Consider the following 57,671-nt stretch of genomic DNA (forward strand, 5'->3'; position numbering starts at 1 on the left):
ACAGACTACATTGAGAATTATTTAAGCTGGTTTAGGTTTATGGAAGATAACACTGAGTATTCAGATCAAACATGGATAAAAGAGGCATTATGATATGAATTTTTAATACCCACACTCAACTACAACATAGCCCTATACATACAGTTCAATTTGGAAGTTGAATATTATTTATGAAATCTCTTTTTCTAAGCATGATTAAAGATCATATGTATAGCAAGCGGTATGCTAAGAGCACTATTGAAGCTTATCTGTTTTGGATAGCTGCCTATATCCGTTTTAATAATATGCAACATTCAAGCTCCATGGAAGATACTGAAACCGAGCAACCTTAAAACTTACCGCTTACCGCTGCTACCTCAAAACACCACCGCTTTTCCGCGCCCTGATGCTTCAGAGCCTGCGTCGAGTTTGCCGTTGCGTTCAATAATCACGTGCATATCTCCAAAACGGCGTTCATTGAGTGTATAGCCCATTTTTTCAAGTGCTTTAATAACCTCTATATCTAAACCTGGGTGATGACGGATCACGTTTTTAGGCCAAAGTTGGTGATGAAAACGCGGGCTGTTTACCACTTGTTCCGCACTCATATTAAATTCCACCGCATTTAAAATAGATTCATACACTGAGCTAATAATCGTGGTGCCGCCCGGTGAGCCAGTGACCATTTTTACTTTATTGTCTTTGAGTAAGATGGTTGGCGTCATTGAGCTGAGCATACGCTTATGAGGCTGTATTTCATTGGCTTTGCCGCCGAGCGCGCCAAATACATTCATTACCCCTGGTTTTGCACTAAAGTCGTCCATTTCGTCGTTAAGTAAAAAGCCTGCACCTGCAACCACTACGCCACTGCCGTATCCTAAATTAATCGTGGTGGTATTCGATACTGCATTGCCCCACTTATCAACAATTGAAAAGTGTGTGGTTTGTTCGCTTTCATATAAACCGGGTTTAATGTTTTCAGTCGTTGATATTTTATCTAGCGTTATCGTACTGCTACGCTTTTTAAGGTAATCACTGGCAATTAACGCCGCTTTTGGTACATCAAAAAAGTCGGGATCGCCTAAATACTCTGCCCTATCAGCAAACACGCGTTTGCCTATTTCGGCTAATAAATGAATATACCCTACTGAATTATGCTCCAGCCCTTTCGCAGGTTTTGTTAACTCATACATTTTAAGCCATTGTAAAATAGCGATGCCACCAGAGCTGGGTGGTGGCGAAGTAAGTACTTCATAACCATTCCACGCTGATTTCATAGGGACTCTTGATTTAGCTTGATACGCTTTTAAATCTGCTTGTGTAATAATGCCACCGTGCTCAGACATAAAGTCAGCAATAATTTTTGCTGTTTCACCTTCATAAAACCCTGCTTGGCCTTTATCACGAATACGCTTTAATGTGGCTGCTAGCTCAGGTTGTTTGAAGTTTTTATTCGCCTTAGCACTGGAGAAATAATCAGCAAAGTTAATAGATACCTCTTTTTTAGCCATCCGTGCAATATAACGCTCTATGCTACTAGCAAGCTTTGGATGCACTATAAATCCATGTTCGGCTAGCTTAACTGCTGGCTCAACTAATACGTCCCAATTGAGTGTGCCATGTTTTTGATGCGCTAACCACATGCCTGCAACACTTCCGGGAACGCCGCTGGCATGGATCCCGTATACTGACTTATTAGTAATGACGTTACCTTGCTTATCTAAGTACATATCTCGGTGAGCTGCGCTGGGTGCTGTTTCGCGGTAATCAATAAAGTCTCCTTTGCCGTCTTTTTGAATCAACATAAAGCCACCGCCGCCGATATTCCCAGCCTCAGGTAAAGTAACGGCTAACACAAACTGCGCTGCAATTGCTGCATCTACAGCATTTCCGCCAAGCTCTAAAATAACACGTGCCGTATCACTGCTATAACTATCTGGCATTGCAACGGCCGCTTGAGCCAGCTTGGTATTATTTGCTAACACGCTCATTTGTAATTGAATAACTACTGCACTCAATAGCAGTAAATGCCTAGCACCTAAAAACATAATTAATTCCTTGTTGTATTTATTTTTTAATTATTTTATTAATACACTCTGTGCGTGATACGGTCAAACTACTATTACTCAATCTCAATACTTTTGCGATAGAGTACCGCTGGTAAATCACCATTTTCGTCAGTATGAATGTATTGCTTAATAAACTGCATTCCTAGTTTTTGCATTACTTTAATTGAACCAATATTGTCTTTTAGGGCTGTTGCACTCAATGCGGTGACACCGGCTTGTTTTTCTATGACTTCTGCCACTGCTTTAGCCGCTTCGCTTGCGTATCCTTTTCCCCAGCTTAGTTGCTTAAATCGCCAACCAATTTCTATATCACTAAAATTTGACTCATCTGTAAAAAATCCCATAGGACGTATCAACACCCAGCCTATAAATGTATTAGTGTCAGTAATATTTACTTGCCATAAGCCCCAGCCTTTATCTGGATTAGTGTAGGCTTGCAAGCGAGGGATAAATACCTCTTTAATCATTTGCATTGAGCTTACTTTACCACGCGTGAGGTGGCGCATTACATCTGGATCGCTGTCTAAATAAAATAGTAGCTGAGCATCTCTTTCGCCCATTAATTTAAAATTAAGTCGTGCTGTTTGGGGTATATTCATTTTTCTACCTGTATATTGCTTGTTATTGCGTTGTCATTAATAATGACCGTACCTAAGATAAAAACTCTTAGGCTTCAATCCTTTTATTAGAGAACAAATATGAACAAATTAGCAAGTTTAGTTTTATTAGGTTGTGTAGCATTAACTGGTTGTGAAGATGCTAACGAAGTAAAAAAAGATGCCTCTGAAGCAAAAGCCGACGTTCAAGAAGCGCTCACCGATGCATGGAATGATGTAAAAGAAACCACTAACGAATTTAAAGGTGAATCGCTTGATGAGCTACTTAGTGAGAGTAAAAAGCTAGGCCTAGATATGTATGATGACGGTAAAGAAGTCGCTCTTGATGCATGGTTAGAGAGTAAAGAAGCCGCTGGTGAACTCACTGAGAAAACCAAGCAAAAAGCGCAAGAACTCGCAGCTGAATTACGTGAAGCACGTGAAAAACGCGAGCAAGAGAAAAACAACTAATAACATATTTTCCCTGTGGGCTATGTGTTTATTCACCTAGCCCGTACTGTATTTATGGCATGTACGTTTATTCAGCCGTATTGATCCGTTGTTGTAACTTACCTAAATACTGTTTTTTAGTGATCAACACATCAAGATCCCCTTCAAACGTATACACTTTTTTCATATTAACAAGAGTGAATTTGCCTTTGATCAACGACATTGCACAACTTAAATTTATAAAATTAAAATACAATATAAAACGTTGCAGCGGATCTGTTTCAACTTGGCGTAAACCGAGTTTATTAGCTGTTCGCGGATGAATAATATAACTCGATGCTTTTAAAGTAATGTGTGTTGGCTGATGGTTTTCATACTCGCTTATCAGCGTTAATAGCCCTTCAATGTAGCCTGAAAATACCTGTTTAGTGCGCTGCTGCGCGCTATCTTTTGAATTAAGTACAAAATAGTAATCAAATAAACTTCCGCCATGTAGCACCAAACGTGCATTTTTTACTTTTTCACCAATCAACAAGGGTGAATAATATTTAAGGCTACCCGCTTTAATTCCGCTGGGTATGTCAATAAATGGTGCAAATACAGAAAGACTGATTGAAACAGCAAATATTGATAAAAATAAAACTGAGAGCATAAAAAACAACCCTGCTAAAACGAGGTTGCCTACAATAAATAACCCCACTAATTTTAATTGAAAAGCGTGCTGTTGTTGTCGCGTGAGTAAATAAAACGTATGTTCCATTTTAATGCTGATCCTTATTTTTTATATCGTCACTATATTCTCTCAATACAATGACTGTAAATATAAAATAAGCATACGAAAGCTAGGGTGTGTTGACCTTTGTGGATTGAAATTTGTTCAATCTAGGGGCGATTTAATCGCGGCGCGAGGTTTGTAATCGAGTGGGCTCGATAACTGCTCCTGCGTTATTCTACTGGCTCACATCCATGTGAGAATAAGTAAAAATCGAGCAAAGCTTCCGCGTCCTGCTCACACATCTTACCTACCCTCTATGCAGGTAACAAAGAGTTAATCACCCTTAGGAAGAACCCTTTGGGCAGCGCATGTTTGGCATTTATACTGCGTTATCGCCTATTTATGGGGAGCAACCACACACCATAGGCGCTGCCTTGCCTAAATACCAAATAGACTGCTGCAAAATCAATCACGAAAGGTCAACACGCCCTAGATACTTAACATGGCGATTCTATGGATAAACGAAAGTAAAATTTCAATATTATGGTCGTCAATTGTTTGGGGATATGTGATGTTAAAAATGCCACTTTTGCTTTGTAATAAAACAAAAATGACATTTTAGCTAACCAGCGCTTTTAGTGCTTAAATAAAACTTGGTTCGACCAAATTAAATAATCGTTTTACGTGACCTTAGGTGATTAAAAGAGTCTTTTGAATATGCTTCTTTTACATCAATAAGTTGCTGATAACTACCAAGGAAGTACGTTTTTGTTGGGATTGCACTGTCTTTAAAGCTAATAAACGCGCCCTCAGTTCCATTAATTTGTGTCTCTCGGCTTACTTCAATCCAGTCCATTGCTCTATTGATATAATTGTAGACCTCATTATTTTGGCCTTTTTCTTTTAACTCAACCGACTCATTCCACCATGTTTGATATTGAATAGTGTACTGAGATTTTGAATAAGGGAATGCAACGCGGGCGTTTGGCTCTTCTTCGCTTATTTCATCATAGAAAGGACCTGCTATAGCACCGAGCGTAACGTAACTAAACAGGCCTAAATCACTACTCTTCGCATTAATTAAATCTGACGTTAAACTTTGAATTAACTGATCTTTCCCTTCTTTTTTTAGACCACTAATTTTCACAACTTTAGATGTTAATTTATGTGGTGCAGGTGCATCAAAGTCAGGAGTGAATGGCATGCCATCGGTATTCGTTAAATTACCTACGTGCATTTTATTCTTTAGTACATCGTAAAGGGAGTTTCGTGACCAATTACTCATTAATGCACTGTTATAGTTAGCTTTTGTATCTGTACCTTGGTGTACTGGTGTACTATTGCTAAAGTTGTTTGTTACAAATTCTTCTAGTGCCTGCCAACTTCCCTGCCAATAGCCGTACATAGAGCTCGGGTGGCATAACTTTCTAACTTCACTTGTCGCGTGCTCAGCAGCAACTGCATTAATTTTTAAATTAGTGCCGACCAGCATATCGGTACTTGCGTTATTTATAACGTCTTCCCATTGCGATAAAAGCTCAAACGTGGGCAAGAGTTGCGCATGCTCGTCATTAGTATTCCAGTTTATTACAAAGCGATGGATCTCTTCTGGGATCTCAAATGCTTTTACTTTAAAGTTGGTCACTATACCGTAACTTAGGGCGCCGCCACCACGTAATGCCCATAATAAAGCTTGATGGGATTTTTCGTTTACTTCAACAATATCACCGTTACCTAATACAACAGTAGCCCCCACCAGCGACTCACAGCACATCCCTTTGCTACGTGTCCATGGTCCCCAGCCTCCGCCTTGAATAAAACCAGCTAAACCGACTGTTGCGCATGTACCATGAGGTATTGTCAATGGCGGGTTATTATCAGCTAGCTTTGGCACCACCTGAAAAAAACGATAACCTGAGCCTATACTAGCAATATAGTCGCCGTTAACTTTATCAACGTTAAAATCTGTTAATCGGCTCAAATCTAATAAAATCACATCGGTGCCCGTACACTCCCCTTCATGGTCGTGTCCACCAGAACGAACGCGGATCGGTAAGTTCAAGCTAATAGCTTGCTTATATGCCTGTGCTACATTTTTTGTTGATTCACACATTATAATAACAGCAGGATTGAATCGTAAACGAGTATTAAATATAAGGGTTTGCGCTTGATACCCTGTTAACCCTGGAGTTTCAGACACTGATGGGGATGCTTGAGTTAGCAGCTGATCATCTTTAAAATCCAAAGACTTAAGTGCTTGAACCAACCTTAGCGTATTATTCCAATAAGTTGCCATCAGGCTCTGGGCGCTTTTTAGCTGTTCGTGCGGCTGTTGCGAAACTTCATGAACTGTATTTTGGTTATTCATCATATATTCCCTTTATTATCCTTGTGACATAAACACTCGTCACGTTTTTGACCGGTTACTGACTCTGCAAGCGTTTGAATTGCTGGCGCTAAATCATCACGTGCAATATCAACTTTAATGAGGTAAGGCGCTGATGTATTTTCATATAAAATATTAAATGCATCTTGTAGATTTGCCACTGAATTGACATTTAAATATTTAACACCGTAAGCTTGAGCTAACGCTTCGTAATCCCAAGAAGGTAATTCATCAAAAGGAGCAAATTTTCCTTCAGGTGTAAATGCGCAAATATCTACAAATGATTGCTCAATAGCATAAACCTCGTTACTCATTACAAATACAGCGGTATTACAGTGATTACGCCTCAGCGTTGAAAGTGTCTGGCACATCATCATAAACCCGCCATCCCCTGCAATTACAATACTACGGTTATCATTTGCAAGTGATACACCTAAAGAGCACCCTGTTTCATGTCCCAGAGATCCCCATGCGGCATCACTGACGAAGTGATTTTTTTCTATGCCAATCAATCTTGCAGCCATATAAAGTGATGAGCTTTCACCTAAAATAAGGTTATATCTTTTTAAGGGACTCGATTCATTTAACTCTTGTTGATAAAAAGCAAAGAAGCTTTCGTAACTAATTTGGCTGCACAAATCGCTATGCTTAGTGAGCGGCAGTGCATTGAAGCCAAAATTGTCGGGCTTTGAAAACGTCACGTTAAAGCCTGCTGATGAACACAAAAAATGCGCAATCAATTCATTAATAAATACTGCTAGGCTGGTATGAATAAAGTGATCACTGTTACCAACAAGCGCACCATCCATATTGACTCTTATTAGATCAGAGCCTTGATTTGTCAGCATCGTGATGTAGTCATCAGTAAAAATGACCCCAAGCGCTAAAACTGCATCGCATTGCGACACATAATCGAACGTTTCAGGTAATGAGGCTTCGCCTGCATAGGTGCCTACAAATAATTTATGGCTAATTTCGCTTCGCTCGCTGATCACCGATTTAGCCAATGTGCTTGTGGTATAAGGTATATTAAGTAAATGTAAAAGTGACTCTACCTTGTCTTGTAAGCCTAACCTTGCGATCTCTATCCCCAGCATAATTATTGGCTGTTTTGCACTTTCTAGCTTTTGTATGGTCTGTTGTAGTAATGTTTTTTGCATACCTAGGTTAGCTGGTGAATCGGTAATAACCAGCGGTTGCATGGGTGCTTTGCATTCTGCCCCCCAGACATTTTGCCAAGCTTCTAAGTAAATTGGCCTTTTTTCTTTTATTGCACACGCTAATGCTGCATCTATAATAGTTGGAGCCATCTCAGGATCTGACAGTATTCCACTTGCCACGGTCACACTTTCAAATATGACTTGGTTTGAATTATAATTACCCGTTGAGTGATGAAATAATGCGCCTGTATCTGCGATAATTTTTCGATCATCAATTGATGGGCTAGCCGTGATCACCACCACAGGATTTCTTTCTACATAGGCGCCTGCAATTGCGTTTATAACACTTAATGTACCGACTCCATATTGCACCGATACTGCGCCAATTCCTCTGTAACGAGCATAACCTTCGGCCGCATAACCTGCACCTAGCTCCGTTATGTCACCAACCGCATCAATACCATCAAACTTATCAAGTGCGCTCATAAACTCCTGTACATAGTCACCCGGTACTTGAAATATTTTTTCTAGACCTTGCTCTTTTAAGCGCGTTAATAAATAGTCAGCAACTGTAAAATTATTGGTACTCATGGTTAATTCCTTCGTACGCAAATTTCGTTACTTCATTAAGTGTATTACTGCTTGCATTAGGCTGCACTTTTTCACTTTGATCTTTGCAGGTCTTATTGCAATTAACAGGTAGATAATTATGCTTTTGATCTAACCAGCATGGTGTGGGTAAATCAAAAAACTCCTCAAGTGTTGATTCTGCTGTATTTAATGCACCTTCAACCCAGCCTTGTTCGTATGAGTACGCCTCACCAATAATATATATGTTTTCTTTATCAACAGGGTGGCGCATACGACACATAATTTCATCTAAACGATAATTTGCTTTCCACTCATGCCACCCCCCGCCATAAGGGGCGTCTCCCCAATCTTGGTAAATGGCCGAATACGGCATCGCTAATTCTTTTTGCTCATGAAGCGCTTCTATTTGTCTGTGTGCAGCTTCCACCATGCCAGTGGTTATTTGGCATTGGCTTTTAGGGACTATTTCTTGTGGGGTATAACCTTCACATCCATAGCTTGGTGTGTAACCAGAATATAACTCACCAGACTCTAAGCCTTTCCAATAGGGGATAGAGCCAATATCATTATATGACGCCATCAATAACGAATTTGTATTTGGTAAACCGCCTGCTTGGTCGCACTCTGTTCCCATATAATATGTTTGCCTAATTGGTAAGTCGGTCACTGAACGACCTGCAACTAGGCCTAAACTTCGCCACCAAGGCTGCTCGTAAGCCATAAACATTTTTAGCGCTTTTTGTATAAGTACTGAGGGGATATTTTCTTTTAACCATGGATCAGCAAAAAACTCAGACTCAATAAGCTCCAATGAACGTCTTGGCATTGCCAAAATTAACCGTTTCGTTTTTACAATTTCCTGATCAGTGACGGTTAAGTCATCAACTGTTTTGCCATATTGATCTGTGCACGTTGATTGAAATATTAATTCATATCGATAATCAGGATCATCCAAATAGTTAATTTTCACTAACCGTTTATTCATTTTCACTTTGTCATCTTCGGCTAAACAGCTTGGTAACGCTTTAAACTGCGCGCACAGTGTTAATGGCAGTGCCTGGAATCCATCAGTAAGAGTGAGAAACTCAGTGTCATCACTGTATTCTGTTGCGGGAAGCTGAGTAACTGCACTTGCATTAGCAACATTAGCATCGTACCCGCCAGCCTCTTTCATAAATAAATAGGCTTCGTTACTTAGTACTCGCTCAAGTAGATTCCAAAAACCATACTTCCAAATCTCTTTGCCAAATACTTTCACTTTCATTTGCTCACACAGACTCATGTCAGCAAAACCAGGACAAATTAAGTTCATCACCTTAACTTGCAAATCCTCAGGGCCAAAGCCGCGTTCAGATGCGTTTAAGTTATAAGGTATTTTATCAGGGCACTGCGCAAAATCTCGGTAACGAAAATATTGACCGCGCAGATAAAAAAGATTATTTTCACTGCCCGCTTTTACATCTTTCAAAGCGGGATCTTTTGAATTAGGATACATGGGTAAAGAAGAACCCATTGGGAAATCTTGCGTTTTCAGGTTCAGATTATTAACTAATGCATTAACCATGACATGATCTGAAGGAATAAAACGCATTCCCCCTAACTCAGCAACTACATTCGGTAACCCGGGCAGTGTTTTACTGTATAAACGTCCCCCTATGCGGTCACTGTATTCAAATAGTGCTATACGTTTTGCTTTGCCTTCATGCTGTTGTAGCCTCCACGCACTGTAAACACCAGACACGCCACCACCAACAATTGCTATATCAAGTTCGTTTTTCATAATTGTTTATTCCTTAACTAAATTAAGCTAAGGCTAGTCAAAAAGAATTACGAGTTCTATTACACGCTATTACAAAATGAACTGCGACTATAAATTCACAAAAAAAGGTAAGCCTAAGCTTACCTTTTAATGTTTAAACCAGATTTTTTTAGTAATTAAAGCTCAAAATCTTTCTTAAACTTAATACCAAATTCACTGCGGTCATTACTGCGCATCACGCCTACAAAACCCGATTGTTGCAGACGACCTACATCGTAAACTTCGTTTAGCACATTTTCGCCGTATAATGTCACTTCCATATCGCCATAAGCATTAAGGTAAGAAATATTAAAACCGACTAACTCACGCGAATCAATTTGCTCACTTTGGTTAAATACTGACTGACCTTGCATATCACTACGGTATGAATAGTTAGCATTAAGTGCAATTGTGCCGCCGTTACTTAAGTCAACAAAGTAAGATGGCGCAACCATTACAGTCCAACGTGGTGTTAATGCCGGTGAATCTCCGATACCAATACCTTGTACGCCAGCATCAACCTCTGTAATTTCAGAATCTAAATAACCAACAGCGCTGCGAATAGTGAAATCATCTGTAATTGCGATAGTTGTTTCAAGCTCAATACCTTGTGCTTTTGAAGCACCTGCATTTTCAACAATTGTTACAAACCCACCACCAGCCGTTGGATCAGAAAATGGTAATGCCAAGTCTGTGTAATCAGTTACAAACACAGCAAGCATCATAGATACATTTTCATGTACCTGCCCTTTTAAACCCAGCTCGTAGTTAATTGCTTTAGTTTCATCAAACGGTACGAATTGATCAGGCCCACCAAATGGACGAGGCGGAAAGCCCCCTGTTTGATAACCTTTTTGAATTTGACCGTATACGTTCATGTTGTTGCTAAGTTGGTAAGATGCGTTTACATCCCATGTTACTGCATCAAAATCAGCGGTTACGTATTTACGCTCAGAAAAACTTGGGAATACCGCATTCGCTGCTTTTTTATCTTTTGAATAACGAAGACCACCACCAATGCTTAAATCATCAGTTAAGTCATAGCTTGCATTTATATACGCTGCATATGAGTTGGTTTCTTGGTTTACGTCAAAGAAGCCGTAGTCTCCAAATGATGCTGATACGCCATCATTTAATAAACCATTCGGAGTATTCCAAGGACTAAATACAAAAGGACCTGAACGTGTAAAGCCATCTTCATTGAAATAGTAAAGGCCAGATACAAAGTCCATGTCCGCAAATGTACCGTTTAATTGAATTTCAAACGAGTATTGATCCGCGCCACCCTCTTCTGGAAATTCTGATAAATTAAGCGCCGTTGCATCATCATCCAAACCGCCATCATATTCTGACGTACGATAACTTGAAATAAACTTAGCCGAGTAAATATCGTTAATCGCCCAATCAGCACTCAACGATGTACCCCAACCTGAATATGACGTTGATTCAATACCTGCTACCGTTGATGCTAAATCATCTGGATTTGCAGGTAGCATGTCAGCTGTTAATAGTGGGAAGTCGCCATTAAAAGGGTCGCTTGCATCTAATGGTTGTGTTAATTCGATTGTGTAAGGTGATTGGCCCGATTCATTATCAACAGCATCCAATGAGAAAACCATTGAAAAATCACTATTTGCTTGCCATTTTAGTGCAACGCGCCCGCTCGTTTCTTGTTCTTCGCCAATTTCTTTTTCAGGATTGGCTAAATTAATTGCTCTACCTACACCATCACGTTTTTTGTAAGATGCACTGGCAGACATACTCAGCTCATCAGTCAATGCATTATTAAAATACACATCGCCAGCGATGCGCCCACGAGAGCCCACTTTTGCTGTCGTTGTTAAAATACCTTCATCACCGGGCTGTTTTGTAATGATATTTACTGCGCCACCTAATGTATTACGCCCATATAAAGTCCCTTGAGGGCCACGTAACACTTCCACACGCTCAACGTTTGGTAATGACAAGTTAGAACCCATTTGACGCCCTAAGTAAACGCCATCTAGGTATACACCAACACCAGGGTCTGTGGTGATGATGTGATCTTGTAAGCCTATGCCACGAATAAAAACAGATGCATGGGCTGCATTACCCACACCATAACGAGTAATATTTAGGTTAGGTACATATTTACCTATGTCTTCAAGATTACTCATATTGGCTTTATCGATAAGATCTTCACCGATTGAAGTCACCGCTGTTGGGGATTCAAAAATACTTTCGGTGCGCTTACGTGCTGTTATTTCGATTTTCTCAAAAGCATCCTGCTTTGCAGTGGTTTTTTCATCTTGAGCATAAGTTGTAGTCGCAAAAGTGGCAATTATTGCTAAGCTTAACTGTGAAAGGTTACGTAATTTCAAAATTCTCTCCAAAGGATACCGTGTGTGTGTTTGCGCTGTTTTAAATATCAGGCACAAAAAAAGATGCTTAAATAAGCATCTTTCCTCTGGAAGGATATTATATGACAGTATTGTGAATTTGTGTATAAATTTAATGTAAGTCGTCACTTTTATTACTTTAGTTAAACATTTCATTAATTATGATAATAAACCATTCGCAAATAGGATTTATAAAACCTAAAAAAAACAAATTACAGATTATTTACCCATTACAAGAACAAAAACAACATACATAAGATAAAATAAAACATAACATTCGATAATTTACCCCTTTCATTCTATAATGTAGTCGAAATCAACATACTAAACACCTAGGACACACATATGAAAAAGCTATCCTTAGCTGTCGCTATCTGCTGCGCGTGCGTAACAAGTTATGCAAACGCTGAAGTTCGCATAAACGGTTTTGCATCAATAGTTGGCGGAAAAACATTAGATAACGATTCAACCTTGTATGAATATGACAATGATATTTCATTCAAAAATGAGAGTGTCTTTGCATTACAGTTATCTGCTGACTTACAAGATAAATTGAGCGCAACAGCACAAATTGTTGCCCGTGGTGAAAATGACTTCAATGCGGAATTTGAATGGGCATACTTAACTTACGAATTTACCGATGAGCTGCAACTCAGTGCAGGTAAAATGCGTGTGCCTTTTTATCGTTATTCTGACTTTATAGATGTTGGCTATGCATATCGCTGGGTAAGACCACCTCAATCTGTTTACAATATTCCATTTTCAACATACGAAGGCCTTAGCCTGCTGCACACATCACAGCTAGGTGACTGGGACTCAACTCTACAAATTATTTATGGCAGCTTTGATGGTAATATTGGAGTTGTTACTTATAACGATAAAGCTGAGCTAAATGATATAGCAGGCATTAACTGGACTTTATCATATGATTGGTTCAGTGCCCGTGCAGCATACCTTGTTGCTGAAACATCTATTGGCCTAAGTGATCAAGAGCCTACAGGCCAAGCTCTAAATGGCCTTGAGAAAACACTGCGTGATAACGGGTTAGTAACACAAGCAAATGATATTGCGATTTCTGAAGATGATGGAACATTTATCGGTGTTGGTTTTTCAATTGATTATAACGACATACTATTTGACGCTGAATATACTCAACTTGAAGTTGAAAACAGTATATTAGCAAAACAGTCGCAATATTATGCTTCTGTTGGTTATCGTATGGATGAAATTATTGTGCATTTCACCTACGAGAACAATGACGATAAACATGACGCCGCTGATTTTGATAAAATAACTCAAATCCCTGCTCTTAATGGCGCTATCAACCAAGCACTTTTGGGCACTAAAGCACAAAGCACTGTTTACACGATAGGCACTCGTTATGATTTCCACCCATCAGCGGCGCTAAAAGTAGATTTTAGCCGTTTTAAAAATGACATTACAGATACTGAAACGGACGTTATTGCCGTTGCTGTAGATTTAGTTTTTTAAGGGGATAAAAATGAAAAAGCTAATTTTAGCGAGCCTAATTTCAACTTGCTCTTTTGTAGCATTTGCTGATGTTGCAGTTATAGTAAACCCAAGTAATAGCAATTCATTAGACAAAAATGAGATAAAAAAAATCTACCTAGGTAAAAGCAAATCATTTGCCGATGGTGTAAAGGTTAACCCCGTAAATCAAAACGGTAACAGTGTTGTTGATGAGTTTAATAACAAGGTTGTTGGCAAATCAAGTAGTCAGCTAAATGCTTATTGGTCTAAGCTTGTTTTTACTGGTAAAGGCACACCGCCAGAGAAACTAGATTCCGATCAAGCAGTTATTGATTTTGTAGTAAGTAACGCCGATTCTATTGGTTATATTGACAGCGCGAAAGTAAGCGATGCTGTAAAAGTAATTGCTACATTTTAAAATATAAGCGTATGTAAAATACCCAAACCACCTCAAGATGCGAGTTTTAGTTGGAATTAAAAGCGATTTAGGCAAGGCATTGACTGCAAGTAATAGTGGTTCTACTATTAAAATCAATTCCTTATAAAAGTAACGCAGTCTAAATCGCTTTAAAACCAACCCGTTGGGCGTTTCATAGGGACTTACTCTCATCGTTGCTGCTTCTTGAGGTGGCTTGGGTATAATACCAGTCAGTTTAACTGACTGGTATTTTTTAAACGTTTTATTAATCAAGTACTTTTGCGTCATTAGCTTTATTGAGCAAACTGCGACTTTGGGTTAAGAAGTGCGCGGTTGAATCTGAAAAATATTCTTTTGCTTCAGCAAATGAATCTATTAGCCCAACTTTATCACCCGCTTTGAGCTTTTTTAACGTACTCGCAAATGTCTCTTGATACTGTGCAAGTAATGGCGCTACATTATCAAATTGTGCCAACATTATATCGGAATAAAGCTCTGGTGATTGTGCAAATAAGCGCCCTACCATCATTAACTCTAATTGGTATATTGGTGACGAGCAACTTCGCAATTCTTCAAGTGTATGACCTTGCTTAGCTAAGAACTGGCCGTAAACAAAGGTGGTTAAATGGCGCATAACTTGAATAATTTGCATAGCTTCATCGTGTTTTTTAGCATCAAGTTCAACTAACTGACAGCCCCACACTTGCAGCTGAGATAATAATCCTTGCGCAACTTGATGCTCACGCCCTTCACAGACCACCACCGTTTGCTTAACCCAGTGAGAAATATCAGGACCAAACATGGGATGTAAACCCACCACAGGCCCGCCATGTACCTCTTTTAACACACTTAATGGTGCTTGCTTAACCGATGTTATATCAACCAATAAACAATCATTATCAAGTGGTGGTAATGCTCTAACTATCGTTTCTAAGGCGTTTATAGGCACACTGATCATCACCAGTTTTGCGCCTTTTAAAATTTCTTGTGCATTCGTTTGCTGATCTTTATCAAGGATCCTGACTTCATAACCAGAGCGAATAAATTGCTGAGCAAAAAGCTGCCCCATTGCACCTTGACCACCAACAATAACAATAGGTGATAGCTGCGGGGCACTACATGCCAATTTAGCTTGTTGGTTCTGATACGCTTCTCGCATCATACGCCTAAGAATATCTTCAACAAGCTCAGGATTAACGCCTTGCTTTATTGCTTCTTGGCGTCTGGCCGCTAACAAAGAGGCTTCACGCTCTGGTGCGTGTAAAGGGGCACCTGTTTGCTGCTTAATTTCACCAATTTTTTGGGTAATACTATTACGCCGAGCAAGCAATGCAACCAGCTGTGTATCGCAATCATCAATACCTATTCTTAACTGGTCTAAATCTTTAATATTCGCCACGCTCTATACACCTCAAAAATGTAATTTTGTATATTTATATTTACATAAAAGTAAACTAATCAATACAATAAATACTAACAGGATCGGTTAACTGTTAAAAGGTTAAATAAAGAAAAGAATGTGATTTGAGTTGGGAGCTATGAGTTGTAATTTATAAGCTGTCCGGAGTTATCGTCAACGCTTGCTAATCGACTTTAGGCGTTCACCTTAGGGCTTATAACTTTATTTGGCGGATTATCAGTAATTCTACATTACCCAACCGATAAAATAATTAAACATTTTTGGACTGATATGAGAATGGTAGCGCCTGATCTCTAATACCAATCGTGTTAAGTTAATGACCATTTATAGCGAAAGATAAGTACAGTGACAACAAGGCAGAAATTTTGACATGGTGTTGTTCTCGGCAATTGCTCCTGCATTGCTCTAGCTCCTGCATCCATGCAGTCGTACATGAAAAATTACTAACGCAGTTAGCGCTTTATTTAGTCCGCTAGAATGGTTAAATATTTAAGCCGATTGGTATAATATCTAACTTATTCTTTGTCACTAAAAAACCAAAACGGGTTGCAACCCGAAGGCTGCAACCCGTTTTTTTGCGTTGATAAACAGCGCGTATTAGTTAAGCTTTTCTCTAATACGTGCAGATTTACCAGAACGCTCACGTAGATAGTAAAGTTTCGCACGGCGAACTGCACCGCGACGCTTAACTGTTACGCTATCGATAAGAGGGCTGTGCGTTTGGAATACACGCTCAACACCTTCACCGTTCGAGATTTTACGAACTGTGAATGCTGAGTGAAGACCACGATTACGCTTAGCGATTACAACACCTTCAAAGGCCTGTAGACGCTCTTTAGCACCTTCTTTTACTTTTACCTGTACAACCACTGTATCACCAGGGCCAAATGCAGGTACGTCTGTTTTAAGCTGCTCATCTTCAAGCGCTTTAATAATATTTTGGTTTACTTTTGCCATTATGTTTCTCACTTTCCTAGGTGTAACTGTCTTCTAGCCACAAGCTTTTTGGTACTCTTGCTGAAATTTTGCGAGTAATACCGCTTGCTCCTCAGTCAGAGCTAGGTTATGCAACAAGTCAGGACGTCGTAGCCAAGTTCTGCCTAATGACTGCATTAGCCGCCATTTTGCTATCTCTTGGTGGTTTCCGCTGAGTAATACAGCAGGCACCTGTTTGTCGTCCAATGTTTCTGGCCGAGTATAATGAGGACAATCTAGCAAGCCATTCGAAAATGAGTCTTGCTCTGCTGACTGGTTATGCCCTAAAACACCTGGCACTAATCGCGCTACTGCGTCAATTAATGTCATAGCAGGTAGTTCACCACCACTCAAAATAAAATCACCAATTGACCATTCTTCGTCAACATATGACTCTATTATTCTCTCATCTATACCTTCATAACGACCGGCAATTAAAATCAGTTTTTTAGAGCTTGCGAGTTCGCTTGCCCCTTGCTGATCTAATTTGCGCCCTTGCGGGGACATATAAATTACTTTTGCACCATCACCTGCCGCTGCTTTAGCGTCAAGAATGGCTTGTTTCAATGGCTCAACCATCATCAACATACCTGGACCGCCCCCGTAAGGGCGATCATCCACTGTTCTATGCTTATCAATAGCATAGTCACGTGGGTTCCAGCTGTTAAAGTCGATCAGACCATTTTTTACTGCGCGACCGGTTACACCTTGCGTTGTAATGGCATCAAACATGTCCGGGAAAAGGCTGATAACCCCTACCCACAACGAACTAGTTTGACTCATTAAAAGCCAGGATCCCAGTCTACGGTAATTTCTTTAGCATCGTGTTTAATCTCTTTAATAACTGTATCAGTTAAAAATGGAATTAAACGTTCAGCTTGACCAAATGCATCTTTATTGTTTGCTTTAACAACCAATACGTCATTTGAGCCTGTCTCCATCAGGTCATCAACGATGCCTAAGTTATAACCTTTATCAGTTATAACCGACATGCCAATGAGATCTCGCCAATAGAACTCGCCTTGCGGAAGTTCTGGTAATTGCGCTGCATCCATTGAGATTTCTGCATGGGTATAAGCCATTGCTTCGTCTCGGTCGTTTACTTGCGCAAATTTAGCGATAAAGCCTTTGTTGTGGCGACGCCAGTCGACCACTTCTAAGGTCTGCCATTTACCTTGCTGCCCTATCAACCACGGGCTGAATTCGAAGATCCCTTGGGGATCATCAGTAAATGAATGTACCTTAAGCCAGCCCTTTATACCATATGGGGCACCGAGCTTTCCTACGACAATTATTGATGAGGTGTTCTCTTGACTCATGGTTACACTTACGCCTATTAAGCCGCTTTACGAGCGTCTTTTACTAACTTACTTACGCGATCTGAAAGAGATGCGCCCTGACCTACCCAGTGTTCAACACGAGATAAATCTAAACGTACTTTTTCTTCTTGACCACTAGCAATTGGGTTAAAAAAGCCTACTTTCTCGATGAAGCGACCGTCACGCGAGAAACGGCTATCCGCAACCACAATTTGATAGAAAGGGCGTTTTTTAGCGCCACCACGTTGCAAACGAATAGTTACCATACCGTCCTCTAAATAGATTGACTGTTTTCATTAATAAGAATTGCTCCCCAGTATGGGGAGCTGGGGAATTGTACGAGTTTTTAGCAACAATGCAAGTAAGAAGTGACTCAAAATAGGAGTTAACTTGATTAAACTATGATCTCCGCGTTAATTGAGTCTATATAAGTCTTTGAATGCATAATTTATCCACAAAAAAAGAGGCTGTTTGCCTCTTTTTTAAATTAATTTGTACACAATACCTACAAAACTTAGCTGGTAATTAAAACTTAGGCCCACCACCACCCATCATTCCAGGGGGTAACATGCCTTTCATACCGCGCATCATTTTTTGCATTCCGCCCTTACCTTTCATTTTTTTCATCATTTTTTGCATTTGCGTAAACTGTTTTAGCAACTTATTTATCTCTTGCACTTGGGTACCAGAACCCGCTGCTATACGCTTTTTACGCGAACCTTTAATGATTTCAGGACGGGCACGCTCTTTTTTAGTCATTGAGCTGATGATCGCTTCCATTTGAATAAAGGTTTTATCACCCATTTGACCTTTCACTGCATCGGGTAAGTTTGACATACCTGGTAACTTATCAAGCATCGACATCATGCCACCCATATTTTTCATTTGCTTTAGTTGCTCAGCAAAATCATCCAGGGTAAAACCATCGCCTTTAAATACTTTTTCAGCTACTTTTGCAGCTTGCTCTTTATCGACTTTCATCTCGACTTCTTCGATCAATGAAAGTACATCACCCATCCCTAAAATACGGGATGCTATGCGGTCAGGATGAAAAGGTTCGAGTGCATCAGTACGTTCACCCACCCCCATAAATTTAATCGGCTTACCGGTGATATGGCGAATAGACAACGCCGCACCACCGCGAGCATCACCATCGGTTTTTGTTAATATAACACCAGTAAGCGGCAATGCTTCGTCAAATGCTTTAGCTGTGTTTGCCGCATCTTGACCTGTCATAGCATCAACGACAAATAAGGTTTCGATTGGGTTGATTGCTTTGTGCAGCGCTTTTATCTCATCCATCATGTCATTATCGACATGTAATCGGCCTGCGGTATCGACTAATACAACATCAATAAACTTCTTTTTTGCGTGTGTTATAGCGGCCGTTGCAATATCAACTGGCTTTTGTGATATATCACTTGGGAAAAATTCAACTTCAACTTCTGCGGCAAGCGTTTCTAGCTGTTTAATTGCGGCAGGACGATATACATCGGCACTGACCACTAACACTGATTTCTTTTTACGCTCTCTTAAAAATTTCGCAAGCTTGGCAACACTGGTGGTTTTACCCGCACCTTGTAAACCCGCCATCATGACAACAGCTGGCGGTTGTGCGTTTAAGCTTAGCTCTTCGTTTGCTTCACCCATGGCTTTTTCTAGCTCTTCACGAACTATTTTAATAAAAACTTGCCCTGGGCTTAAACTTTTAGTTACTTCAACGCCTACCGCACGTTCTTTAACTTGTTTAACGAACTCGCGAACAACGGGTAAAGCAACGTCAGCTTCTAAAAAAGCCATACGAACTTCGCGTAGCGTATCTTTTATGTTGTCTTCAGTTAGGCGACCGCGGCCGCTGATATTCTTTAAGGTTTTACCTAATCGTTCTTGGAGGTTCTCAAACATGTAAAGGTTCCGATCAAACGTGATATACCGACAGCTCAATTTCACACCGTGAGCAAATTAATAGTTTGCTCTTTATATGCGTTAATTTAACTTAGTCAGTAATATTAAAATTTTAATTAAAAACAGTATACCGTAAATTAAGGTGCACAATATAGTACTCAAGTAGGCTGTTTGAGTTTCTTTTTACAAAGCCTAGGCATTTGTCTTGCTATAAAATACAATGGACTTACTCTAACAAGGATATTTGACTCAAATTGAGTGGCCCAAGTACTATGCTGATTATTAGTTTAACTATTATTGCCAGTTTATTTTACGTTTTAGCGACATCACATGTCCTATCTCGATTATTTCACCAACAAGGTCCGAGCCAAAAGCTCACGGTGATACTAAGCACTATCGCTATCTTAGCGCACATGCTATTGCTGGTAAATTCGGTCTTTCGTTCTGATGGACAAGATTTGAGTATCGTGAATGTCGCACTCTTAACTTGCTGGGTGATCGTGGTGTCTGTCACCACGGTTTCATTAAAGTTCCCTGCAACATTACTATTGCCTGTGGTGTATGGTTTTGCGGCTTTACTAACAATTGCTAGTTTATTTATTCCTCATCATATTCTATTGCAAAGTATTGATATACAAATCGGCCTTGTTACTCATATATCACTCTCTTTACTCGCTTATTGTGTACTTATTATTGCTACGTTATATGGTGTGCAATTTTATTTTATTGATAAGCGGTTAAAGCGCAAAGATTTAGCGATCGTGCGTAGTCATCTTCCTCCATTAATGGTGGTTGAACGCCAGCTTTATCATTTATTGACATTAGGAACAGCACTTCTTACTTTGGCTTTGCTATCAGGGTTGGTTTTCCTCGAAGGTATGTTTGCTAAAGAGTTTATACATAAAACCATTTTATCTTTATGTGCATGGGCTATTTTTGCCACGGTTACACTTGGTCACTTAAGATTTGGCTGGCGCGGAAAACCTGTTGTACTTGCTATAATGAGTGCTGCATTTGTACTGACATTAGCTTATTTTGGTAGCCGCTTTGTGCAAGAAGTTATCCTTAATAAGTTTTAACTTGACTCAGCGTGCTCTCTACCGCTTAATATACCTTGATTAAATAAAAAAGGATCCTTCTTTGGACGACATCTCTACAAGTGTTTTGTTTATAATACTTGGAATACTCATACTTTGTTCTGCATATTTTTCTGGTTCTGAAACGGGCATTATGTCAATTAACAGAATCCGCTTACGCCACCTTGCCAAAGAAAACCACCGCGCAGCAAAGCGTGTCAACAAACTCTTGAGCCGTCCTGATAGACTTATTGGCCTGATCCTAATTGGTAATAATCTGGTAAACATTGCTGCCGCACAGGTTGCAACTATAATTGGTATCCGTTTATATGGTGATTTAGGTATCGCTATTGCCACTGGCGCACTTACGTTAGTCGTCCTTATTTTTGCAGAAGTAACACCTAAAACGCTTGCTGCGCTTTATCCTGAAAAAGTTGCCTTTCCAAGCTCGGTAATACTCAAAGGTTTGCTAAAGATTCTCTTTCCATTTGTCGTCGTTGTTAACTGGATGACCAATGGTATATTACGCTTATTTGGTATTAGTGCGGCACAAATAGATGAGCACAGTATGAGTAAGGAAGAATTAAAAACAGTGCTGAATGAATCTGGTGCGCTGATCCCCGCTCGCCACCAAAGCATGTTGACCTCTATTTTAGATTTAGAGCAAGTCACTGTTGAAGATATTATGATACCCCGTAACGAGATCGTGGCCATTGATATCAATGATGACTGGAAACTTATTAGTAAACAGCTTACCCACGCACAACATACACGCGTACTTTTATACCGTGACCAAATTGATGATGCGGTAGGTTTTATCCACTCACGTGATGCGCTGCGCTTGTTAACGAAAGAGCAATTTGATAAGCCATCACTACTTCGCGCAGTTCGTGAAATTTACTTTATCCCTGAAGGCACATCGCTTAATACACAGCTGTTTAAATTTCAGCAATCAAAAGAACGCATTGGTTTAGTCGTCGATGAATACGGCGATATTCAAGGCTTAGTAACCCTTGAAGATATTCTTGAAGAAGTGGTTGGCGACTTTACGACTACTCAAACACGTACTCCAAGTGAAGAAGTTGTATCACAAGAGGATGGTTCATTTTTAGTGGATGGCGGTGCTAACGTACGTGATCTAAACAAAGAAATGGATTGGGAATTTCCGCTTGATGGCCCAAAAACGCTAAGTGGATTAATTGTTGAGTACCTTGAAGATATTCCAAATGCAAATTTAAGTTTACGCATTGCAGGCTACCCTATCGAGGTAATTGAGGTGAAAGAGAACATGATTAAACTTGTTCGAGTTCAAGCCGCTTTACGCAAATCCTAACCCCAAATGATAGAGTAACCAGTAAGTTACTCTATCTCTCTTTCTTATTTCTGAATTTTCCGACATTGATTCTCAACCCAGTGATATATATTAAGCTATTATAATTCTTTATCTTACGGAGAACTTTAATGGATGATATTTCAGTAGAGACTATATACACCAAAGCTATCGAAATGCTTATGTTGTATGGCCCTAAATTCTTACTCGCAATATTTGTATTAGTTGTGGGCTGGTGGTTTATTGGCCGAATTGCAAATATGACCGAAAAATCAATGGCTAAAGTGAAATTTGAAGCCGGCTTAACTCACTTTTTAGTCTCGTTTATTTCAGTGATATTAAAAGTCCTATTACTCATTTCTGTTGCCTCGATGATTGGGATCGAAACCACCTCATTCATCGCGATGCTCGGCGCTGCAGGTTTGGCTGTAGGTATGGCTTTACAAGGCAGTTTAGCTAACTTTGCTGGTGGTGTACTTATCTTGTTCTTTAAACCATTTAAAATTGGTGATGTCATTGAAGCACAAGGGCATATGGGTAAAGTCGTTGAAATTCAAATTTTTGTTACTATCTTACTTACCTACGACAATGAAAAGATTATCATCCCTAACGGCGCACTTTCAAATGGCTGTGTTAAAAATAAATTTGCAGAGCCAACTCGCCGTGTTGATATCGAATTCGGCATTAGCTACCAAGATAATGTACTAAGGGCTCGCGAGGTGTTAATGGCTGTCCTAAATGAGTATGAGTTAGTGCTTAAAGGTGATGAAGCGAAGAAACCTATTGTGCATGTTAGCCAACATGGTGATAGCCATATTGGCATGCTCGTTTGGGCATGGGTTGACTCTGAAAATTATTGGCCGGTATATTTTGGTTTATACGAGCGCGTTAAGATCGCTTTCGATAAAGAGAATATCACCATTCCATTCCCACAAAGAGATGTACATATCCATCAATTTCCAGGGAAGTAAATAGCCTGCCCCCTTAAAACTAACAAGCCCGCAGTGCGGGCTTGTTAGTTTTAAATTAGCCAAATAAACGATCTAACCAACCTTTGTCTAAACTATCTTCACATTTTTTAAGTTGAGCACCATAACGGCTTGCCCTATTTTTTACTTTATTTGCGACACCCATTAGCCACTTTTTCTTTTTGTAGGTGCCACGTTTATAGCCACCCCAGCCTTCGTGGTAATTTAAATATTGTGCGTAAGCATCCCATTTTGATATGCCATTCACTTTATGCGTTTTATAAACAAACCAACCCATGAAGTCGATAGCATCATCAAAATCATCACGATCAGCCCCGCTGTTACCTGTTTCGCGAATATAATCAGACCATGTTGGTGTTTTAGCTTGGGAGTAGCCATAAGCAGAACTTGCACGCCCGGTGGGAATAACCCATAAAAAATATTCCATTGGAGGTGCTGCATCATGCTTAAATGAACTTTCTTGATACATCATACTCATTAGCACATGCTTTGGTGAGCCCCACTTTTCTTGGGCATTTTTGGCATCATAATACCAACTTGATTTTTCTTCAAAAATCTTACAGATATCATTAGGTTGCTTTGGCGGAGCGGTCGCGCAGCCGGTTAAAATCACTCCCAGCGATAGAATTATTAAATTTTTTTTCATTTATTTTGATTCTCGCTGAACTTTTAATAAAAACATCGGTCTTAGTTTATGAATGCGCAGTTTAGCATTGTTTCATCCCTGAAGAATTTTTACGCAGCCCATATGGGCTGCGTTTTTTTTGTCTGTTATTTATCTTTAAAATACTCATCTAAAAACACTTTAAAAGATACGCTATCAGCAGCAACTACAGCAAGCTCGTCCTGTATTGAACGCTGTGCTTGTTGTTGCAAATAGCTATCAGAATAAACGTTGTATGGCGTTGCTTGATGGCTATGCTTGTAATTTTTAGCTAATGCTAAAGCAAAGTGTCCGTTATCAAGACCTGACTCTTTCAATTGCGCCACATAGCGACCTGAATAAGTAAGTGTAGGATCTGTGATCCACGAAGATAAGCGTGCAACCGTTTCACTGTAGTATTGGACACCATAAGCATTATCCATGTAATGAGCCACAGAGCGAAGCTGAGCAAACACCTCTTGTCCCCAGTCGACTAAATTACTTGGTGCGCCTGATTTATTGAGCTCAACATGACTAGCACGCCCATTATTAACAACGGTATCTAGATTCTCAGTGCTGCGCTGTTGCGAGTCCCAATCCATGTCCGGTGAATCTTTTAACAAGCAATATGTTAAAAATACATCGAGAAAGCGAATTTGTTCAATATTAATGCCTGTTTCGCTAAACGGGTTCACATCTAATGCACGAATTTCTATGTATTCAATACCACCACGTAATAATGCATCCGTTGGTGTTTCACCACTTTTTGCATTGCGCTTAGGCCGGATTGGAGAATAAAATTCATTTTCTATTTGTAAGATATTTTTATTAAGCTGTTTTGGTTGATCATTATTGTAATCGCCAATGCCACTGTAAATATCTGATGGCGTATTAATCGCACGCTTTAAGCCGGCGACATACTCATCTAATGAGTTATACATAACCTTTAATGATGACTGCGCACTATTTGTATAACCTAAGTTACCTAATCGAAGCGCCGTGCCTGTTTCAAGGTATAGTGTACCTTTGCCTAACTTTTTAAATGGTAAATCCGTCTTACGACCTTGTAAAAACGAATTACATAAAGCGGGTGACGCACCAAATAAATAGCTTATTAACCAAAGCTCTCGTTTAAAGTTACGGATCAAGCTGAGGTAACCTGCTGAGATAAAATCAGTTAACGGTCCCTTGTCGCCTTTTATTGTCTGCAAACTTTGCCAAAACGTTTCAGGGAATGAAATATTAAAGTGCACGCCAGCAATAGCTTGCATCATGCTGCCGTAACGGTTTTTCAATCCTTGGCGGTAGAGTGTTTTCATTCGGCCAATATTGGAATCGCCAAATTGAGCTAACACTATGTCGTCTTGGTGCTCAATGAAACACGGCATACTGATAGGCCATAATAACTCATCCCCCATCTGCGCTAAGGTAAACTTTTGCAAATCTTGCAACTGACTTAACGTTTCTTCGGCAGATTCACTAACCGGTGTAATAAACTCTAATAACGATTCAGAGAAATCAGTGGTGATATGCCCATTTGTTAACGCACTACCAACCCCTTTAGGATGTCTTTGCTGTGATATAACACCATTAGGCTGAATCCTCAATGCTTCTCTTTCTATGCCACGTTGAATACCTTTAATTGCGTATTGATGTTGTTCTGGAGATAACGCTGCTAGCGTTTTATTTAGATCATGTGTAGTCAAAAATGCTTCCTCGAGCCACGTGGCTTAATCTTAAGTCAATGGGGGCGAATTGATAATACTCAAGGCTAAATAATAGGGATCACACTTATTCTAATTATTTGCCACACAAACTACCGCGCGAATTACAGCAAGGCGTACAAATTTGCCAATGCATTATAGACTAATCTTGCCATTGAAAGTGTCAATATACAATTGCTTTAAACGCACCACTGTCATGACATATATCATGATGTGGTTTATTCAAAATACATAGACCCGCCCAGTCGAGCTAACCATTCAAATAACTGCAAAGTAAATATGGTTAATTGACCTTTTATTTGTTTTAGATCATCAAAAGTGTAATTAGCAATCTATGCGTACCCACTTGAGGTATTTTACCTTTCATTAATTTAGGATGAACTTTATAATCGGGTTTAATAATAAAGTATGTTTAAGGACTACCCATGCGTCGGGGTCAGCAAATAAAGAATGAAGAGGTTACTTTTTCACAGCACCAAGAATTGGTCTCTACAACAGATTTACGTGGTGTGATCACTTATGCTAATGACGCTTTTTGCGCAATAGCAGGCTACACATTAGAAGAGTTGATGGGTAAAAACCATAACATTGTTCGCCACCCTGACATGCCCAAAGCTGCATTTAAAGAAATGTGGGAAAAGCTAAAAGCAGGCCACTCATGGCGTGGAATGGTTAAAAACCTCTGTAAAGACGGTCGTTATTATTGGGTTGACGCTTTTGTTACCCCTATTTTTGAACACGGTCAATTAGTTGGCTATCAATCTGTCCGCAGCAAGCCGACACAACAATTAAAACAGCGCGCCACTGAATTTTATAAAAAAATAAATGCTGGAAAGTCACTCACTTCATACCGTGAATTAGTTAGTGTAAGGCAAACATGTGCGTTGATCATCACGTTACTGGGTTTAACTCTGTTAGCTGTGACTATATCTGTTACTGCAGCCCTTGTTGCAGTGTTATTTTGTAGCGCTATTGTTTTCCTCAATTATGACGAACTGATTGTAACTCCCAATTTATTAAAGCAGCAAAAGGCTGAGTTTGATTCTGTCTCACGCTATGTTTACGTAGGCACTCACCCATTTAGTATTAGCGAATACAATCGTGAGATGCTCAATGCAAAACTACGCACAGTGCTTGGCAGAATAAAAGATGCCACCATAACATTTAACGGTATAGCGTCTAATTTAGATAACCAGTCGTCACTTACAGAGCAAGGTATTTCGGCGCAAGGTCAACGCCTAAGCCAAATAGCGACGGCAATGTCGCAAATGAGCACAACAATTGGAGAGATCTCCACAAGCACTCAAAATACCGCTGAACAAGTTAATGTAACCTACCAAAGCTGCTCTGATATTAAAGTTCACATTGCTGATAACAGCTCAATGGTGTCAGAACTTGCATCTCAAGTAGAGCAAGCGGCTAGCACTGCAAATGCATTAGCAACAGAGGCTGATAAAATTGGTCAAGTAATGACTGAGATTGAAGGCATTGCTGAACAAACCAATTTATTGGCTTTAAATGCTGCAATTGAAGCTGCACGCGCAGGTGAACATGGCCGCGGCTTTGCTGTAGTAGCTGATGAAGTGCGTGCACTTTCTTCACGTACCCAACGTGCAACATCGCAAATTCACAGCTCAATTAAAGAAATTCAAGACACTTTGTTTAGTTGGTCAACAGTGATGAAAAATACAAAATCCCAGGCCGATGAATGTGTAAATACAACTGGCCATACGCAAATAGAGCTTGATAGCATTTTTGCTCAGATAAGCGAAATATCACAATTAGCCACACAAATATCAGCCGCAGCACAGCAGCAACAAGCGGTCAGTGGTGATATTGGTGAGAACGTAAAACAAATTAAAGGATTTAGTGATGAAAACCTCGCTTTAAGCTTTAATGTAGCTAAAGATGCGGCTCAGCTAGTTGAAGGTTCACGTAAAGTGAATGATATTTTGCTTACTTTTAAAGTTTAAATTATGGTTTATTAGGATGTTAAAGCCTGATTTTAGAGCTTTATTTTTAACTTTACATTAGGGCGTGTTGACCTTTTTGTGGATTGAAATTTGTTCAGTCTTGGGGCGATTTAATCGCGGCGCGAGGTTTGTAACCTAGCGAGCTAAATAAAAATAGAACAACAAAAAGTTATGACCAGCACGTGCGCTGGTCATAACTTTATTACTTATTTAGCGTGTTGTGAATACTAAACCATTTTCATCAGCGTCTATTACTATCATGTCTCCACTTTGATATTCACCAGCGAGTAGCTTCTGAGACAGTGGGTTTTCAATTGTGTGCTGGATTGCTCGTTTAAGCGGTCTTGCACCATAAACTGGGTCAAACCCGCTAGCAGCAATTCGTTCAAGTGCAGCATCACTAATGTTTAACAAATACCCCATTGCTGTAAGTCGCTCGCGTAATTTGCTCAGTTGAATATCTGCAATCTCTTTGATGTGCTCATTCGCTAGGGGATGAAATACGACAGTTTCATCAATACGGTTTATGAACTCAGGTCTAAATTCATTAACGAGTACACCCATTACTTTTTCTTTCAAGGCACTGTAATCATTACTACCTGTTTGTTCTTGGATGATATCGGAGCCTAAATTAGAAGTCATGATAATCACCGTATTTTTAAAATCAACGGTTCGACCTTGCCCATCCGTTAAGCGACCATCATCCAATACTTGTAGTAAAATATTGAATACGTCAGGGTGCGCTTTTTCAATTTCATCAAGCAAAATGACTGAATATGGGCGGCGTCGTACAGCTTCGGTCAAGTAGCCACCCTCTTCATAACCTACATAACCAGGAGGCGCGCCAACTAAACGTGCTACTGAGTGTTTTTCCATAAACTCTGACATATCAATACGCACCATTGCACTCTCAGTGTCAAACATATATGTTGCTAACGCTTTTGTCAGTTCGGTTTTACCGACTCCGGTTGGCCCTAAAAATAAGAATGAACCAATTGGTCTATTTGGATCAGCAAGCCCTGCGCGTGAGCGCCTAATCGCATTAGATACGGCAATAACGGCTTCGTCCTGCCCGATTACTTTTGCATGCAGATGATCTTCCATTTGCAGTAACTTTTCTCGCTCACCTTGAAGCATTTTTGAGACCGGGATCCCCGTCCAACGCGATAAAATTTCAGCAATCTCATCTTCGCCAACCTGATTTTTGAGTAAACTCATATCTTGCATTTCAGCTTGCGACGCTAAATCAAGTTTACGCTCTAAATCAGGGATGCGACCATACTGGAGTTCAGACATACGTTGTAAATCAGTTGCTCTGCGGGCAACATCTAAATCTAAACGAGCTTGTTCTAGTTCTGCTTTTATAACTTGGGTGCCTTGAAGTGATGCTTTTTCGGCATTCCACACTTCATCAAGCTCACGGTATTGGGCTTCAAGGTCTGTGATCAATTCCTGCATTTCACTTCGACGCTTTTGGCTTGCGTCATCTTTTTCTTTCGCTAACGCATTGTCTTCTAATTTAAGTTGAATAATACGACGCTCCAACTTATCTAAAGACTCTGGCTTTGAATCAATCTGTAGACGAATAGACGAACCTGCTTCGTCAATTAAATCAATAGCTTTATCTGGTAGTTGGCGATCACTAATATAGCGGTGCGACAAATGTGCAGCAGCAACAATGGCCGGATCGGTAATATCAACGCAGTGATGAAGCTCATAACGCTCTTTTAATCCACGTAAAATCGCTATTGTGTCTTCGACTGAAGGCTCTTCAACTAAGACTTTTTGAAAACGACGCTCTAAAGCTGCATCTTTTTCAATGTACTTACGGTATTCATCAAGCGTTGTTGCACCTACGCAATGTAATTCACCTCGTGCTAAAGCAGGTTTTAACATGTTCCCTGCATCCATTGCACCATCGCTCTTTCCTGCGCCCACCATAGTATGAATTTCATCTATAAATAAAATCACTTGGCCTTCTTCTTTAGCCAATTCATTAAGAACTGATTTTAATCGTTCTTCAAACTCACCTCTATACTTGGCACCAGCCACCAGCGCCCCTAAATCAAGTGACAACACACGTTTGTTTTTTAACCCTTCGGGCACTTCACCATTAATGATACGCTGCGCTAGTCCTTCGGCAATCGCCGTTTTACCGACGCCTGGCTCACCAATTAGAACGGGGTTATTCTTAGTGCGTCGTTGTAGTACTTGAATTGTACGACGAATTTCATCGTCACGACCTATAACAGGGTCTAACTTACCTTGCTCAGCGCGTTCGGTTAAATCTATGGTGAATTTTTTCAATGCTTGGCGTGTTTCTTCAGCATTTGGATCATCCACTTTTTGGCCACCTCGAATCGCTTTAATTGCCGCTTCAATTTTTGTCGCGGTCATATTCAAGGCACGGAAAATATCACCTAACGGTCCTTTATCTTCACAGGCAGCTAATACAAATAATTCGCTCGAGATATATTTGTCTTTACGTTTTTGTGCATATTTATCACATAAGTTAATCAGTGAAACCATGTTATTCGATAACTGTACGTCACCACCAACACCTTCCACTTTAAAGAGTTTTTCTATCTCTTGGGATAATTTAGTATTGAGCTCATCGGCACTCACACTCGCTTGAGCGAGTAATGCACGCACACTTGAACCGCTTTGCTGAAGCAATGAGTACATTAAGTGCACAGGTTCAATAAATTGATGATCGCGACCTAGAGCAAGAGACTGAGCATCTGAGAGCGCAGATTGAAATTTACTGGTAAATCGATCTAAACGCATAATGAGATAACCTATAAAAAAACTAATTGTTTAATTAATGGGTATGTTGGGTGGTTTGTTCAAGGTTTAGCAAAAAATATAATCATGAATATGAGTGTAGTTAGAGGTTATTTGCGCCAGATCAAGCTTGCCATTCGTCCTGTCTGCCTATCGCGGCGATATGAAAAAAATGATTCGGCCTGGCTTACGGTGCAATATTCACCGCCACTGATAGTATTTACACCTAACTGCATCAATTGAATACGGGCAATAGCGTAAATATCAGCTAAATATTTGCCATTATTGGTTTCTTTAAATGCGTATTCATAGGCATCTGATTGCTCACAAAATGCAGCTCTTACTTCACTGCCTACTTCAAACTTTAATGCACCAATTGCAGGCCCTAACCATGCAATGATGTTATTTTTTGATGCCGAGAATTGAGCAATCGTATTCGCCATAATACCTGCATTTAAACCACGCCAGCCACCATGTATTGCGGCAACTTCATTACCACACGATGACGTCAACAATATAGGGAGACAATCTGCCGTCATAATTGCTAAAGGCTGATTCTGCAAAGATGTATAAAGTGCATCTGCATCTCGTACTGTTAATGGATCAAAGTGTTTATCAACGACGACAACCTCAGCGCTATGTACTTGATTTAACCAAATCGGCGGATTTGGCAATAGCTGATCTAATAAATGGCGATTTGCTAATACCACTTGCCGATCATCACCCACATGAAGCCCTAAGTTTAAACTTGAAAAAGGGGCACGCGATAGACCCCCGTCACGAGTTGTACTTAATGCACCAACATTTGTTGGTGCTGACCAATTGGGTGAAAGCATTAACTAAGCTTAATAATCAATATTTGGGTTTGCTTTCGTATCTTCACGTAGCACGTGCGTCATCGCAACCATGTCATCAGGAATAGGTGCCTGCCATGTCATCATCTCACCAGTAATTGGATGAGCAATACTTAACTTAACAGCATGCAAAGCTTGACGATTAAACTCACGTAGCATTTGGAATAACTCAGGTGTTGCTCCTTTTGGTGGACGTGGACGGCCGCCATATGCTTTGTCGCCTATTAATGGGTGATTAATAAATGCCATATGAACACGAATTTGGTGAGTTCGTCCTGTTTCTAAACGCAGACGTAATCGCGTGTGCGCACGAAACTTTTCAGCAACGCGAAAATGCGTAATTGCAGGTTTACCCTGCTCATGAACAGCCATGTGTGTACGCTGTGTAGGGTGACGAGCAATTGGTTTTTCAACCATGCCACCTGCTGTCATCGTACCATTACAAATTGCTTCGTATTCACGCGTGAAATTCTCGCGCTTTTGCAAGGCTTTAACTAAATGTGTTTGCGCCTGAATAGTTTTAGCTACCACCATTAAACCGGTCGTATCTTTATCTAGACGGTGCACAATACCTGCACGTGGAACGTTAATAATATCAGGATGATGATGCAATAATGCATTAAGCACAGTGCCATCAGGATTACCAGCTCCAGGGTGCACAACTAAACCCATAGGTTTATTGATAACTAAAATATCATCATCTTCATAAACGATGTTTAATTTGATATCTTGTGCGAGGTATTCACGTGGTGCTTCAATACTCGTTTCAACATTAACGACTTCTCCGCCAAAGAGTTTTTCGCGTGGAGTGTTGAAAACTTCACCATCAACGGTGATTTTATCATCCAAGATCCACGTTTTTATACGTGAACGTGAATAATCAGGGAACAATTGTGCTAATACTTGGTCTAGACGTTTACCGCCTAACTCAGTTGGTACATCGGCTTGAAGAGAAATTTGCTCTGTCATTAGTAACTTTACCCAATTTACCAGTGCAAGCTGCGCTCGACTGGGTTAGAATCGCTTTTAATAAAAGCATTATATAATAAGTATAGTTTACTCGGTTTTACCCACTTGGCCTAGCCGAAGACATCGAAGGTAACAAATAAAATGATAAATAGAATAGGGAAACGTGCATTCGCCATTGTTTTTACAGTTTCATTGCTTGGTTTAGGGGCTTGTTCGTCAGCACCAGATGAAGAAGATATCCAACGCGTACCAAATAAATCTGCACAAGCACTTTATGAAGATGCGAAACAAACTCTCGATTCAGGCTTATACGCACGTGCAATTGAACTTTTAAGTGCTATAGATTCACGCTACCCGTTTGGCCCAATGTCAAAACAGGTGCAATTAGATTTGGTGTTTGCTCATTATCAAGCTGGAAATACTGAGCAGGCATTAGCAACAATAGACCGTTTCATTCGCCTTAACCCAAACCACAAAGATTTAGACTACATGTACTATATGCGTGGCTTGGTAAATATTAAAGCGGATGAAAATGCTTTCCAAGAATATTTTGGTGTTGACAGAGCTGACCGTGATGCAAACCGAACTCGTGTTGCATTTACTGATTTATCAACTTTAGTTAATCGCTTTCCTGATAGCGGTTATGCACCTGAGGCAAAACGCCGCTTAGTATGGTTGCTAAATAAAATGGCACGCTATGAACTTAAAGTAGCCGATTATTATTACGAACGAGAAGCATATCTAGCTGCAGCTAACCGTGGTAAATATGTTGTTGAACATTATTCACAAAGTAGCTATCTAGATGAAGCTCTGGAGATGATGGAAAAAAGCTATGAAAAGCTTGGTTTACCAGAGTTAAGTAAGCATGCAAGAATGACTCGCGAACTAAATAAAAATAAGTAGATTATTTCCAAACACACTCTAACGTGTTTGTAATAAATACAAAAAAGGCGCTACTTGATACAAGTAGCGCCTTTTTTAATGGATGAGTAATACCAATCGACTTAAATGTTTAACCATTCTAGCGGACTAAATAAAGCACTAACTGCGTTAGTCATTTTTCATGTACGACTGCATGGATGCAGGAGCTAGAGCAATGCCGGAGCAATTGCCGAGAACAACACCATGTCAAAGTTTCTGCCTTGTTATCACTGTATTTATCTTTCGCTATAAATGACCATTAACTTAACACAATTGGTATAACGTCTAAATTGCTTCTTCATCTTCTTCCGCTGTACGGATACGAACAACACGTTCAACGTCAGTTACAAAAATCTTACCGTCACCAATCTTGCCCGTTTGCGCTGTTTTGACAATAACTTCAATAGCACGGTCTACATCTTCATCCGTTAGTACAATGTCTAATTTTACTTTAGGTAGAAAATCAACCATGTACTCAGCACCACGATACAATTCAGTGTGCCCTTTTTGACGACCGAAGCCTTTAACTTCGCTTACTGTCATGCCTGTAATACCAACTTCTGATAATGCTTCTCGTACATCATCAAGTTTAAAAGGCTTAATTATTGCTTCAATTTTTTTCATTGTTTGTTGCTACTCATAATTCCCATTTGCATCGATTTTAGACAATCCTGCATCCCATAGCAAACAAAGCAATTGAATTACGATGATTTAATCGCCAGCAGTGGTATGATTGAGCAACAGATTACAGCTATAATAAATAATAACTTGTTAAGATCACCCAATCATAAGAACTTAACTAGCGTCAGAGGTGTATATGAAAAATAAGCAACACGGCTTTACATTACTAGAGTTAATAGTAACAATTTCAATTGTGGGCATTATAGCGGCTATCGCCATTTGGAATAGCAGTGATATGCTCGAAAAAAACCGCGCAGAAAACTTTTTATTAGAGTTAAAAAGAAACCTTAACTTTGCACGTGCAAAAGCAACAAGTACCGACGAAATCGTGGTTGTATGCCCTGCACAATACAACCAAGTAAAAAAAGGCAAGGCTACTTTTGGTTGTAAAAACAAATGGGATAAGAACAAAATAATTGTTGTATTTGTTGATAGTGACAACGATGGTGACTACGACTCAGATACAGACACATTACTTAGAGTGATGGAGAAAATGCCTGATAATAACAAATTAAGCTTTACTGGAGGGAAAAGGTTGGCATTTGACACCAGCGGCCGAATAACTACTAGCGTCGGGAAATTTACTTACTGCCCAGATCAAGATAATAAAAATAATAAAGCGTTGGAAATAACCCAGTCAGGCACAACATTGTATAACGGTGATACTAACACAACATGTAATTAAATTTCACAACTCAACTTGCAACTATTTTCGGGTCAGCTAACCTTAATATAACTGTAACATTGAGAGCTTCACGGATGAAGAATTTAAACAAGCTATTGAACTGCTTTGGCACTTCTCTTATTGAAATGATGACAACATTAGCTCTTTTAGCAATTATTTGCCATTTAGCTTTATTCCACTTTCAGCCATTACTGGTAAAAAACCGTCTTGATAATCACACTGCTAAGGTAAATAGAGCCTTGGGGTTATCACGTCTTAATGCTATTGCTTATAACTCAAATATTACATTATGTGGATTAGCAAATAATAAATGCGATCAGCAATTATGGCATAAAGAAATTACAGTTTTTACTGATTCAAATGATATTGGCGTTTTAGATGGTACAGATACAGCACTTTTTACAATTGAATCAACACACCAGCAAGATATGTTAACCTACCCCCGACGCTCAGTCACTTTTAGAAATGACGGCACACCCATGGGCTTTAATAATGGTACTTTTATATTTTGCCCAGAATATAAAAAAGCAAACCTTGATGGGCTTGCTATTTCAGTGAGCTACACAGGAAGAATTCGCACTAAAGATACAAAAAAATGTCAGAAATGAAAAGTAATTTAACCAAATCTCACGTGCCACGCACGGATATATAATAAGTAAATTCAACACTGTTAGTGTTGAATTTACTTATTAGGGATGGAGCTAACATCACGAGTTCTGGTTACTTACCCCAGCATCGTGAATGGTCAGCACTGCCCGTTGATGTTTTTAAACCTGTGTCATCAATTGTTAGTGTTTTGCACTCATCATCTTTAAGTGTAGGCCCTGCTACTGGCGTGGCCGTAAAGCTAAACGTACCGGCGGCATTATCTCTTTCAACCGTAATTTTATAAAAGCCGTGCTCCGTAGGTGTAGTCACACCAATATCAGTTAATGTGTCTGTGTATTGGCGGTTATCAACAAAGAATTGCTCTTGCCTATTTGCAGCATCTAGCAAAGCCGTCACAGCTTCAGTCCGAGCAGTACGTTTTACATGCTCAAAATAACTAGGTAAAGCAACTGAAGCAATAATACCCAATATAGCAACGGTGATCATAAGCTCTATCAAGGTAAATCCCGCTAATTTTCTTCTATTTTTCATTATCATTGACTTCCCGCTTATAAATATACGTTTGTTGAGTTTCAAAACCAAACCCAATAGGAACTGCATCACTTACCAGTTTTATCTTACCATTCTCATCAATAGTTATACCCGGGCCTGATACCTTTTCAGGAACAAACGGATTATCTTTATCCCCGCTATTTTCACTTACTTTAATCCCAGGCCCTATTAATAAGAATTGGCTTACTGTTTCTTTGATCTCCCCCCCGTAATCACAGAAGCCATCAAGATCAAAATCTTTACATGATGGATCTCCATCAGGAGGAGTTCCATCATCACACGTACCATCAGAGTCTGAATCGGTACAAGACTGCTTTTCATCACAAAATCCATCAAGGTCTACATCAGGACAATTCTCTATTTCACCAAAATAAAGCTGCGGTGTGTCAGGTACATCGTTACTAGTCACAAAGCTAAGTTGCTCATATACTTTCGTTCCATAATGTAGGTGGAAGGCATATAACGATCCTTTGCCTCCACTTAATGAACATTGATTTACTGTCTCAGTCGCAGATGCTGGCGTAAAACTAGTAAAATAAGCAACTCCACCTATAACCGTTGCTGCTGCTAATGATTTCTCACCGGCTCCTGGCAAATCATAATACCAACCACTAAATTTGCTCAGTTCAATTTCTTTCTTGGTAAATGCATCAATATCATTGAGTGCGTTACCAAATGGATCTGAATTCATATTCATGAGCTTTGCGGTCGTGATAAGTTCTGGAACGTCTGTATCTTTGAATGATTGAGTTACTGTATTGGTATCGCGAATCATATAAAGCTGATCTTGTGTTAATGTACCTGTTGGTTTCGATCTGTTACCACTACCAACTAAAACGGCATCAAATGGAGTGTCTAAACGCGTGACAATTGTTGAACCATTTATGGTTGTGTTAGTTACTTTACTAAACATAGTGCGCGCAACCATTGGCTTGTAGAAAAAACGTCTATCGCCAGATGATGTTCCACCTAATTTAGCAAGTTCAAAGTGTGTCCACGGGTTTTTGCTATCCGTTGGGCTATCGCTCGGCATATCAATACGCCAAATACTTCCGGCTGTATCCGTAGCATAAACACGATCGATATAACCATCGTAATCAGAATCTAGTGTCGTTACATCAGCTGCGATACTGTGCTTACCTTTAAACCCAGTACTTGGGCTTAATTCCCATATAAGCGCCCCTGTTTCCGCATCAATAATATAAATTCCACGACCCTTACTATCATTACTTAAAGAGACATTGTCTTTATTAATATCATAACCGGCTCCAAAAATAAGCACAGGCTTTCCTTTGTGACCTTTAATATACGACACAATAGGTGCTGACCATGATTGAGCAAGCTCTGTAAAGCTGCCTGTTCCGCCCTGGATAGGGCCTCCCCACATAAGCTTAGGCGAATCTGGGTTTGTGATATCAAGCGCATAATAGTTTGTCCCACCACGGCGCATTCCAAAGAAAGCCCATACTTTATCACTTCCATTGACAACCCCATCACGGTCTGCATCATTAAAAAATACAGTGATGGGTCCATCAATACCGTATTTCTTTACGCTTGGTTGATTTTTGCGTATTGGGTCAATAATTTTATATACGCTGCTGGGAATAAATGCCCAGCTTTCACTAATCGTATCCCCTGCTTCACTCGCTTTATCTTGAAACATATGTAAAAAGCCAGCATTTGTTCCAATCAAAATACGTACATCATCATTGCCATAATCAATCGTTACTGGTTTTGAGTGTAGTGGGTCGCCAAAAATATCATCTCTTTGATCAGTACTTGAACTATCTCCATCTTCATTATCAACATCGATACCTCGCGCCCAGTCAATAGTTTTTTGTAACTCAGAGGTACTTACACCAAATGCTGCCGCGGCCTTATTGTCATTTCCGTATGCATTAGACACTTTATCTTTTGTGAATGCGATTAACCCAGCAGACCCTGCATCAGTAAGTAATTTTCGGCCACCTGTGGCTAGGGTTGTCAGCATTAGATTAACCCCCCCACTTTGCACTGAATTACCATCAGCGGGAACATTACTTGGTAACCAAAAAGTTCGCGCATCCTTTTTTATAAGACCTTCCGCATTGAGTGCTTCTTTATCTGATGAATCAAGGATTTTAGAGCCTGATACTTTTAACTTTTTTAAATTACCGCGCCAACGAGCTCCCTTTTCAGGGTAAAACATTGCATAATATATCGAATCCCGACTACGTGTTTGATCAACATTATTACTAGCCACTGCTGGAGAAGTAAATGTATCGTTTACCGCTCTTATATTTGTAATGAATTTTTTAAATGCATCAGATAGTTGCTCTGCCGTATCCGCATGTTTATATTGACCACCACCAAGCTCAGCAGTTTTTTCTAATAATGCTTTACCACTTGCGCTCATACCTGACCCAAAGCCAACTGTATAAACCCGCCCTAAGTCATGTACTTTAGGTGTGCTTGGGTATAAATCAATAACAACATTTTCATCGGCTTCGCCATTATCAATCCCATGTATTGACTTAGCTAATGCGGGTAAATAGTTATTACTTACTGTTTGAGGGTATGTTTTAAAATGGCTTTTATAAAGGTTCCTTATATCGGTATTTTTACCTGAGTCATTTGATGGATCACCATCGGTCATCATAATGATACTAACAGAGTTATCACAGCGTGGCGGTTTACCTGCAGCTGGTTTAAATGGTGAAATATAATAACTCCCAGATTCAGCAGAGTAGTCCCTATTTCTTGTATTTCTACCGTACTCAACCTGTTTGCCTGATATATAAAGATAAGCTTCCCATAAGGTTTCGCTCAAAGGCGTTGCACCATCAGCCGGTAACCGGTTTATTTGGTTAATGAGCGTGGTTCTATTTGAGCCCATTTTAGCTAAAACATACCCGCCTGAGCTGCCATTAAAACGCATTAACCCAAAATCTATATCTTCATTGTCATTGACAAGCTGAGTCATAGCATCTCTAGCAACACCTAAACGACTATCGCTGCATAAAATGTAGCCACGATTATAACCACAACTTCGCCCTGTACTCGTAGAAAAAGCCATACTACCCGATGTATCAAATACTAATAATACACGAGGATTTTCAGTAATCTCTACATCATGGTTCACATATAGTTCAATATCTTCAGCATAACTTTGGACACTAAAAAAAGTGACAGTAGCTAGCATAGTTTTTATAAATAACAACTTAAGTTTCATCGTATTCCTCGCTTAGCCACCAGTGTTTAAACTTGCCATTTCTTGGGCAATCCCAGAGACAACAGTAAGTGTATGCTTACTTTTTGTGCCATAATTAATAGTTGTACTCACTTGTACCATATTGCATGCCATACCCTCAGTAAAATCAAATTTACGCGGGCAAGGTAAGTCAAGTGGCCCATTATTTAAATTAATCATTGAGCTAGTGGTGTTTCCAATCCTATCTAGCGCCATGCCACCTTCAGGGATCTGTACCTTAGTAAACAAGAACCTATTTGCACCCTTTCGTGCTGATTCATTTGCAATAACCCTTTGCACAGTACCAATTAAAACGTTTTCAGCCTCTTCGCGCTCAAAAGCAGCATTTGTAATTTTAATATCAATGCTGCTGCTACTCATTAAGGTAACTGCTATACCTGTCACCGCAACAACCATTATTAAAGCAATCACTAGCACTACACCTTGCTGGTTTGAGTGTGATGTTAAATTCGCCATAAATTAGCTCCTATGTTATTTAAACGAATAGTCGTTGTAAAAAGAGCGCGGCGAAATCTATCATCGAACACTAAAACCCTTTGATTTGCATCTTCGCCTAATGTGTAAGTTTGGTTGGTCTGTTTGAGATCATTATCTTGTTGTAATGCACGTACTAACACAAATACTTGAACTGTGAGTATTGCTCGACGATTTTCCCAGTCAGTACTTGTCATATTTTCAACACTGCGGTAACTATCAACGCGTTGGTCGTTATTTGTATCTAAACCAAATAGAAAGCGAATATTCTCAACTCCTTCCATAATAGTTTCATTGACCATCCCTCCACCTGGGGTCAACCTTTGTCGCCGTAAAGCGGGCACAGTTACTGACTGGTTATTTAATTGAAACGTTGTCTCTCCAACATAGTAGACATGATGACGATACCGCCAAATAGTGGCATTACCATTAATATCTCCTGCATTAACAACCCCCCTGTTAAACTTTGCTTGCTCTTGCTCTGCTATAAAATAATAATGATTTGCTGTCGTATTACCTGGCTCTATTTGTAAGCCCTCTAAAAACTTAACTTGTAAAATATCGCTATCTGTTCTCGTATTCGGGGCGCAATTTAGCTGCTCGCCCCCTGTAGATTCAATAGCATAAATAGAACGAAAATTACTATTATCTACATAGTTTGGAAAACTGCCATTATTAGGACCTTCAGAACAATCACCTCCTGGGTTTGGGAGCGTTTGTGTATTTACATCAGTAAAAGAGTTCTCATAATAAGTTCCCCAAAAGCCAACTTGCTCAATATCGCGCTGCATAATATTGAGCGCTAAGCGCCCTGTTTCCTGAAGTTCGCCTATGGTCATAGTGTCGCGAGTGGTTACCTTCATGCTAATGTAAGTAAACATTACTCCACCTAACACTAAGCCACCAATAAACAGCGAAACCATCATCTCTACTAAGGTAAAACCTGTCTGTCTCATTTACGTGGTCCTTAAATACATATAACTTTCAAGTACAACAATACGGCGTTTTTTATTAGCATCACCACAGACGATATCGTCTGGTGCTTTAACCGCACTGAGTGCCTCTCGCCCTTGCCAACTGATAACTACTTGTAATGAAAATGCATTTGCCTTGCCGCCAACGCCGGCTGTATTATTAATACAAACGGTTGCGTCATCTAATGTTCCAGTATTTTCTCTAGCTTGAATCGCTCTGATCCATTGTTGGCGATCAAGTGCTGCAATTTGCGCTGCTGTGCATGTATTTGTATAACAATGTCGCTGCTGATTTAACGCCGTATCACTTGTAAATGTCCCATTATAACGCCCAGCAAAACCGGCACTATCGTTTGCGCGCATACGTTGAATAATATCGTTTCCTAATGCCACAGCAGCGGCACGTTGCATTGAATCAAAACTCGCTTTTTTAGCCGTCGCTTGTAATGCCACAGCACCAAGTAAACCAAAGCTTAAGATTACGAAAGCAATTAATACTTCAATAAGTGTAAACCCTCGTAGAGATGAAGGGTGTGCTGAGCCCATAAGTACGCCTAATAAAAAATATCGTACGATAAGAATAATCTAACAAGGAGGGAATACAAGAAGGGTTAGGATGAAAGGTTATTTTTGTTGATAAACGGTTAACGCTATTTGCAATGAGTAACCTAAAGTTGCTCTTTTACCACTTTGTAAGCTCGCCGACTTACTGGTAGTAAATGAGTGCAATTTTTAAGCTCCACTACATGGCTACCATCTTCAGCTTTTTTCAATGCATGCAACTGCGATCGATTAATCAATATCTTACGGTGGATCTGTAAAAGTTCCACGGGAAAGTCTGATACTAGCTGCTTCAAGCTTTGATCGATGATTGCCTCCCCGTCATCAAAAATAATCCGTGTATATTTCTCTTCAGAAATAATGTAATAAACTTTTTCCAACGCTATTACTCGACTAACCCCCGCTAACTGGTAACTTATTGTCGCTGTTTTTTTCTTTTGCATATGAGCTCGAGTTACTCGTCCTATTTGCTCTAGCGTTTTCGCTAAATTTTGCTCAGTCACTGGTTTCACAAGATATCCTGCAGCTGATAGCTGTAATGCCTCTAGCGCATGTTCAGGATGAGCCGTCACAAATACTATCGCTGGCGGTACAGCGAGTAGGTTAAGCTCGTTTGCAACTTCTAAACCATTTAATCCGGGCATATCGACATCCAAAAAAACTAAGTCAGCAACCCACGACTGCATCAATTCTAATGCTTGCGTACCGTTACTTGCTTCTCGGTGACTGCTTAAATCGGGGTATATAGCAAGTAAGCGCTTTAGACGTGAGCGAGCCAATGCTTCATCATCAACGATTAATACTTTCATGGGAAACCCTTTAAGTCTAATACATGCCTAGGCAAAACGAGTTTCACTCGAAAAGTGTCATTGCGTGTTGTAACTACCAACTTTCCTTTCCCTTGATAATAAATGTCTAACCGTTGACGAATGTTCTCCAGCGCCATACCATTCCCAGGACGTTTATTCACACCTTCAAAAATAGGGTTTGATACCAAAATAGTCAACGATTGAGTGCTAAGCAACAACTCTATATTTATTACAGCCCCTGTTACTGAAGGTTCAACTCCATGGCACACGGCATTTTCAATCAAAGGTTGCAATGTTAAACATGGTATTTTCAGCGCAGGTAACTGCTGAGGGATATGCCAATTTACTTGTAAGCGCTCTGAAAACCGCCAAGTTTCCAAAGCTATATACTGTTTTGTTAGATTAATTTCATCTTCTAATAAAGTGCTTTTTCCGACTTTCATCGCAGCTTGCGATAAAGCAGCCAAGGCCAGAATTGCTTGCTCTGCAGCTAATGGATCATAATGGGTCAATTCGGCTGCTGTATTTAAACTATTATATAAAAAGTGTGGACGAATACGTGCCTGCAATGCATCAAGTTCAGCTCTCGCTAATGCATTGGTTTGCTGTTCTTTTTCATAGTGGATAATTAAAAATTGAATAAACAATGCTGCAACTAAAAATACCATTAGTAGGTTTTTTAATAAAAACTCGTAGGGGTTTTGCAGCGCAATATAATCATTTGTAAACTCAGTAAAAAGCAGACTAAACAAAGCGGTAGTTAATAATAAAGATGCCATTAATGCACATAACTGAGGTGTTTGATTTAGTCTTTGAAGCCGTTTACGTAAAAGATAAAGCCAAGTAAGGCTAAATAAAAAGGTGAGATGTAAAAAAAGGCTAATAGCCCCTAAACGAATCCAAATTGCATCAGCCGTCGCTGGAGCAAACGCTAAAATAGTCGCTATAACTTGTCCTACAACAAGTGTAGCCAGTACTCCACGCTCTTTAAAAAGAGCCGCAAAAAGCAAAACATTGGGTTGCAATTGTTTGCTCATCCGGCTCTCCTTTAAAGGTTGTTATAGGCTTAACGCAATTCAACCGGTACTGCAAAGACAATATTCTCTTCTTCGCCCGGGTTTTCAATAACCTGTTTACCACCAAGTTCTTTTAAGCAGTTTATTACTTGTTGCACAAGAACCTCAGGGGCTGAAGCACCCGCTGTTACACCCACCGCATTTGCCTTTTCAAACCAATGCTTTTCAACATTACTTGCATCATCAATTAAATAAGCGGTTGTGCCCATTTTATCTGCAAGTTCACGTAAGCGGTTGGAGTTAGAACTATTTTTTGCACCAACAACGAGCAATACGTCTACTTTATCTGCCAAGTCACGAACAGCATCTTGACGGTTTTGTGTCGCATAACAAATATCGTCTTTTCGTGGACCATTAATTGCGGGATACTTTGCGCGCAAAGCATCAATTACATCAGCAGTATCATCCACTGATAATGTCGTTTGGCTGCAATAAAATAAATTGTTAGGGTTTTTAACATTAAGATTAGCAACATCATCAGTCGTTTCGACTAAATAAATACCGCCATCATCATTATCGTATTGCCCCATTGTTCCCTCAACTTCAGGGTGGCCATGATGACCTATCAAAATACACTCAATACCCTTACGGCTTGCGCGCGTAACTTCCATGTGTACCTTGGTAACTAGCGGGCAAGTGGCATCAAAAACTTTTAGCTCTCTGCGCTTTGCTTCGCTGCGAACAGCTTGAGACACACCATGCGCACTAAAAATAACAATGCTATCGTCTGGCACTTGATCTAGCTCTTCAACAAATACCGCACCACGTCTTTTAAGGCCGTCAACAACATAACGGTTATGTACAACTTCGTGGCGAACGTAAATTGGCTTTTCAAAGATATCTAACGCACGCTCTACGATACTAATTGCTCGATCTACACCGGCACAAAAACCACGTGGATTTGCTAAAAGAATATCCATTAGCCATTTACCTCTAAAATTTCTACTTCAAAGGTTAATCGCTGACCCGCTAGAGGGTGGTTAAAGTCAATTGTTACTGACTCCCCCTGCACTTCACGCACAAGCCCTGGTAACTCTGTACCATCAGGTTGCGTAAAAGCAATAATTGAACCGACTTTTGCAGGTGTCTCTGGGCCAAATTTACTGCGATCAACGTAATAAATGTTATCAGGGTTAGGCTGCCCAAATGCATCTTCTGGTTCAAGTTCAAATGATTTGCTCTCACCTGATGCCAAACCAAATAAACATTTTTCAAAGTTTGCCGTTAAGCTACCATCGCCCATAACAAGCTTTGCCGGCTTATTATGAACTTTGGTTGAATCAGCTGCTGAGCCATCAGACAATTTAATCGAAAAATGAAATATCACTTGTGAGTTTTCACCAATCACCGATTGACTCATGCTTTTTGCTCCTTTGGACTTTCGCCTGTAAAGGCATCATATAATAGTAGCGCTGCACCTACACAAATTGCACTGTCGGCAATGTTGAACGCTGGAAAATCCCAGTTTTGGTAGTAAAAATGAAGAAAGTCAATTACATAGCCATATGTCATACGGTCATATAAGTTACCTATCGCTCCTGCTAATACTAACGAATAAGCACCGCACAATACTTTATTAGTGGCTGGTAGACGTTTTAACCACCAAATAAGTAATACACTAATTGATATAGCTATAATGCTTAAAAACCAACGCTGCCAACCACCCGCTTCACTTAAGAAGCTAAATGCCGCGCCATAGTTATGGACATACGTTAGATTAAAAAAAGGCAAAATATCAATCGAATCATATAGATTCATGGTTTTAACAACCAGTGTTTTGCTGGCAAAGTCTGCTACTAAAAGTAGCAAACTTAACCAAAGCCACACTAAACCACTTTTTTGGGCTAGTTTGCTCACTTAAAACTCCTATGCGAACTGGCGCTTTTCACCTTCGCCATTTACGTTACTCACGCAACGACCACAAATTTCAGGGTGTTCTGGATCAGTCCCTACATCATCACAGTAATGCCAACAACGCTCACACTTTTTAGCATCTGTCGCTGAAACGCTAATATACAAGCCTTCAATTTCTGTTGCTTGAGTGCCATCTGGTTGGGCATCAACAGCCGTTACAGTTACCTGTGAGGTCAAAAATACAAAGCGTAGTTCATCACCAAGTGCTAATAGCTTATTTGTAAGTTCTGTACTTGCATATAAAGCGACATTAGCTTGTAATGTTGCACCGATAACTTCTTCTTTACGTGCACCTTCAAGAACGCGGTTTACTTCATCACGTACTGTTAGAATTGTTAACCAATCATCATTACTAAATTGACCTTCACTAACAGCCTTTAAGCCATCATACCAAACTGATGTAAATACATATTGATCACGTTCACCTGGTAACGCTTCCCAAATTTCTTGCGCTGTAAAACTCATGATTGGCGCCATCCAGCGCGTCATTGCTTCGGCAATATGATACAAAGCAGTTTGACACGAACGACGTGCATGACTATCGCTCTTCGCTGTATATTGGCGATCTTTGATTACGTCTAAATAGAAAGAGCCAAGTTCACCAGTACAGAAGTTCATTAGCTTTTGCGTCACTTGTAGCATTTGGTAGCTATCGTACGCGGCTAAAATTTCATCTTGTAACTGTGCTGCACGACCAACAATCCAACGATCAAGCTCAACCATATCATCAATAGCAACTTGGTCAGTTTTAGGATCAAAACCACTTAGGTTGGCTAATAAATAACGGCTAGTATTACGAATACGACGGTAGCGATCAGCTGAACGTTTAAATATCTCATCTGATACCGTCATTTCTGCGGTGTAATCAGTTGAGGCAACCCATAAACGTAAAATATCTGCGCCTAGTTTGTTCATCACATTTTGTGGTGAAATAACATTACCTAATGATTTTGACATCTTACGGCCATTCTCATCCACGGTAAAACCGTGAGTAAGCACTTGGCGATAAGGCGCATGTCCATTAATAGCAACTGACGTCATCATTGATGACATAAACCAACCACGATGTTGATCTGAACCTTCAAGGTATAAATCTGCTGGGCCAACTAAATCTTCACGGGCATCAACAACACATGCGTGAGATACACCTGAGTCAAACCATACATCAAGTGTATCTTGCACTTTCATGTATTGCTGAGCATCAGCTTCGCCAAGCAATGTTGCAGGTTCTAAGTCATACCATGCTTGAATACCTGACTTTTCAACCAGTTGAGCTGCTTTTTCAATCAATGCTTGTGTATCTGGATGAAGCGAGCCAGTGTCTTTATCTACAAATAAAGCGATTGGTACGCCCCACGTACGTTGACGTGAAATACACCAGTCTGGGCGACCTTCAACCATGTTAGCAATACGGCTTTCGCCCCATTCAGGTAGCCACTGCGTGTTTTTAATCTCAGCCAATGAATCTTGACGTAAATTAGCCTGATCCATACTGACAAACCACTGCGGCGTAGCACGAAAAATTATTGGCGTTTTATGGCGCCAACAATGTGGGTAACTGTGCGTCAATGCATGATGATGCAATAAAGCATTACGTTCAGTCAGTACATCAACAACGCTCGCGTTTGCTTTAAATACGTGTTGGCCGGCAAATAACTCGGTATCAGGTAAATAAACACCATTTGCGCCTACTGGGTTCGCAACTTCTAAACCGTATTGTAAACCTGCCACGAAATCTTCTTGGCCGTGACCTGGTGCGGTATGAACAATACCAGTACCTGAATCAGTTGTTACATGTTCTGCGACAATGACTGGCACGTTAAAATCATAAAACGGATGAGCTACCTGTAAGTTTTCAAGCGCTGCACCTTTTACATAACCTAATACGTGGTAATGATTAAAGCCATATCGATCCATTGCATCTTTTACAAGTTCTGAGCCTAAAATCAAACGCTGCGTAGCGCCTTCATCATCAACTTGTACTAGTGCATATTCTAAATCAGCATGTACTGCAACCGCGCGGTTAGCTGGCAGTGTCCAAGGAGTTGTTGTCCAGATAGCCGTACTTACAGTGCCTGAGCCTTCATGCCCTTCGTTTAAATCAAAGGCATTAACAACGCCCGCTTGATCAACAAATTCAAAACGTACATCAATAGCCGGTGATTGTTTATCTTGGTACTCAACTTCTGCTTCAGCCAATGCTGAACCACAATCAGTACACCAATGCACAGGTTTAGCACCTTTGTGTAGATGACCTTTTTCGATAATGCGACCAAGCACACGGATGGCGTTGGCTTCAAAATCAAAATTCATCGTTAAATACGGTTTATCCCAATCAGCAAATACACCTAGGCGTTTAAAATCAACTTTTTGACCTTCAACTTGCTTTTTAGCGTAAGCACGACATTTTTCACGAAACTCAGCAGCCGTCACTTTCACACCCGGCTTACCAACTTTCTTCTCTACCATTAATTCAATTGGTAAACCATGACAGTCCCAACCTGGTACATAAGGCGCATCAAAATCAGATAACGTTTTTGATTTAACAATGATGTCTTTTAGAATTTTATTTACTGAATGGCCTAAATGAATATCGCCGTTTGCGTACGGAGGGCCGTCATGCAAAATAAAGGTTTTTTTACCTTTTTTAGCGTTGCGAATTTGACCATATAGGTCTTCTTCATACCATGTTTTAAGCATTTTTGGCTCACGTTGTGCCAAATTGCCGCGCATTGGAAACGTCGTTTCCGGTAAATTCAAAGTATGCTTGTAGTCGCTCATTAATCCTAGTTTCCGTATCGGCTACCTAATTTAAACCAAAACACTGTTTAGCGGCAGCAACATCAGTTGCTATTTGTACCGTCAATTGTGTTAATGTCTCGAATTTTTTCTCATCGCGAAGTTTTTCAATCAACTCCACGTGCATAAACTGTCCGTAAATATCTTGCGCAAAGTCGAACAAATGAACTTCTAATAATGCGCGTGTTCCATTAAATGTGGGTTTGTTGCCAATATTTGCAACCCCATACACTTTTTTATCGTTTAACGTTACTTGCACCGCAAATACCCCATTCACTGGGCATACTTGACGCTTTAATGCGATATTCGCAGTCCTAAAACCTAGCTCTCGCCCGCGTTTCCAGCCATGAATAACACGCCCTGATATTGCATAATCATGGCCTAACATCGCTTTAGCTTGCACTAACTGACCTTCAGCTAATGCTTGGCGGATCAAAGTGCTGCTTACTCTAGCATTTAATTGGCGAAAACTCGCGGTGCTTTTTACATCCATATGAGCCGCTTGACCCATTTTTGTCAGTAAATTAAAGTCACCTTGGCGTCTTTTCCCAAAGCGAAAATCATCGCCTACGGTTAACGCTTTAACGCCAAGCTTATTGATCAATATATCTGTCACAAATTGCTCAGCTTGCATATTGGCAAATTGTTGATTAAAACTAATGCAAATAACGCGTTCAACACCTAATTCCTTGAGCAAACGTAGTTTGTCTCGTAATCGTGTTAATCGAGCCGGCGCATTGTCTTTAGCAAAAAACTCTTGCGGCTGTGGTTCAAATAACATCACCGTGCTGGGCAAATTATATTTTTTAGCGTCATTGAGTAACCCATTGAGTACTTCAGCATGCCCTAAATGCACGCCATCGAAATTACCAATGGTCAACACACAGCCGTAATGCTGCGTGCGAATATTGTGAATACCTCTAATTAACTCCATGCCAACTAATGCCTTTGTAAGCGTTATGTACCGAGTAAAATTTCACTTGGGTTACAGAATCATCAATTATACCCAAACCACCTCAAGATGCGAGTTTCAGTTGGTTATATAAATCGTTTTTTTTACTTCATTAAAGCGTTGTAACACTTTTTATCGTTTTCAATCGTACACCGAACAAAAACAAGGTCAAAAAATACACGAACCCAGCAAGTACCAATAAACCACCTAATAAAATCACTTGCTCTGTGAAGTGCCATTGCTGCCACATAAATTGTGTTGAGGTGTACCAAACAACAGCCCCCATAATCAATGCTCCTATGCCGCATTTAGTAAAAAACACTAAACTAAAACGAGAGAATTGATATACCTGCTCTTTGCTTAATTGGCGATACAGTAAATACGCATTACAGCTAGCGGACATTGATGTTGCCAACGCTAACCCTAAATAACCAATAAAAGGGGCTAGCATGATATTGAACACCATGTTCAATACTAAGGTGATAATACCTATACGCACAGGGGTCTTGGTATCTTGGCGAGCATAAAAACCGGGCGCTAACACTTTAATTAGCATAAAACTAACGAGCCCGACCGAGTAAGCCATAACACCGAAACTTACAGCCTGAACATGGTCAATATTGTCATCTTTAAATGCACCATGATCAAATAAAACCGAAATGATCAACGGACTGATAATCATCAGGCCAACCATCGCTGGCAGCCCTAAAAATATCACAAACCGCACTCCCCAGTCTAAGGTGTGCTGAAAATCGCTGCCTTTATCACTACTATGTAATTTAGACAACGCAGGCAAAATAACCGTTGCGATACCAATCCCAAATAAACCCAACGGAAACTCAATTAATCTATCGGAGTAATACAACCAAGCGATTGATCCTGTCATCAACAAAGAAGCGATTACTGTATCTAGTAGTAAATTAATTTGACTAATAGATACACCAAATAATGCTGGCAACATCAACTTGCGTACTTTTTTTACATTTTCATCCTGCCATGCCCAGCGTGGTTTACTGAGCATTCTAGCTCGATACAAAAATGGCAATTGAAACAACAACTGCACCACCCCACCTACAAACACACCAATGGCAAGTGAATAGGCACCGACAGAAAACTTATCATGTAAAAAATATGCACATGTGATAATCGAAATATTCAATAAAACAGGTGTAAATGCAGCAACCGCAAAACGGTTATAAACATTCATTAACGCACCGCTAAGTGCAACAAGGCTAACAAAAAACAAGTAGGGAAACGTTAATTTTAGTAAGCTGCTCGCTAATTCAAACTTTTCAGCATCTGGGCCACCTTGCCACCAATCAATAAACCAACCAGTACCAAAAAGTCCGGCAATAATTGGCGATGCGATTACACCAATCATGGTGACGATCAGTAAAATAGTCCCTAATGTCCCCGCTGCTTGGGCGACAAAAAGACGAACTTTATCATCACCTTGTTGTTCTTTTATTTCAGATAATACCGGCACAAACGCTTGAGCAAATGCGCCTTCAGCAAATAAACGTCGTAAAAAATTTGGGATGCGATTAGCGAATAAAAAAACGTCGGCTGCGGCTCCGGCTCCCAATAAGTTGGCTACCACCGCATCTCGCACTAATCCTAAAATACGCGATATCATTGTCATTGCACTTACAATCATACCAGAACGAAATAATCCTTTTGCCACCTTAAACTCGCTGTAAAACAATTAAGAAAGGTAATTATGCCTAAAATCTACTGAAAGCACTAGGCTGAGACCACGGGCTTTGTTACAATAGCGATATTAACTGCTAGAGCGGCAACAAATTGATGTTCGTTATTAAGGAGCAGTTTTTCTTGTTATGTCAATTTTTTATTGACATTCATGATTAAAAAAGGCATATTCCACGGCCTTTAAATTAAGCTTATTTTTAAGATTGTTAGGAGCAAACCTTGGCTAACATCAAGTCTGCAAAAAAACGCGCTATCACTAGCGAAAAGAACCGTCAACACAACGCAAGCCGTCGTTCAATGATGCGTACATACTTCAAAAAAGTACTTGTTGCTATTGAAGCTGGCGACAAGGAAGCTGCACAGCAAGCTTTCGCTGTTGCAACACCTATTTTAGACCGTTACGCAACTAAAGGTCTAATTCACAAAAATAAAGCAGCTCGTCATAAGAGCCGCATAGCAGCTAAGATTAAAGCGCTATAATTTATTTTTGCTAGAATATAAAAAACCGGCCTCGGCCGGTTTTTTTATATCTATTTTCTATGGCGCTGAAAAAATAACTCAATAATTTTTAACGCAGCCTAAAGAGTTATTTAATTCACTAGATAATTTGTTATGCGTAATTTTGATATGACTTTAGATTAGGCTATGACTAATTCAGGGTAAAACTTTTTCAACATTGCGGCTATTTTTTTCGGTGTAAATGGTTTTACAACAAACCCTTTAGCGCCTTTATCAATCGCATCTTTTACATTCTCTACCGTAGAATGAGCTGAAACCATCACCACATTTGTCTCAGGATTTATATCGTTTATTTGCGCGATAAGTTCTTTTCCATCGCCATCTGGTAATTCGATATCTAAAAATATAATGTTGTAACTCGCTGCATTACACGCGCTAATGCACTGCGCTGCTGTCGATGCTTCCCTAACGTTTTCAATACCTAAATGCATTAAAGTTTGATTTAAAAAGCTACGTACAGTGCCTACATCGTCCACTATCAAGATTGAAAGCTGCGTATTCATGGTTGATCCCCGTAGGTTATGAACTAGGTTTAAGTTATTATACTTGGGTATATACCTAATAACTTATTTCATTTTATAATCTCATTATAGAGAGCTCTGCTTAAAAGGCCAGATTTGCTTTATGTCTAACAATCAAAAAAAACAATCCTTACTTGGAAAAACACCACAAAGAAGAAAACCGACAACTGCATCAAAAAAAAAGGGGACCAGTCAGCTTCCTAGCTCAATCCAAAGTGTAGATGAGCAACAAATTACAATTGGGGCTAACAACAAAAAAACGAAAGCTAAACTTATTATTACTGGTGTAATTTTACTAATCGCTGTCAGTGTACCTAAGCCACAATTAATAACGTATGAAAAGTTAGGCCTAGTGACGCAAAGTGTTTACTGGCCTGGTATGTTTGGTTACGGTGCCACACTTTTTGATTCAAGCTTGCAGCCTCAAGCCGATCTAACCCGAAACAGCCTTTACTTGTGTCGAAATATGAAGCAGCCTGATAGCTGTCAAAAATATCGAATAACCGAAAATGCAGGCTTTTTTGCTGCGCTCAAAAAGCTAATGATGGATTAAAAAAACTAATCCGAAAAAATAAATTTACTTGGTTGAAAGGTGCGCAAAAACTCACCATAATGGCGCTCCTTTTTTCAACACATGAACAACGATAAAACCATGCTAAACGAGCTTGATTGGCTTTTAAACTTTATACTGTTAGCCCTAGGATTAGGGGCATTTTTTATTAACCAACTAACAATATTACGCGTTGCGGCGATTAGCGCCTGCGTTTTACTGTTTTTATCATTTAGTTTAGACCTAATGTCGTCAAGTGTGATCTCAAACATGAGCCTTGTGTTGATTAATACATTTTATTTGTTCAAAGTTTATACCTTTGGTCAATTAAATGTGACGCCTAATTAATATATCCCCCAAGATAATTTTATATGCCTTACTTGGTTTTACTGAGTGAGGTATTTTTTTGTCTAAACTTATTAGCAAAGAAATAACTCGCTTGCACAATAATGCATTAATAAGCTTGTAAAAAAGGAAGAGAGTAAAAACCGAGCACTATGTAAGAAGGATTGACTCGGCTTAGTGATTACTTTTATTTAACTTGGCTTGTTGATTGTTGAGGTTGTTCATCAGCATTAGCTTGGTTAAACCATGCTGACACTCCCATTAGAACAATAGACACCACAATAACACTGAGTTTTACGCCACCTTGTTGTTGTTTCATTATAAACCTTATTATTGTTTTTATTATAAATCGTACGCGTTATAGATTAGCTAAAATTACAAGTGTTAACAATATGTATCTTGCGTTAATTACTTAGATTTTAATAACCTTTTGTTCTATCAACTTGATGATTTAAATCTAGGCCTAATTTTAAACGCTCTACATTTTGTGCAATTTGAGTCGTCACACTATCAAGATCTGACAACGCTGCACAATGTGGTGTTAGTGTGATTTTAGGGTGTTGCCAAAATGGGTGTTCATCACCTAATGGTTCTTGTGTAAATACATCCAAGGTAGCCGCGCGCAATTGCTGTTGGTCTAATGCATGTAGTAGGTCTTTTTCAACCACATGCTGTCCCCTAGATACATTTATTAATACTGCATGTGGTGGTAAATGCGCTAAAAGATTACGGTCTATAATACCTTTTGTCTGTGGTGTTAAAGGCAATAAACACACTAAGTAATCTGCTTTATTGAGTAAATTAGGCAATGCTGCTTGCTGATGTATACAGTTAACATCAGCCATACTTTTTGCGCTTTGCGAAAACGCGCTTACACTAAAGTTATTTATTAAAAGACGTGTAGCGCATGCTTGACCTAACTCACCAAATCCTAAAATAACAACATGCTTATCGCGATAGCTTCGCTTTGGGCACCATTGGTTATCTTGCTGTTTTAATATGTACTCTTTTAAGCGCAGTTTATGCGCCAAAATATGGGCTAATACATACTCAGCCATGTCATGAGCCAAGTTTTCATCAACAATACGTGTAACAACAACATTTTTAGGTAATACATTTAAATCGATGCTGTCTATTCCTGCCCCAAATGATGAAACAGCTTTTAAATTTGGTAGTTGTACCCACATATCTTCAGGGGCAAGCCAGGCAAGAACAAATTCAATATCATTTAAATTATCACAATGTGGCCACTGCGAAATTTTTACATCTGGTAGCTTAGCCTCCAATGCAGTCATTATTTTACTGCAATCACGCCCGCTAATAGCGACAAGTACGCTCATAGAATGCCTATAATAAATAGTATATGTACAATAAGTATAACCTCTGCTGCAATATTTAATCTAATGAGATTCAATTTACGCACTTTAAAAAGTCACACAATTGCAACCTAACTGTCATCGCTTGCTTTTACTCTTTCAATATTGGTTTATCGCCAACATCAAACGAGGTAATAATGATCAGTGTTGATAAAGTAATCGCAGCAAATCTGCCACAACTAGAAAACTCACCTAAAGTTAAAAGTTTAGTTAAAAAAGGCTTAGGGTACTTACTACATGAGCAAGAGTTTGTAGCCTTTGGTGATGCTTACCCTCACTTACAAGGTATTGAGTTTGTAGAACAAGTGCTTGACGAATTAGACTTCGATACTCGCTATAAACCGAAACAAATTGAAAATATCCCCAGTGAAGGTAAATTAGTTATTGTCGCTAATCATCCTATTGGCTCGTTAGATGCGTTGGCATTAATTAAAGTGCTATCAAGCGTTCGCCAAGATTTAAAAGTCGTAGCCAATCGCATGTTGATGTCGGTAACCCCCATGCATTCGTTACTTTTGCCCGTCGATAATTTATCTGGGACAAGTAAAAAGCAAGAGCTTAGTAATATTCACCAACATTTAAAAAGTGAAGGTGCGCTATTGATCTTCCCAGCAGGTGAAGTATCTCGTTTAAGTCCAACAGGTATAAAAGACTGTAAGTGGAATAGTGGTTTTTTACGTATCGCTAAAAAAGCGAACAGCCCTATTTTACCTATTTTTATAAAAGCCAAAAATAGTTCGCTTTTTTATGGTACGTCAATGATTTACAAACCGCTCGCGAGTCTACTACTTGTCAAAGAAATGTTTAAGCAGCGTCAAAAATCATTAGAGTTTGAAATTGGTGCATCAATTCCTCCTGAATCCTACTTAATTGAAAACCTCAAAGACAAAGAGGTCGTTAATTTAATTCGTAAGCAACTCTATGCATTAACATCAAAAAAAATCTTACCGCTTAAAACTCAAACGCCTATCGCAACCTCGGAATGCCGTAAAGAGCTAAAAAAGGCCATAGAGAAATGCCAGCGACTTGGTACCACACAAGATGGGATGCAGATTTACTTGTATCAATATCAAGGCAGCTCACCTATTTTCAGAGAGCTTGGCCGTTTAAGAGAGATCTCTTTTAGAGCTGTGGGAGAAGGCAGTGGAAAACGCCGTGATATTGATAAATACGATATGGACTATCAACATTTAGTCTTGTGGGATAGCTCACAGCTTGAACTCGTCGGCGCATACCGTTTAGCCTGTGCGCAAGATATTATTGAAAAACATGGCCAAAAAGGCTTATACACCGATAGCTTATTTTCATACAGTGATGAAATGGCTCCCTACTTTAAGGCTGGCATAGAGCTTGGCAGAAGTTTCGTACAACCAAAATATTGGGGACGAAAAAGCCTCGATTATTTATGGAATGGCATAGGCGCATTCATAAATACCTACTCTCAGTACCGCTATCTATATGGTGCTGTTAGTGTGTCAAATACGCTCCCAGAGCAAGCTAAAGCGATGCTTGTTTATTACTATCAGCATTACTATGGTGCCAAGCAAACAATAGCCATACCTAATAATGAGTTTAAACTCACAGAGCAACAGCGACTCCAATGCGAAACGCTTTTTTGTGGTAATGATGTTAAAGAAGATTTTGTTGAGCTTAAGCATGTGCTCGCAAACATGGGTGCCCAAGTACCCACTTTATTTAAACAGTACACCGAACTATGTGAGCCTGGCGGCGTACAGTTTTTAAGTTTTAGTGTTGATCCTGATTTCAATAACTGCATTGATGGACTTGTATTAGTTGATCTTGAAAAAGTAAAAGAAGGCAAAGCCAAAAGATATTTAGGAAAGACCTAAGAACGCAAAGGTGTATAAAATAAAGACGACCAGCCATCTAGCTTATTTACTAAACCTACTTTGATCCGTAACGTGAATTTAAGCTCACTGTATGCCATCAAAAGTAGTTTTTATGTAAAGGTATGATACAGTGGTTGTACATAAATTATTGACAGACTAGCTATGAAAAGGTCCCTGTTATTTTTATCTTTTATCATTATTTTTTCGGTAGTTAGCATTCAATTATTAGTGATCCCTCATTTTGAAAGTAACGTGAGGTACCCAACTGAAAAATGGGCATTAGAGTTTTTAACCTCAGGCTCTACGGATCTTCTTGCTCAACAATTACAATCCATACCTAAACACCAGAGAATAGCTTACTTACAAACCATACAGGCCAATTTTGGCTTTGAACTTACCTTACAAGACTATCAACAAAATGATTTTTCAAGTGAGCAGCAATCTTGGCTCGCAGAGAATAAAATTTGGGGAGACCCGCAAGCAGATTTAGCTTATCGAAAAATAGATAACGAGCAGCTGTTAGTGATTGTAAAACCTAATACGGTACCTAAGCATCTGGTCAACGAGGCACAACGTTGGATGATGGGCTCTTTTTACTTACTAAGCAATATTTTAGCGAAACACCCGCAGCACAATTGGCCGTCGATAATTGATTCGCTCAGTGATAATTTTTCATACCCCGTTGCACTAATGACATTGAGTGAATTAACTTACACAAAGCAACAAATAGCCCAATTGAAAACAGGGGCTATTGTGACCATATCCACTGCGGATTCTAATTTTATTGGCTACCCCGCTGACATTGCCGTACAGCGAATCAAAAATAGCGATAATGTAATTGTATTTGGCCCTTTTAGCCCCCAGCTAAAGAGCAAAGTGGTGTATATGTTAAGTATATTTTATTTTATATTCGGCTTTTTCCTGCTTATACCAATTATAATATGGTTAATTCCTGGCTGGCGCTCTATGTTATCGCTCAATAAAGTGGCGATATTACTTGGACAAGGTAAATTTGATGCTCGCGCTAAGCTAATTCGTTTTAGCCATCTAAACCATTTATCCAAAACGTTTAATATCATGGCCGAAAAAATACAACGTCTTATCTCTTCTCATAAAACCCTGATAAATGCTGTATCACATGAATTGCGAACTCCCATTGCACGCATTGAATTCAATATTGAATTACTTAGAAATAGTACAGCCAATAACTATCAACTTGGGCAACTAGAGCGGATTGAATTATCTTTGAATGAACTGAATTCATTAGTGTCAGAAATGCTTACACATGCTCGATTTGAGCGTGAAATACCGACACTTACATTTGCAGCCGTTGAACTTAATCATTGGATAAAACAAGAGTTATTATGTTGGCAAGAGGCCAATCCAGATATTGACATTGTCTTACTTGAACAAGGCATTTGCCATGCAATGATTGATACGTTTTATATGAGCCGCGCATTAAGTAATTTAATGCGCAATGCCATCGCGTATGGAAGAAACCGTATCCAAGTGAGCTATAAAAAAACCGTGAAAGGCTGGCTGATTTGTGTTGCGGATAACGGTGATGGTATTCCTTTATCCAATGCTGAGAAGGTATTTGAACCATTCTATCGAGAAGATCAAAGTCGTAATTTGCAAGTCGGTGGCACCGGGCTAGGCCTTGCAATCGTTAAACAAATTTTAGGCTGGCATGAAGGAAGCGCGAGTGTTGAGCCATCAAGCTTAGGTGGTGCGTGTTTCATGCTAAATTGGCCAGCCAAACGCATACATCAAGAATCCACATAGAGAATAATAAATGAAAACAAAAATTTTAGTGGTAGAAGATGATTTACCGCTTGCTGAGTCAATTCAAGAGTATTTAACGATTGAAGGCTATCAGGTTGAAATAGAATCAAATGGCGAGCATGCGGTCTCCCGTATTCTTCAGTGGCAGCCAGCTCTGGTGCTGCTTGACGTTATGTTACCGAACAAGGATGGCTTAACGGTATGCCGCGAAGTAAGGCAGTCATACAGCGGCTATATTTTGATGTTTACCGCAAGAGAAGAAGAAATTGATCAGGTTGTAGGCCTTGAAATTGGTGCCGACGATTATTTACTAAAGCCGGTGAAACCTCGCTTACTACTGGCAAAAATTAAAGCTTTTTTAAGACGTGGACATCCCACAGATCCACTCGCCATAAAGCCACAAACGAAAGAATCTATAACGTTTGGGCAATTAATAATTAATACACATAACCGAACAGTCTCTTTAGCAACGCAACATATCCAGCTAACAGACGGCGAATATGACCTACTGCTACTACTTGCTAAAAATGCAGGAGTTATTCTTTCACGTAGTGACATTGTTGAACAAATAAAAGGTTATCACTATGATGGAATTGAACGTGGTGTTGATAATCATATTAGTCAGATACGCAAGAAGCTCGGTGACAATGCGCGTAATCCAATAAAAATTAAGACTATCCGTTCCAAAGGCTACTTATTTGTGGTTAGTGCATGGTAGTTATGGGTGGATATGGCGCTATACCCTAAATATAGAAGTAGCGCCTTT

52 protein-coding genes are annotated in these 57,671 nt (G+C 39.7%); 17 read left to right on the forward strand and 35 right to left on the reverse strand.

Annotated elements, in window-relative coordinates; translation table 11 throughout:
• Window positions 1-191 precede the first annotated feature (191 nt).
• Window positions 192-332, forward strand: coding sequence for a phage integrase N-terminal SAM-like domain-containing protein (locus tag HJP15_RS13120; RefSeq protein WP_082355613.1), 141 nt, complete (start codon window positions 192-194; stop codon window positions 330-332).
• Window positions 333-356: 24 nt separating this feature from the next.
• On the opposite strand, the gene ggt is transcribed toward HJP15_RS13120, so the two are convergent.
• Window positions 357-2,027, reverse strand: coding sequence for a gamma-glutamyltransferase (ggt, locus tag HJP15_RS13125; RefSeq protein WP_170173958.1), 1,671 nt, complete (start codon window positions 2,025-2,027; stop codon window positions 357-359).
• Between the two features lie 74 nt (window positions 2,028-2,101).
• Window positions 2,102-2,647, reverse strand: a complete 546-nt coding sequence (locus tag HJP15_RS13130) for a GNAT family N-acetyltransferase (RefSeq protein ID WP_170173959.1) — start codon at window positions 2,645-2,647, stop codon at window positions 2,102-2,104.
• Between the two features lie 99 nt (window positions 2,648-2,746).
• Between HJP15_RS13130 and HJP15_RS13135 the strand changes: the two genes are divergently transcribed.
• Window positions 2,747-3,115, forward strand: a complete 369-nt coding sequence (locus HJP15_RS13135) for a hypothetical protein (RefSeq protein ID WP_054453335.1) — start codon at window positions 2,747-2,749, stop codon at window positions 3,113-3,115.
• 67 nt (window positions 3,116-3,182) lie between these two features.
• Here HJP15_RS13135 and HJP15_RS13140 read toward each other — a convergent pair whose 3' ends face one another.
• From HJP15_RS13140 to HJP15_RS13160, 5 genes are all read right to left on the reverse strand, one after another.
• Window positions 3,183-3,854 (reverse strand): hypothetical protein, encoded by a 672-nt coding sequence (locus tag HJP15_RS13140; protein ID WP_170173960.1) that lies wholly within the window; start codon window positions 3,852-3,854, stop codon window positions 3,183-3,185.
• A 622-nt stretch (window positions 3,855-4,476) separates the two neighbouring features.
• Window positions 4,477-6,180, reverse strand: a complete 1,704-nt coding sequence (locus HJP15_RS13145; protein WP_235575713.1) for an FAD-binding oxidoreductase — start codon at window positions 6,178-6,180, stop codon at window positions 4,477-4,479.
• Complete coding sequence (locus HJP15_RS13150; RefSeq protein WP_170173961.1) at window positions 6,177-7,946, reverse strand: thiamine pyrophosphate-binding protein; 1,770 nt, start codon at window positions 7,944-7,946, stop codon at window positions 6,177-6,179. The genes HJP15_RS13145 and HJP15_RS13150 overlap by 4 nt, the downstream gene beginning before the upstream one ends.
• Window positions 7,933-9,726, reverse strand: coding sequence for a flavin monoamine oxidase family protein (locus HJP15_RS13155; RefSeq protein ID WP_054205165.1), 1,794 nt, complete (start codon window positions 9,724-9,726; stop codon window positions 7,933-7,935). Before HJP15_RS13155 ends, HJP15_RS13150 begins: the two co-directional genes overlap by 14 nt.
• Before the next feature lie 155 nt (window positions 9,727-9,881).
• The gene (locus HJP15_RS13160; RefSeq protein WP_054205164.1) at window positions 9,882-12,104 is read right to left on the reverse strand and encodes a TonB-dependent receptor; all 2,223 of its coding nucleotides are present in this window, start codon (window positions 12,102-12,104) and stop codon (window positions 9,882-9,884) included.
• A gap of 363 nt (window positions 12,105-12,467) precedes the next feature.
• On the opposite strand from HJP15_RS13160, the gene HJP15_RS13165 reads away from it, so the two are divergent.
• Both HJP15_RS13165 and HJP15_RS13170 read left to right on the forward strand, forming a co-directional pair.
• Window positions 12,468-13,613, forward strand: a complete 1,146-nt coding sequence (locus tag HJP15_RS13165) for a porin (RefSeq protein WP_054453325.1) — start codon at window positions 12,468-12,470, stop codon at window positions 13,611-13,613.
• A gap of 10 nt (window positions 13,614-13,623) precedes the next feature.
• On the forward strand, window positions 13,624-14,031 hold the full coding sequence (locus tag HJP15_RS13170; protein WP_054205162.1) for a type 2 periplasmic-binding domain-containing protein: 408 nt from the start codon (window positions 13,624-13,626) through the stop codon (window positions 14,029-14,031).
• 265 nt (window positions 14,032-14,296) lie between these two features.
• Here the strand turns inward: HJP15_RS13170 and tyrA are convergent, their stop codons facing one another.
• The 6 genes from tyrA to ffh form a co-directional block, all read right to left on the reverse strand.
• Complete coding sequence (gene tyrA, locus HJP15_RS13175) at window positions 14,297-15,430, reverse strand: bifunctional chorismate mutase/prephenate dehydrogenase (protein WP_170173962.1); 1,134 nt, start codon at window positions 15,428-15,430, stop codon at window positions 14,297-14,299.
• A 618-nt stretch (window positions 15,431-16,048) separates the two neighbouring features.
• Window positions 16,049-16,408: a 50S ribosomal protein L19 gene (gene rplS, locus HJP15_RS13180; protein ID WP_007581406.1), complete on the reverse strand. Its 360-nt coding sequence runs from the start codon at window positions 16,406-16,408 to the stop codon at window positions 16,049-16,051.
• A 33-nt stretch (window positions 16,409-16,441) separates the two neighbouring features.
• Window positions 16,442-17,209 (reverse strand): tRNA (guanosine(37)-N1)-methyltransferase TrmD, encoded by a 768-nt coding sequence (gene trmD, locus HJP15_RS13185; RefSeq protein ID WP_170173963.1) that lies wholly within the window; start codon window positions 17,207-17,209, stop codon window positions 16,442-16,444.
• On the reverse strand, window positions 17,209-17,745 hold the full coding sequence (gene rimM / locus HJP15_RS13190; RefSeq protein WP_054205159.1) for a ribosome maturation factor RimM: 537 nt from the start codon (window positions 17,743-17,745) through the stop codon (window positions 17,209-17,211). Before rimM ends, trmD begins: the two co-directional genes overlap by 1 nt.
• A 17-nt stretch (window positions 17,746-17,762) precedes the next feature.
• Window positions 17,763-18,011, reverse strand: a complete 249-nt coding sequence (gene rpsP / locus HJP15_RS13195; RefSeq protein ID WP_016708927.1) for a 30S ribosomal protein S16 — start codon at window positions 18,009-18,011, stop codon at window positions 17,763-17,765.
• Between the two features lie 259 nt (window positions 18,012-18,270).
• Entirely contained in the window at window positions 18,271-19,650 is a 1,380-nt protein-coding gene (gene ffh, locus HJP15_RS13200; protein WP_054205158.1) for a signal recognition particle protein, read from the reverse strand.
• 272 nt (window positions 19,651-19,922) lie between these two features.
• Between ffh and HJP15_RS13205 the strand changes: the two genes are divergently transcribed.
• The 3 genes from HJP15_RS13205 to HJP15_RS13215 all read left to right on the forward strand — a co-directional run bounded on the left by HJP15_RS13205 (window position 19,923) and on the right by HJP15_RS13215 (window position 23,027).
• On the forward strand, window positions 19,923-20,729 hold the full coding sequence (locus tag HJP15_RS13205; protein ID WP_054205157.1) for a cytochrome C assembly family protein: 807 nt from the start codon (window positions 19,923-19,925) through the stop codon (window positions 20,727-20,729).
• A 61-nt stretch (window positions 20,730-20,790) separates the two neighbouring features.
• Window positions 20,791-22,059 carry an HlyC/CorC family transporter gene (locus tag HJP15_RS13210; protein WP_152960587.1) on the forward strand — a complete coding sequence of 423 codons (1,269 nt, stop codon included), beginning with the start codon at window positions 20,791-20,793 and terminating at the stop codon, window positions 22,057-22,059.
• 128 nt (window positions 22,060-22,187) lie between these two features.
• On the forward strand, window positions 22,188-23,027 hold the full coding sequence (locus HJP15_RS13215) for a mechanosensitive ion channel family protein (protein WP_054205155.1): 840 nt from the start codon (window positions 22,188-22,190) through the stop codon (window positions 23,025-23,027).
• 55 nt (window positions 23,028-23,082) lie between these two features.
• On the opposite strand, the gene HJP15_RS13220 is transcribed toward HJP15_RS13215, so the two are convergent.
• Window positions 23,083-23,691, reverse strand: coding sequence for a transglycosylase SLT domain-containing protein (locus HJP15_RS13220; protein WP_054205154.1), 609 nt, complete (start codon window positions 23,689-23,691; stop codon window positions 23,083-23,085).
• Window positions 23,692-23,816: 125 nt separating this feature from the next.
• The gene (gshA, locus tag HJP15_RS13225) at window positions 23,817-25,394 is read right to left on the reverse strand and encodes a glutamate--cysteine ligase (RefSeq protein WP_054205153.1); all 1,578 of its coding nucleotides are present in this window, start codon (window positions 25,392-25,394) and stop codon (window positions 23,817-23,819) included.
• A gap of 443 nt (window positions 25,395-25,837) precedes the next feature.
• On the opposite strand from gshA, the gene HJP15_RS13230 reads away from it, so the two are divergent.
• Window positions 25,838-27,385: a methyl-accepting chemotaxis protein gene (locus HJP15_RS13230; protein WP_170173964.1), complete on the forward strand. Its 1,548-nt coding sequence runs from the start codon at window positions 25,838-25,840 to the stop codon at window positions 27,383-27,385.
• Between the two features lie 210 nt (window positions 27,386-27,595).
• On the opposite strand, the gene clpB is transcribed toward HJP15_RS13230, so the two are convergent.
• The 3 genes from clpB to rluD all read right to left on the reverse strand — a co-directional run bounded on the left by clpB (window position 27,596) and on the right by rluD (window position 31,992).
• A complete protein-coding gene (clpB, locus tag HJP15_RS13235) occupies window positions 27,596-30,172 on the reverse strand; it encodes an ATP-dependent chaperone ClpB (RefSeq protein ID WP_054205151.1) in 2,577 nt (858 codons plus the stop codon).
• Between the two features lie 107 nt (window positions 30,173-30,279).
• Window positions 30,280-31,005, reverse strand: coding sequence for a peptidoglycan editing factor PgeF (gene pgeF, locus HJP15_RS13240; RefSeq protein WP_170173965.1), 726 nt, complete (start codon window positions 31,003-31,005; stop codon window positions 30,280-30,282).
• Between the two features lie 9 nt (window positions 31,006-31,014).
• On the reverse strand, window positions 31,015-31,992 hold the full coding sequence (rluD, locus tag HJP15_RS13245; RefSeq protein ID WP_170173966.1) for a 23S rRNA pseudouridine(1911/1915/1917) synthase RluD: 978 nt from the start codon (window positions 31,990-31,992) through the stop codon (window positions 31,015-31,017).
• A 141-nt stretch (window positions 31,993-32,133) separates the two neighbouring features.
• Between rluD and HJP15_RS13250 the strand changes: the two genes are divergently transcribed.
• Window positions 32,134-32,895 (forward strand): outer membrane protein assembly factor BamD, encoded by a 762-nt coding sequence (locus HJP15_RS13250; RefSeq protein WP_054205148.1) that lies wholly within the window; start codon window positions 32,134-32,136, stop codon window positions 32,893-32,895.
• A gap of 303 nt (window positions 32,896-33,198) precedes the next feature.
• Here HJP15_RS13250 and glnB read toward each other — a convergent pair whose 3' ends face one another.
• Window positions 33,199-33,537 (reverse strand): nitrogen regulatory protein P-II, encoded by a 339-nt coding sequence (glnB, locus tag HJP15_RS13255; RefSeq protein WP_054205147.1) that lies wholly within the window; start codon window positions 33,535-33,537, stop codon window positions 33,199-33,201.
• A 193-nt stretch (window positions 33,538-33,730) separates the two neighbouring features.
• Here glnB and HJP15_RS13260 point away from each other — a divergent pair, with 193 nt between their 5' ends.
• Both HJP15_RS13260 and HJP15_RS13265 read left to right on the forward strand, forming a co-directional pair.
• Complete coding sequence (locus HJP15_RS13260) at window positions 33,731-34,279, forward strand: GspH/FimT family pseudopilin (protein ID WP_169328403.1); 549 nt, start codon at window positions 33,731-33,733, stop codon at window positions 34,277-34,279.
• 74 nt (window positions 34,280-34,353) lie between these two features.
• Complete coding sequence (locus HJP15_RS13265; protein ID WP_169328404.1) at window positions 34,354-34,887, forward strand: GspH/FimT family pseudopilin; 534 nt, start codon at window positions 34,354-34,356, stop codon at window positions 34,885-34,887.
• Between the two features lie 112 nt (window positions 34,888-34,999).
• Here the strand turns inward: HJP15_RS13265 and HJP15_RS13270 are convergent, their stop codons facing one another.
• From HJP15_RS13270 to murJ, 13 genes are all read right to left on the reverse strand, one after another.
• Complete coding sequence (locus tag HJP15_RS13270; RefSeq protein WP_169328495.1) at window positions 35,000-35,419, reverse strand: type IV pilin protein; 420 nt, start codon at window positions 35,417-35,419, stop codon at window positions 35,000-35,002.
• Window positions 35,409-38,651, reverse strand: coding sequence for a pilus assembly protein (locus HJP15_RS13275; protein WP_170173967.1), 3,243 nt, complete (start codon window positions 38,649-38,651; stop codon window positions 35,409-35,411). The genes HJP15_RS13270 and HJP15_RS13275 overlap by 11 nt, the downstream gene beginning before the upstream one ends.
• 12 nt (window positions 38,652-38,663) lie before the next feature.
• Complete coding sequence (locus tag HJP15_RS13280) at window positions 38,664-39,146, reverse strand: pilus assembly PilX family protein (protein ID WP_170173968.1); 483 nt, start codon at window positions 39,144-39,146, stop codon at window positions 38,664-38,666.
• Window positions 39,134-40,120 (reverse strand): PilW family protein, encoded by a 987-nt coding sequence (locus HJP15_RS13285; protein ID WP_169328498.1) that lies wholly within the window; start codon window positions 40,118-40,120, stop codon window positions 39,134-39,136. Before HJP15_RS13285 ends, HJP15_RS13280 begins: the two co-directional genes overlap by 13 nt.
• Window positions 40,121-40,684 carry a type IV pilus modification protein PilV gene (gene pilV, locus HJP15_RS13290; RefSeq protein ID WP_169328499.1) on the reverse strand — a complete coding sequence of 188 codons (564 nt, stop codon included), beginning with the start codon at window positions 40,682-40,684 and terminating at the stop codon, window positions 40,121-40,123.
• A gap of 122 nt (window positions 40,685-40,806) precedes the next feature.
• Window positions 40,807-41,508, reverse strand: a complete 702-nt coding sequence (locus HJP15_RS13295; protein WP_170173969.1) for a LytR/AlgR family response regulator transcription factor — start codon at window positions 41,506-41,508, stop codon at window positions 40,807-40,809.
• Window positions 41,505-42,545, reverse strand: coding sequence for a sensor histidine kinase (locus tag HJP15_RS13300; RefSeq protein ID WP_054453315.1), 1,041 nt, complete (start codon window positions 42,543-42,545; stop codon window positions 41,505-41,507). Before HJP15_RS13300 ends, HJP15_RS13295 begins: the two co-directional genes overlap by 4 nt.
• A 29-nt stretch (window positions 42,546-42,574) precedes the next feature.
• Window positions 42,575-43,504: a 4-hydroxy-3-methylbut-2-enyl diphosphate reductase gene (ispH, locus tag HJP15_RS13305; protein ID WP_054205138.1), complete on the reverse strand. Its 930-nt coding sequence runs from the start codon at window positions 43,502-43,504 to the stop codon at window positions 42,575-42,577.
• On the reverse strand, window positions 43,504-43,944 hold the full coding sequence (gene fkpB / locus HJP15_RS13310; RefSeq protein WP_054205137.1) for an FKBP-type peptidyl-prolyl cis-trans isomerase: 441 nt from the start codon (window positions 43,942-43,944) through the stop codon (window positions 43,504-43,506). The genes ispH and fkpB overlap by 1 nt, the downstream gene beginning before the upstream one ends.
• Window positions 43,941-44,441 carry a signal peptidase II gene (gene lspA, locus HJP15_RS13315; RefSeq protein ID WP_054205136.1) on the reverse strand — a complete coding sequence of 167 codons (501 nt, stop codon included), beginning with the start codon at window positions 44,439-44,441 and terminating at the stop codon, window positions 43,941-43,943. Before lspA ends, fkpB begins: the two co-directional genes overlap by 4 nt.
• A gap of 9 nt (window positions 44,442-44,450) precedes the next feature.
• On the reverse strand, window positions 44,451-47,279 hold the full coding sequence (ileS, locus tag HJP15_RS13320) for an isoleucine--tRNA ligase (RefSeq protein WP_170173970.1): 2,829 nt from the start codon (window positions 47,277-47,279) through the stop codon (window positions 44,451-44,453).
• Between the two features lie 25 nt (window positions 47,280-47,304).
• Window positions 47,305-48,231 carry a bifunctional riboflavin kinase/FAD synthetase gene (ribF, locus tag HJP15_RS13325; protein ID WP_054205134.1) on the reverse strand — a complete coding sequence of 309 codons (927 nt, stop codon included), beginning with the start codon at window positions 48,229-48,231 and terminating at the stop codon, window positions 47,305-47,307.
• Window positions 48,232-48,361: 130 nt separating this feature from the next.
• Window positions 48,362-49,891: a murein biosynthesis integral membrane protein MurJ gene (gene murJ, locus HJP15_RS13330; RefSeq protein WP_502706987.1), complete on the reverse strand. Its 1,530-nt coding sequence runs from the start codon at window positions 49,889-49,891 to the stop codon at window positions 48,362-48,364.
• A 287-nt stretch (window positions 49,892-50,178) separates the two neighbouring features.
• Between murJ and rpsT the strand changes: the two genes are divergently transcribed.
• A complete protein-coding gene (gene rpsT / locus HJP15_RS13335) occupies window positions 50,179-50,439 on the forward strand; it encodes a 30S ribosomal protein S20 (protein WP_054205133.1) in 261 nt (86 codons plus the stop codon).
• A 158-nt stretch (window positions 50,440-50,597) separates the two neighbouring features.
• On the opposite strand, the gene HJP15_RS13340 is transcribed toward rpsT, so the two are convergent.
• A complete protein-coding gene (locus tag HJP15_RS13340) occupies window positions 50,598-50,981 on the reverse strand; it encodes a response regulator (RefSeq protein WP_054205132.1) in 384 nt (127 codons plus the stop codon).
• Between the two features lie 121 nt (window positions 50,982-51,102).
• On the opposite strand from HJP15_RS13340, the gene HJP15_RS13345 reads away from it, so the two are divergent.
• A complete protein-coding gene (locus HJP15_RS13345; protein WP_054205131.1) occupies window positions 51,103-51,552 on the forward strand; it encodes a hypothetical protein in 450 nt (149 codons plus the stop codon).
• Window positions 51,553-51,651: 99 nt separating this feature from the next.
• On the forward strand, window positions 51,652-51,897 hold the full coding sequence (locus tag HJP15_RS21950) for a hypothetical protein (protein WP_054205204.1): 246 nt from the start codon (window positions 51,652-51,654) through the stop codon (window positions 51,895-51,897).
• Window positions 51,898-52,081: 184 nt separating this feature from the next.
• Here the strand turns inward: HJP15_RS21950 and HJP15_RS22210 are convergent, their stop codons facing one another.
• Window positions 52,082-52,213: a hypothetical protein gene (locus tag HJP15_RS22210; protein ID WP_269432715.1), complete on the reverse strand. Its 132-nt coding sequence runs from the start codon at window positions 52,211-52,213 to the stop codon at window positions 52,082-52,084.
• Window positions 52,214-52,313: 100 nt separating this feature from the next.
• Entirely contained in the window at window positions 52,314-53,234 is a 921-nt protein-coding gene (locus HJP15_RS13350) for a 2-hydroxyacid dehydrogenase (RefSeq protein ID WP_054205130.1), read from the reverse strand.
• A 173-nt stretch (window positions 53,235-53,407) separates the two neighbouring features.
• Here HJP15_RS13350 and olsF point away from each other — a divergent pair, with 173 nt between their 5' ends.
• The 3 genes from olsF (at window position 53,408) to HJP15_RS13365 (ending at window position 57,623) form a co-directional block, all read left to right on the forward strand.
• Complete coding sequence (gene olsF / locus HJP15_RS13355; protein WP_054205129.1) at window positions 53,408-55,120, forward strand: bifunctional ornithine lipid synthase OlsF; 1,713 nt, start codon at window positions 53,408-53,410, stop codon at window positions 55,118-55,120.
• Between the two features lie 162 nt (window positions 55,121-55,282).
• On the forward strand, window positions 55,283-56,905 hold the full coding sequence (locus tag HJP15_RS13360; RefSeq protein WP_170173971.1) for an ATP-binding protein: 1,623 nt from the start codon (window positions 55,283-55,285) through the stop codon (window positions 56,903-56,905).
• Between the two features lie 10 nt (window positions 56,906-56,915).
• Window positions 56,916-57,623: a response regulator gene (locus HJP15_RS13365; protein ID WP_054205127.1), complete on the forward strand. Its 708-nt coding sequence runs from the start codon at window positions 56,916-56,918 to the stop codon at window positions 57,621-57,623.
• Window positions 57,624-57,671 lie beyond the last annotated feature (48 nt).

Origin of the sequence: Pseudoalteromonas sp. NEC-BIFX-2020_002 (genome assembly GCF_013002825.1) — a bacterium.
GTDB lineage: Bacteria > Pseudomonadota > Gammaproteobacteria > Enterobacterales > Alteromonadaceae > Pseudoalteromonas > Pseudoalteromonas neustonica.

What these genes read in the sequence shown, in the direction of transcription:
- HJP15_RS22210 (WP_269432715.1), bottom strand. Translation starts at nt 52,213, where the DNA reads ATGAAACAACAACAAGGTGGCGTAAAACTCAGTGTTATTGTGGTGTCT.
- HJP15_RS13130 (WP_170173959.1), bottom strand. Translation starts at nt 2,647, where the DNA reads ATGAATATACCCCAAACAGCACGACTTAATTTTAAATTAATGGGCGAA.
- rimM (WP_054205159.1), bottom strand. Translation starts at nt 17,745, where the DNA reads ATGAGTCAAGAGAACACCTCATCAATAATTGTCGTAGGAAAGCTCGGT.
- HJP15_RS13250 (WP_054205148.1), top strand. Translation starts at nt 32,134, where the DNA reads ATGATAAATAGAATAGGGAAACGTGCATTCGCCATTGTTTTTACAGTT.
- HJP15_RS13285 (WP_169328498.1), bottom strand. Translation starts at nt 40,120, where the DNA reads ATGAGACAGACAGGTTTTACCTTAGTAGAGATGATGGTTTCGCTGTTT.
- ileS (WP_170173970.1), bottom strand. Translation starts at nt 47,279, where the DNA reads ATGAGCGACTACAAGCATACTTTGAATTTACCGGAAACGACGTTTCCA.
- HJP15_RS13265 (WP_169328404.1), top strand. Translation starts at nt 34,354, where the DNA reads ATGAAGAATTTAAACAAGCTATTGAACTGCTTTGGCACTTCTCTTATT.
- HJP15_RS13230 (WP_170173964.1), top strand. Translation starts at nt 25,838, where the DNA reads ATGCGTCGGGGTCAGCAAATAAAGAATGAAGAGGTTACTTTTTCACAG.
- HJP15_RS13205 (WP_054205157.1), top strand. Translation starts at nt 19,923, where the DNA reads ATGCTGATTATTAGTTTAACTATTATTGCCAGTTTATTTTACGTTTTA.
- murJ (WP_502706987.1), bottom strand. Translation starts at nt 49,891, where the DNA reads ATGACAATGATATCGCGTATTTTAGGATTAGTGCGAGATGCGGTGGTA.
- HJP15_RS13135 (WP_054453335.1), top strand. Translation starts at nt 2,747, where the DNA reads ATGAACAAATTAGCAAGTTTAGTTTTATTAGGTTGTGTAGCATTAACT.
- HJP15_RS13295 (WP_170173969.1), bottom strand. Translation starts at nt 41,508, where the DNA reads ATGAAAGTATTAATCGTTGATGATGAAGCATTGGCTCGCTCACGTCTA.
- HJP15_RS13170 (WP_054205162.1), top strand. Translation starts at nt 13,624, where the DNA reads ATGAAAAAGCTAATTTTAGCGAGCCTAATTTCAACTTGCTCTTTTGTA.
- HJP15_RS13150 (WP_170173961.1), bottom strand. Translation starts at nt 7,946, where the DNA reads ATGAGTACCAATAATTTTACAGTTGCTGACTATTTATTAACGCGCTTA.
- HJP15_RS13340 (WP_054205132.1), bottom strand. Translation starts at nt 50,981, where the DNA reads ATGAATACGCAGCTTTCAATCTTGATAGTGGACGATGTAGGCACTGTA.
- ggt (WP_170173958.1), bottom strand. Translation starts at nt 2,027, where the DNA reads ATGTTTTTAGGTGCTAGGCATTTACTGCTATTGAGTGCAGTAGTTATT.
- HJP15_RS13155 (WP_054205165.1), bottom strand. Translation starts at nt 9,726, where the DNA reads ATGAAAAACGAACTTGATATAGCAATTGTTGGTGGTGGCGTGTCTGGT.
- clpB (WP_054205151.1), bottom strand. Translation starts at nt 30,172, where the DNA reads ATGCGTTTAGATCGATTTACCAGTAAATTTCAATCTGCGCTCTCAGAT.
- HJP15_RS21950 (WP_054205204.1), top strand. Translation starts at nt 51,652, where the DNA reads ATGCTAAACGAGCTTGATTGGCTTTTAAACTTTATACTGTTAGCCCTA.
- HJP15_RS13165 (WP_054453325.1), top strand. Translation starts at nt 12,468, where the DNA reads ATGAAAAAGCTATCCTTAGCTGTCGCTATCTGCTGCGCGTGCGTAACA.
- ffh (WP_054205158.1), bottom strand. Translation starts at nt 19,650, where the DNA reads ATGTTTGAGAACCTCCAAGAACGATTAGGTAAAACCTTAAAGAATATC.
- ispH (WP_054205138.1), bottom strand. Translation starts at nt 43,504, where the DNA reads ATGGATATTCTTTTAGCAAATCCACGTGGTTTTTGTGCCGGTGTAGAT.
- HJP15_RS13280 (WP_170173968.1), bottom strand. Translation starts at nt 39,146, where the DNA reads ATGGCGAATTTAACATCACACTCAAACCAGCAAGGTGTAGTGCTAGTG.
- olsF (WP_054205129.1), top strand. Translation starts at nt 53,408, where the DNA reads ATGATCAGTGTTGATAAAGTAATCGCAGCAAATCTGCCACAACTAGAA.
- HJP15_RS13215 (WP_054205155.1), top strand. Translation starts at nt 22,188, where the DNA reads ATGGATGATATTTCAGTAGAGACTATATACACCAAAGCTATCGAAATG.
- glnB (WP_054205147.1), bottom strand. Translation starts at nt 33,537, where the DNA reads ATGAAAAAAATTGAAGCAATAATTAAGCCTTTTAAACTTGATGATGTA.
- HJP15_RS13275 (WP_170173967.1), bottom strand. Translation starts at nt 38,651, where the DNA reads ATGAAACTTAAGTTGTTATTTATAAAAACTATGCTAGCTACTGTCACT.
- trmD (WP_170173963.1), bottom strand. Translation starts at nt 17,209, where the DNA reads ATGAGTCAAACTAGTTCGTTGTGGGTAGGGGTTATCAGCCTTTTCCCG.
- rluD (WP_170173966.1), bottom strand. Translation starts at nt 31,992, where the DNA reads ATGACAGAGCAAATTTCTCTTCAAGCCGATGTACCAACTGAGTTAGGC.
- HJP15_RS13260 (WP_169328403.1), top strand. Translation starts at nt 33,731, where the DNA reads ATGAAAAATAAGCAACACGGCTTTACATTACTAGAGTTAATAGTAACA.
- HJP15_RS13145 (WP_235575713.1), bottom strand. Translation starts at nt 6,180, where the DNA reads ATGATGAATAACCAAAATACAGTTCATGAAGTTTCGCAACAGCCGCAC.
- fkpB (WP_054205137.1), bottom strand. Translation starts at nt 43,944, where the DNA reads ATGAGTCAATCGGTGATTGGTGAAAACTCACAAGTGATATTTCATTTT.
- HJP15_RS13300 (WP_054453315.1), bottom strand. Translation starts at nt 42,545, where the DNA reads ATGAGCAAACAATTGCAACCCAATGTTTTGCTTTTTGCGGCTCTTTTT.
- HJP15_RS13350 (WP_054205130.1), bottom strand. Translation starts at nt 53,234, where the DNA reads ATGAGCGTACTTGTCGCTATTAGCGGGCGTGATTGCAGTAAAATAATG.
- ribF (WP_054205134.1), bottom strand. Translation starts at nt 48,231, where the DNA reads ATGGAGTTAATTAGAGGTATTCACAATATTCGCACGCAGCATTACGGC.
- HJP15_RS13120 (WP_082355613.1), top strand. Translation starts at nt 192, where the DNA reads ATGATTAAAGATCATATGTATAGCAAGCGGTATGCTAAGAGCACTATT.
- HJP15_RS13345 (WP_054205131.1), top strand. Translation starts at nt 51,103, where the DNA reads ATGTCTAACAATCAAAAAAAACAATCCTTACTTGGAAAAACACCACAA.
- pilV (WP_169328499.1), bottom strand. Translation starts at nt 40,684, where the DNA reads ATGGGCTCAGCACACCCTTCATCTCTACGAGGGTTTACACTTATTGAA.
- HJP15_RS13220 (WP_054205154.1), bottom strand. Translation starts at nt 23,691, where the DNA reads ATGAAAAAAAATTTAATAATTCTATCGCTGGGAGTGATTTTAACCGGC.
- rplS (WP_007581406.1), bottom strand. Translation starts at nt 16,408, where the DNA reads ATGGCAAAAGTAAACCAAAATATTATTAAAGCGCTTGAAGATGAGCAG.
- rpsP (WP_016708927.1), bottom strand. Translation starts at nt 18,011, where the DNA reads ATGGTAACTATTCGTTTGCAACGTGGTGGCGCTAAAAAACGCCCTTTC.
- HJP15_RS13140 (WP_170173960.1), bottom strand. Translation starts at nt 3,854, where the DNA reads ATGGAACATACGTTTTATTTACTCACGCGACAACAACAGCACGCTTTT.
- pgeF (WP_170173965.1), bottom strand. Translation starts at nt 31,005, where the DNA reads ATGCTTTCACCCAATTGGTCAGCACCAACAAATGTTGGTGCATTAAGT.
- HJP15_RS13270 (WP_169328495.1), bottom strand. Translation starts at nt 35,419, where the DNA reads ATGAAAAATAGAAGAAAATTAGCGGGATTTACCTTGATAGAGCTTATG.
- HJP15_RS13365 (WP_054205127.1), top strand. Translation starts at nt 56,916, where the DNA reads ATGAAAACAAAAATTTTAGTGGTAGAAGATGATTTACCGCTTGCTGAG.
- HJP15_RS13360 (WP_170173971.1), top strand. Translation starts at nt 55,283, where the DNA reads ATGAAAAGGTCCCTGTTATTTTTATCTTTTATCATTATTTTTTCGGTA.